Origin of the sequence: Enterobacter nematophilus (assembly GCF_026344075.1) — a bacterium.
In the GTDB taxonomy this organism is placed as follows: domain Bacteria; phylum Pseudomonadota; class Gammaproteobacteria; order Enterobacterales; family Enterobacteriaceae; genus Enterobacter; species Enterobacter nematophilus.
The window spans coordinates 1-57,671 of record NZ_JAPKNE010000005.1 but is presented as its reverse complement, the minus strand read 5'-3'; the positions used below and the strand labels follow the sequence as shown (position 1 = coordinate 57,671).

Here is a 57,671-nt window from a genome sequence, read left to right as displayed (position 1 = left end):
ATCATAATCAGCGTCAGGTAGCGGCGACGCCCGGTTTTTGCAGCAGTAACTGGAATATCCATCGCAATCTGTCTCCAGATTTTGGGCATAGCGAAGCCGCTCACCATGCCCTGTAATTTACAGAGGGTTATATTTTTGTATGTATGATTTTTGCCCGGAAGCTTACCGGGTCTACGGGATGGCGATTACCATTCCGCTACGCTGCCGTCCTCATGACGCCACAGTGGGTTACGCCAGTCCGGCGCATTTTTACTCAGCTCAATGACTTTGGCTTCGTCAATTTCCACGCCAAGGCCCGGCTTCGTTAGCGGTTTAAAGAAACCGCCTTCCATGCAGAAGTCTTCTTTGTTTTTCACAAAATCGAGCAGTTCCGCGCCCTTGTTATAGTGAATTCCCATGCTTTGTTCCTGGAACACCGCGTTGCGGGAGACGAAGTCGACGTGCAGACAGGCCGCCAGCGCAATCGGCCCGAGCGGGCAGTGCGGCGCCAGCGCCACATCGTAAGCTTCTGCCATCCCGGCAATTTTGTAGCACTCGGTGATGCCGCCCGCATGAGAGAGATCAGGCTGCAGGATCGCAATTCCGCCCGCTTCAAGCACGCGTTTAAACTCGAAGCGCGAGAACATACGTTCACCCGCCGCGATGGGAATATGGGTCTGTTCAGCCAGTTTCGGATAGTACTCCGCCTGCTCGGCCAGCACCGGCTCTTCGATAAACAGCGGGCGATACGGCTCCAGCTCTTTAATCAGCACTTTGGCCATCGGCGCGCTGACGCGGCCGTGGAAATCCAGGCCAAACTCAATTTCGTTGCCGAAGGCTTCACGGATTTGCGCCACGGTGTTGACCGCCCGGTCTACCGCACGCGAGTTGTCGATAACGCCCATCTCTTCGCAGCCGTTAAGCTTGAAGGTGTCAAAGCCGATGCTGCGCAGCTGCGTGATGCCGTCGATCACTTCCGCAGGACGGTCGCCGCCCACCCAGCTGTAGGCTTTGATTTTGTCGCGCACCAGGCCGCCCATAAGCTGCCAGACCGGCGCGTTCAGCACTTTACCTTTGATATCCCACAGCGCCTGGTCGATACCGGCGATGGCGCTCATCAGGATAGGACCACCGCGGTAGAAGCCCGCGCGGTACATCACCTGCCACAGATCGTTGATGCGCGCCGGATCCTGACCAATCAGGTATTCACCCAGCTCGTGTACCGCCGCTTCAACGGTGCGCGCGCGCCCTTCAATCACCGGTTCGCCCCAGCCTACAACCCCTTCATCGGTTTCGATTTTCAGGAACATCCAGCGCGGGGGTAAACGGTACGTGGTGAGTTTGGTTATTTTCATTTCACTGCCTCTCGATACGCTTTCACAAATGCTGCCGCCTGCTGTGCGGTACGTTCCACGGACTGTCCGGCGCGATAAAGATCGCTGCCAAGCCCCGCGCCCGTACAGCCAGCGCTCATCCACTGGGCCAGGTTTTCTGGCGTTACGCCGCCCACGGCAAAGACCGGCACGCTGGCGGGCAATACCGCTTTCAACGCTTTGATGTAGTCCGGTCCAAAAGCCGATGACGGGAAAATTTTGAGCGACTGCGCGCCCGCATCGAGGGCAGTAAAGGCTTCCGTGGCGGTGGCGCAGCCCGGGCAGACGGTCATGCCGTAACCCACCGCGCGGCGGATCACCTCAGGCTGAATGTTGGGCGTGACGATAAGCCTGCAGCCCATCTTTGCCAGCCGATCGACCTGCTCAGGCCGTAACACGGTGCCTGCGCCAATCAGCGCCTTATCGCCAAAGGCCTCCACCACGGCCGGAATGCTTTTTTCCCACTCGGGCGAGTTGAGCGGGATTTCTACCGCGTCGAATCCGGCGTCGATAACCGCGCCGACGTGGGCTAACGCCTCATCGGGCGTGATGCCGCGCAAAATTGCGATAAGGGGAAGATCAGTTTGCCACTGCATGAGCGATGCTCCTTATTCCTGCCTGAAATGCCGTGTCGCCGGATACCGTTGCAACTTCACGCCCAACGGCGCGAAACGCCTGCTCGTAGCGCGACGTCAGCGATGCGCCTGCGACAATCGTGATGGCCTGCTCGTGCGCGATGAACTCACGCATGCTGGCGACCTCTGCGCCAATCAGCAGGCCGGAGAGAAACTCGCTGACCTGCTCGCGCGGGAGATTTCCCAGCACGTGCGAGGCGCGAACCTCAAAAAGCTGCGGCAAAACGGCAGGGGAGGCGATCCCACGTTCAAGCCCGGCGGCAAACGCCTCCGACGAGGATTCCTGCTCAGGTAAACCGGCTCCCACCAGCGAATGGTTGAGCAGCAAATGGTGCAGTTCGCCGGTCATCACGGTGCGAAAATCGTGGATTTGCTCAGCGTCAGCCTGGACCCACTTGCAGTGCGTGCCGGGCATGACGTAGACAGAAGAAGGAGAAAGCGCGCGCGCGCCAAGCAGCTGCGTCTCTTCGCCGCGCATCACGTTGTGGTTATCGTCGCGAGAGACGCTCAAACCCGGAACAATCCAGATATTGTCGCCAACGGACGTTAACTGCTCGCCAATAGCGGAGAAACGAGCGGGAACCGGCAGATAAGGCGCGATTTTCCAGCCTACGTTGCTGCCCACCATTCCCGCCATAACCACCGGCGTGGCGCTGTCGCGCCAGTTTTGTGTGACCTCTGCTAACACCGCCTCGGGGGATTTACCGTTCAGGCGCGTGACGCCTGCTTCTGATTGCCTGCTCTCCAGGCACTTCTCGCCCTGGTACAGCCAGGCGCGCAGGTTGGTCGATCCCCAGTCAATTGCGATGTAGCGAGATGTCATGTGATTTCCTTCAGCCTTCGTGTCGAGCTGGCAATCATGGTTAGTGCCGCCTGCTCTGCCGCATCGCCGTCCTGATGCCGTATCGCATCGAACAGCGCTTTATGTTCCTGGAGCGTCTTCGGCATGTTGGCCTCATCGCCCATCCAGGTACGTTCAAATACCGCGCGCTGTAGCGAGCTGATCGCTACGCTAAGCTGCTGTAAAACCGGGTTATGCACCGACTGCAGCACCGCTTCGTGGTAGCGAATGTCCGCCTCGTTGAACGCCTCCCGGTTCTGGTTATTGGCGATCATGTCGTTTAAAGCCGACTCAATCTGGGCCAAATCGCCGGAGGTTGCGCGTTCCGCCGCCCAGCGCGCAATTGCCGGTTCCACCAGGTTTCGAACTTCACTCATCGCGCCGATAAGCCGCGGGTCGTAGTCATTTTCCAGCACCCACTGCAGCACGTCGGTATCGAGGTAGTTCCACTGGTTGCGCGGAGCGACAAACGCGCCGCGATAGCGTTTCATTTCAATCAACCGCTTCGCCATCAGCGAGCGGAACACTTCCCGGATGATGTTGCGCGAGGTTTCAAACTCCTCACACAGTTCTGCCTCTGCCGGGAGCGGCGAACCGGGAACGTATTTCCCCCCCACAATCTGGGTGCCCAGCGTGATGACGATGCGATCGGTTTTATTGAGAGTCATGGAGAGTCCTTGTGCTCTGTATGTCCATCACTACTTTACCGCGACCGCTGAATTTCACCTCACTTTTGCAGTACAAACGTGAGATGGTTCGTTTTTGCTCTGGCGACAATGTAGTACAATCAATTCATGTTGTACTACAATACAGATCACAAAAAGAACAATTCAATAAATTCAGCGCAAAAAAAAGCCCCGGTCGATAACCGAGGCTGATGATTGAAAATAATCGTTACTGCAGCACAAATTTCTCGATCGCGTAGGCAACGCCGTCTTCCAGGTTGGATTTGGTCACGAAGTTAGCCACCTCTTTCACCGACGGAATGGCGTTATCCATTGCCACGCCCACGCCCGCGAATTCAATCATCGCGATGTCGTTTTCCTGGTCGCCCAGCGCCATGATTTCTTCCTGCTTAATCCCCAGCGCATCAGCGAGCGATTTCACGCCGGTGCCCTTATTGACGCGTTTATCGAGAATTTCGAGGAAGTACGGCGCACTTTTCAGCACGGTATACTTCTCTTTAACCTCTGCCGGAATGCGCGCGATGGCTTTATCCAGGATCTCCGGCTCGTCAATCATCATCACCTTCAGGAACTGCGTCGCCGGATCCATTTTCTCGGCTTCACAGAACACCAGCGGAATGGTCGCAACGTAGGATTCATGCACCGTGTAGTAGCTGATATCGCGGTTGGCGGTGTAGAGCGTATTGCGATCGAGCGCGTGGAAGTGGGAGCCCACTTCACGGGAGAGTTTTTCCAGGAACAGGTAGTCATCATAGCTCAGCGCAGTTTGCGCAACCGTGCTGCCGTCTGCGGCTTTCTGCACCAGCGCGCCGTTATAGGTGATGCAGTAATCGCCCGGCTGATTCATGTGCAGCTCTTTCAGGTAGCTGTGTACGCCCGCATACGGACGCCCCGTGGTCAGAACCACATTCACGCCCTTCGCACGTGCGGCGTCGATCGCGTTTTTAACGGCAGGAGAGATAGTGTGGTCTGGCAGCAGCAGCGTGCCGTCCATATCGATTGCAATGAGTTTAATAGCCATGAGTTCCCCAGGATAAATGAGTGCTGCCTCATGCTAACGCGATTAAGCACACAAAAATAGAGCTACATTGCGCAACAGAAACACCCCTTTTACGCTTATCCCGAGGAACAAAGACCTACTCGCGGGTGAGGACGATTTTACCAAACGCACCGCGATCGAGGTGTTCAAGCGCGTGTTCCAGCTCGTCAAAGCGGTAGCGATGCTCAATCACGGGTTTCAGCCCCGTCACATCCACGGCGCGGACGAAATCCTCCAGCGCCCGACGGTGCCCCACGCCAATCCCCTGAATGACGGGGGATTTCAGCAGCAGCTCACCAGCAGGCAGCGAAATGTCAGTCCCGGCCAGCACGCCAATCACTGAGATACGCCCGTGAACGGCAACGGCGCGCAGGGAGTGCTTCAGGTTCTCGCCACCCACGGTTTCGATAATATGGTCGATGCCGCGATCCTGCGTGAGCGTCAGCGCAACTTCAGCCCAGTCGCCTTTCAGCCGGTTGATGCCGTGGCTGGCCCCCAGCGTTTTGGCGAGCCCCAGTTTCTCATCGCTCCCCGAAGTGACAAACACCTCCGCTCCGTGCGCTTTTGCAATTTGCAGGGCGAATATCGCCACGCCGCCCGTCCCCTGCACCAGCACCGATTGCCCGGCGCGTAGCTGACCGCGCTCCACCAGCGCGAACCAGGCGGTAAGCCCCGCGCAGGGTAGCGTGCTGGCCTCTTCGTCATTCAGGGTTTCCGGGGAGGCCACCAGCGCGTTTTCATTCACAATCACATACTCGGCGAGCATTCCCTGGAAATAGCCGCCGGACGTTTTATAGGGCAAATTGCGCGCGTCCGCCTGCGGCTTACCCTCTATCCACTCCGGGAAGAAGGTTGAAATGACGCGAGCGCCGGGCTTGAAGCGCGTAACGCCTTCACCCACGCTGTCCACCACGCCCGCCATGTCTGACGCCGGGGTGAAGGGGAAGGAAAGCGGAATCGGCATCGTGCCTTCGATGACCATTTTATCGCGGTAGTTGAGCGCAACGGCATTCACCCGAACGCGCACTTCACCCGGTCCGGGCTGGCGAACCGGTTCCTGAACGAGCTTAAGATTCTCGCGCCCGAGGGCGTTCATTGACCAGCGCTGCATTGTCTCTGTCATTTTTTTCTCCTGCCATCAGATAAGCTTCAGTAATGACAGTTTACCGTTGACTCACATTCTCCAGTGGCGATAAGTTTTCCCTTTATTGACGCCAGAATGGAGACAATCTATGTCCGATACGCTGAAGGATATTCCTGTTTTTGTGGCCGCCGTGGAGGCGGGAAGTTTTGCGCAGGCCGCCATTCGCCTGCATTTGTCACGCTCGGCGGTAGGAAAAAGCATCGCTCGCCTCGAACAGCGGTTGGGAGTTCGTCTTTTTCAACGCACCACCCGCAGCCAGAGGCTGACCGATAACGGCGCCCTTTTTTATGAACGCTGCCTGCGCGCGCTGGAGGAGATTCGTGGCGCGGAATCGCTGCTTGAAACCGGGAAACAGCAGGTCAGTGGCCGCCTGCGCGTTGCCATGCCGGTGCTGTTTGGCCGCCAGTGCGTCGCCCCGCTGCTGATCGCGCTGTCGCAGGAACACCCCGGACTTGAACTGGAAATGTCATTCAGCGACCGCGTGGTGGATCTGGTCGAGGAAGGCTTCGATATGGCGGTACGTAACGGCACGCTGCAGGACAGCAGCGTGCTGGTGGCAAGAAAGCTGGGGGAACACCGCATGGTACTGTGCGCCGCGCCGGCTTACCTGCAGAAGAAAGGCCAGCCACATCGCGTTGATGATTTACCCCAGCATACGGCGATTAACTATCTGCGCGCGGGCAGAGTGTTGCCCTGGCAGCTGATGGATGACGAAGGGACGTCGCATACCTTTACTCCCCGTTCCTCACTCAACATGGATGACTTACAGGCTATTTGCGACGCTGCGCTGGCCGGACACGGCATTGCGTGGCTGCCCTGCTGGATGGTCATCAAAGAAATTCATCAGGGAAAACTCGTCCCGCTCCTGAAGCAGGCGCCGGATGTTCACTTCAACGTTCATGCCGTCTGGCAGCAAACGCCTCATCTGCCGCTTAGGGTACGAATGGCTATAGACACGCTGGCGAGCCGTTTACCGGAGGTGATGTCACTGGACCTTCCTGCGCCCATAAAAAAGCCGCGCTGAAGCGCGGCTTTTATCGCAGTGTAACGGCATTAAATATCGATATTCGCCGCTTTCAGCGCATTCTCTTCAATGAAGGCACGACGTGGTTCTACCGCATCGCCCATCAGGGTCGTGAACAGCTGGTCGGCAGCAATCGCGTCTTTCACGGTGACGCGCAGCATGCGACGGCTTTCCGGATCCATGGTGGTTTCCCACAGCTGATCCGGGTTCATTTCGCCCAGACCTTTATAACGCTGGATAGAGAGACCGCGACGGGACTCTTTCACCAGCCAGTCCAGCGCCTGCTCGAAGCTGGCTACCGGCTGACGACGCTCGCCACGTTCGATGAAGGCATCGTCTTCGATCAGGCCGCGCAGCTTCTCGCCGAGGGTGCAGATACGACGGTATTCCGGGCCGGTCACGAATTCGTGCTCCAGCGGGTAGTCGGTGTCGACGCCGTGAGTACGCACGCGAACAATCGGCTCAAACTGCTGTGCCGCATTCTGCTGAACGTCGAACTTCCACTGGCTGCCGTGCTGCTCTTTCTCGTTCAGCTCGCTCACCAGAGCGTTTACCCAGCGGGTCACGGTCTGCTCGTTGCTCAGATCGGCTTCGGTCAGGGTTGGCTGATAGACCAGCTCCTTTAGCAACGCTTTTGGATAGCGACGCTCCATACGGCCAATCATTTTCTGCGCGGCGTTGAACTCGGAAACCAGACGCTCCAGCGGCTCGCCTGCCAGTGCCGGAGCGCTGGAGTTCGCATGCAGGGTTGCACCGTCAAGCGCGATCGCGATTTGGTACTGATCCATCGCGTCGTCATCTTTGATGTACTGTTCCTGCTTGCCTTTCTTCACCTTGTACAGCGGCGGCTGTGCAATGTAGACGTGGCCACGCTCAACGATTTCAGGCATCTGACGATAGAAGAAGGTCAACAGCAGCGTACGGATGTGCGAGCCGTCGACGTCCGCATCGGTCATGATGATGATGCTGTGATAGCGCAGCTTGTCCGGGTTGTACTCATCGCGGCCAATGCCGCAGCCCAGCGCGGTGATAAGCGTCGCCACTTCCTGAGAAGAGAGCATTTTGTCGAAGCGCGCTTTCTCAACGTTGAGGATTTTACCCTTCAGCGGCAGAATCGCCTGGTTCTTACGGTTACGGCCCTGCTTCGCAGAACCGCCCGCGGAGTCCCCTTCCACAAGGTAGAGTTCGGACAGCGCCGGGTCGCGTTCCTGACAGTCAGCCAGCTTGCCCGGCAGGCCTGCCAGGTCCAGCGCGCCTTTACGACGGGTCATTTCACGGGCTTTACGCGCCGCTTCACGGGCACGCGCCGCATCGATAATTTTGCCCACAACGATTTTCGCGTCGTTCGGGTTTTCCAGCAGGTACTCGCTCAGCAGTTCGTTCATCTGCTGCTCAACCGCCGATTTCACCTCAGAAGAGACCAGCTTGTCTTTGGTCTGTGAGGAGAACTTCGGATCCGGCACCTTCACGGAGACCACGGCAATCAGGCCTTCACGGGCGTCATCACCGGTGGCGCTGACTTTCGCTTTTTTGCTGTAGCCTTCTTTGTCCATGTAGGCGTTCAGGGTACGGGTCATCGCCGCGCGGAAGCCCGCAAGGTGAGTACCGCCATCGCGCTGTGGAATGTTGTTGGTGAAGCAGTAGATGTTTTCCTGGAAACCATCGTTCCACTGCAGCGCCACTTCTACGCCAATACCGTCTTTTTCGGTGGAGAAGTAGAAGATATTCGGGTGAATTGGCGTTTTGTTCTTGTTCAGATACTCAACGAACGCCTTGATACCGCCTTCGTAGTGGAAGTGGTCTTCTTTGTTGTCGCGTTTGTCGCGCAGGCGAATAGAGACCCCGGAGTTCAGGAACGACAGTTCACGCAGGCGCTTCGCCAGGATGTCGTACTCGAATTCAGTGACGTTAGTGAAGGTTTCGAGGCTCGGCCAGAAACGCACCATGGTACCGGTTTTCTCGGTATCGCCGGTAACGGCCAGCGGGGCTTCAGGCACGCCGTGCTGGTAGATCTGACGGTGAATTTTGCCTTCGCGCTGGATAACCAGCTCCAGCTTCTGCGACAGGGCGTTTACTACGGAAACGCCTACGCCGTGCAGGCCGCCGGAAACTTTATAGGAGTTATCGTCGAACTTACCGCCTGCGTGCAGAACGGTCATGATCACTTCCGCAGCGGAAACGCCCTCTTCCGGGTGAATACCGGTCGGAATGCCACGACCATCATCGGTGACGGAGACGGAGTTGTCCGCATGGATGGTAACCACGATGTCTTTACAGTGACCCGCGAGCGCTTCGTCGATAGCGTTATCTACCACCTCGAATACCATGTGGTGCAGACCGGTGCCGTCATCCGTGTCGCCGATATACATACCCGGGCGCTTACGCACCGCATCCAGCCCTTTCAGGACTTTGATACTGGAGGAGTCATAAGAATTCGACATCAACGTTTCTCGCTCATTTCAACTTGGGTTAATCCGTTATTTTACCCTTTTCCACGGTAAACATCTTCGAATTTTCGTCCGACATGTCCATAACGTGTTCAGCGCTAATGGCGCTGACGAAAACCTGCGACTGCGTGGCTTTTAAGCGGCTGGCAAGCAGCCCGCGCCGCGCGTCGTCAAGTTCCGAGGCAAAATCATCTATCAGGTACAGGCAGCGCCGTCCGCTCTCGCGGGTGAGGAACTCCCCCTGCGCCAGGCGCAGCGCGCACATCAGGAGCTTGAGCTGCCCGCGCGACAGCGTGTCTTCCACCGGCGCACCGTCGGCACGAATGCGGAAATCCGCCTTGTGCGGGCCGTTCGCGGTGTAGGTCAACATGCGATCGCGCTCGAAGCTTCTCTCTAACACCTCGGCATAATCCGTCTCTTTCTCCCAGCCGCGCTGGAAGGAGAAGGTGAGAGAGAACTCGGGTAAAAACTGTTTGCAGGTGTCGGCCATATCTTCGGCAATACCTGCGCTGTATTCGGCACGCCAGCGGCTGATTTGTTCCGCGAGAGGGATTAACTCCATGTCCCACGGGCGCAGCTGGGCGTAGCGCGTGACCTGGCGCAACGCGGCGTTACGCTGCTTGAGCAGGCGCTTCAGGTTGCTCCAGGCGTTAAAGAATCCGGCTTCGTTGTGAAAGCATCCCCAGTCGAGGAACGCTCTTCTGTATTTGGGGCCGCCGTTGAGTAAAGTAAACCCCTCCGGCGTAATCAGCTGCATCGGCATCAGCAGCGCCAGCTCCGCCACCTTGTGGCCGTCGGTGCCGTCGATGCGCACCTTGCTGTCGCCCTGCTTGTCTTTGGTCAGGCCGATGGCGGTTTCCCGCTCCGCCCCCTGCAAACGCCCGTGCAGAACAAAGGATTCCTGCTCGTGGCGAATGACGCGACCAATCTGCAAACTGCGAAACGCCCGACCGTGGCCGAGCGTATAGATGGCTTCCAGCACGCTGGTTTTGCCGCTGCCGTTCGCGCCAACCAGGAAGTTAAAGCCGGGGGATAAAGCGAGATCCGCGCTTTCGATATTGCGAAAGTCGCGGATCAACAGACGGGTGAGCGACATTACAGTCTCATTGGCATGACAACATATGCAGCCGACTGTGATGCGGCATCTTCAATCTGTACGCTCGAAACGGAGTCGGTCAGCAGAATGCGCACATTCTCGCATTTCAGTGCATTGAGCACATCCAGCACGTAGCTGACGTTGAAGCCGATTTCCATCTCAGCCCCGGCGTAGGTGACGTCCAGAATCTCTTCTGCCTCTTCCTGCTCCGGGTTGTTAGCGGTAATTTTGATCTGGTTTTCACTCACGTACAGGCGCACGCCGCGGAATTTCTCGTTGGAGAGAATAGCCGCACGGGCAAAGGCCTGCTTGAGGCTATCGCAGCCCGCTTCCAGCGTTTTGTCCGGGTTCTTCGGCAACACGCGGCGATAATCCGGGAAACGACCGTCAACCAGCTTCGATGTGAAGACAAAATCACCCACGTGTGCGCGGATGTTGTTGCTGCCGATCTGCACGCGCAGCGGCGTGTCGCCGCCGTCGAGCATACGCATCAGCTCAATCACCCCTTTACGCGGCACGATCACCGAATGGTTTGGCAGCGAGTCGCCAATCGGCATAGAACAGACCGCCAGACGGTGGCCGTCGGTCGCCACGGTACGCAGCTCTTCACCTTCGGTTTCGAACAGCATGCCGTTTAAGTAGTAACGCACGTCCTGATGCGCCATGGAGAACTGCGTGGCTTCAATCAGACGCTTCATCGTCGCCTGCGGCAGGGTAAATTCAACTTCACTCTGCCAGTCGTCCAGGTTCGGGAAGTCCGCAGCTGGCAGCGTGGAGAGCGAGAAACGGCTGCGGCCAGAGCGCACCAGCATACGGTCGCCCTCCAGCTGCACGGCGATTTCAGCGCCTTCCGGCAGCCCGCGGCAGATATCAAAGAATTTACGTGCCGGAACCGTGGTCGCGCCCGCGTCGTGCGGCTGCGTCAGCGTAACGCGCGCGATCATTTCCATTTCCAGATCTGTACCGGTCAGCGACAGCGTACCGTCCGCGACCTGAAGCAGCAGGTTTCCGAGAATAGGCAGCGTTGGGCGGCCGCCTAATGGGCCACTCACCTGTTGCAGCGGTTTTAATAAATGTTCACGTTCAACGGTAAATTTCATAGCGTCACGATGATAATGTTCTGATTAGATTGGAAAAATCTTCTTTTATGTCGTGGCTTTCTTCGCGTAACTGCTCAATCTTGCGACAAGCGTGCAGCACGGTCGTATGGTCACGGCCACCAAACGCATCGCCGATTTCCGGCAGGCTGTGGTTGGTTAACTCCTTTGCCAGCGCCATCGCCATCTGACGCGGACGCGCCACCGAGCGGGAACGACGTTTAGACAGTAAATCTGCCACTTTGATCTTGTAGTACTCGGCCACCGTCTTTTGAATATTGTCGATAGTGACCAGTTTTTCCTGCAATGCCAGCAAATCACGCAGCGCTTCACGCACAAAATCGATGGTGATCGCACGACCGGTGAAGTTGGCATTGGCGATAACGCGGTTCAGCGCCCCTTCCAGCTCACGCACGTTGGAGCGCAGACGCTTGGCGATGAAGAACGCCACTTCACCCGGCAGGCGAATGTCGTTCTCATCGGCTTTCTTCATCAGGATCGCGACGCGGGTTTCCAGCTCCGGTGGCTCGATCGCCACGGTCAGGCCCCAGCCGAAGCGGGATTTCAGACGATCTTCAACGCCGTTGATCTCTTTTGGATAACGATCCGAGGTCAAAATGATCTGCTGATTACCTTCCAGCAGGGCGTTGAAGGTGTGGAAAAATTCTTCCTGCGATCGTTCTTTATTGGCAAAGAACTGGATGTCATCGATCAGCAGCGCGTCAACGGAACGGTAGTAGCGTTTAAACTCTTCGATCGCATTGTTTTGCAGGGCTTTTACCATGTCCTGAACGAAGCGCTCGGAGTGCATATACACCACTTTCGCGTTGGGCTTGCGCGCCATGATGCCGTTACCTACCGCATGCAGCAGGTGGGTTTTACCGAGACCCGTGCCGCCATAGAGGAACAGCGGGTTGTAGGCTCCACCGGGGTTATCAGCAACCTGACGGGCCGCCGCGCGCGCCAGCTGGTTCGACTTACCCTCAACGAAGTTATCGAACGTGTGTTTCACGTTAACGTTAGAGCGGTAGGTTGGCTCTGCGGGTGCAGGAACGTTATCCCAGCCCTGACGAGCGGGTGCAACGCGAGGCGCCGGAGCCGGAACAGCCTGAGCGGGCGCGGCTACATTGACGGTTTCACGAACAGTTTGGGTGACCGGCTTTGTGCCCACTTCAAAACGCAGCTGTGGGACATCTGACCCGCAGAAATCGTTCAGCAGGCCATTGATGTTATTAAGGTACTTGTCTCTTACCCAATCGAGCACAAAACGGTTTGGCGCATACAAAGCCAGCGTGTTATCGCTCAGCTCCGCCTGCAACGGGCGGATCCACATACTGAATTCTGTGGCTGGTAACTCATCCTGCAATCGGGCAAGACACTGCTGCCAAAGCGAAAGTGACACGGCGGACTCCACTCGAACAATAAAAGAAAACTATTGAATATTCATGATTGTTGGCGCACATCGACATGACCCTGTGTAAAGGGGGACGTGCGAATTGCTATCTGCAATTTATCCTGACCAGGATCCTGGGATCCCGATCGGGACCGCGGATCATAGCGTAAACTGAGCCAGAGATCTTCTGTTTCTCACAGATTCTTCCCGATTTATCCACAGGAAGATCCGAAACCGGGTAAGTGTAAACGATCCTGGCGCGAGTGCCCCGCGATTTAGCCCGCATATTGGAAAATTTAATGAGCAGCGACAATTTATTGCTTAAATGATCTAACGAAGATCCGGGACGATCCTTGCGCTTTGTTGGCGAGGCCGTATAATCCTCGACCCGGCGCGTGATGCTCATCTTCCTGCGTCGTCCGTTGCTCATTTTCCACGCGAAATCGTGCGGAAATACGCGGGAAATAAGGAAAGAGAATTGACTCCGGAGTGTACAATTATTACAATCCGGCCTCTTTAATCACCCACGGCTTCGGCGTCCGTCATTCGAAACTCGGTCGGGCATCCGCAAAAGTCATGAATTTTTTCAAGTTTAGGTAGAAATCGCCATGAAACGCACTTTTCAACCGTCTGTACTGAAGCGCAACCGTTCTCACGGCTTCCGTGCTCGTATGGCTACTAAAAATGGTCGTCAGGTTCTGGCACGTCGTCGTGCTAAAGGCCGCGCTCGTCTGACCGTTTCCAAGTAATAAAGCTAACCCCTGAGTGGTTAAGCTAGCATTTCCCAGGGAGTTACGTTTGTTAACTCCCACTCATTTCACTTTCGTCTTCCAGCAGCCACAACGGGCTGGCACGCCGCAAATCACCATCCTCGGCCGCCAAAATTCGCTGGGGCATCCCCGCATCGGTCTCACAGTCGCTAAGAAAAACGTTAAGCGTGCGCATGAACGCAACCGGATTAAACGTCTGACGCGTGAAAGCTTCCGTTTACGTCAGCACGAACTGCCTTCTATGGATTTCGTGGTGGTGGCTAAAAAGGGGGTTGCCGACCTCGATAACCGTGCTCTCTCGGAAGCGTTGGAAAAATTATGGCGCCGCCACTGTCGCCTGGCTCACGGGTCCTGATAGCCCTTATTCGGGTCTATCAACGCCTGATTAGTCCGCTACTCGGGCCGCACTGCCGTTTCACACCAACATGCTCAAGCTACGGAATTGAGGCATTGCGCAGGTTTGGAGTGATAAAAGGCAGTTGGTTGACGGTGAAACGCGTATTAAAATGCCACCCTTTACACCCAGGTGGAGACGACCCCGTCCCCCCAGGACCTTTTGATACCAGAGAACACTAACGATGGATTCGCAACGCAATCTTCTTATCATCGCTTTGTTGTTCGTGTCTTTCATGATCTGGCAGGCATGGGAGCAGGATAAAAATCCTCAACCCCAGCAGCAGACCACGCAGACCACGACCACCGCAGCGGGTAGCGCCGCCGACCAGGGCGTACCGGCCAGTGGCCAGGGGAAACAGATTACGGTTAAGACCGATGTGCTTGAGCTGACTATCAACACCCGTGGTGGTGATGTTGAGCAGGCGCTGCTGTTGACCTACCCGAAAGAGCTGAAGTCTACCGAACCGTTCCAGTTACTGGAAACCACACCGGAGTTCCTGTATCAGGCGCAGAGCGGCCTGACCGGTCGTGATGGCCCGGATAACCCGGCTAACGGTGCGCGTCCACTGTATAACGTCGAGAACGACACCTTTGTGCTGGCTGACGGCCAGAACGAACTCGTTATCCCGATGACCTACACCGACGCGGCAGGCAACACGTTCACCAAAACCTTCACCCTGAAACGCGGTGAGTATGCAGTGAACGTGGGCTACAGCGTACAGAACGCCGGTGCGAAACCGCTGGAACTGTCTACCTTCGGTCAGCTGAAGCAGTCCATCAATCTGCCGTCTCACCGTGACACCGGAAGCAGCAACTTTGCGCTGCATACCTTCCGTGGCGCGGCGTACTCCACGCCTGACGCGAAGTACGAGAAATACAAATTCGACACCATTGCCGATAACGAAAACCTGAACGTCAGCTCCAAAGGCGGTTGGGTAGCAATGCTGCAGCAGTATTTCGCAACGGCATGGATCCCAAATAACGACGGTACCAATAACTTCTACACCGCGAACCTGGGCAACGGTATTGCAGCCATCGGCTACAAATCACAGCCGGTTCTGGTTCAGCCGGGTCAAACCGGTAAGCTGGCAAGCACCCTGTGGGTCGGCCCGGAAATCCAGGACAAAATGGCAGCCGTCGCGCCGCACCTGGATCTGACCGTTGATTACGGCTGGTTGTGGTTCATCTCTCAGCCGCTGTTTAAGCTGCTGAAGTTCATCCACAGCTTCCTCGGTAACTGGGGCTTCTCCATCATCGTTATCACCTTCATCGTGCGTGGCATCATGTACCCGCTGACCAAAGCGCAGTACACCTCCATGGCGAAGATGCGCATGCTGCAGCCGAAGATTCAGGCGATGCGTGAGCGTCTGGGCGATGACAAACAGCGTCAGAGCCAGGAGATGATGGCCCTGTATAAAGCAGAGAAAGTGAACCCGCTGGGTGGTTGCTTCCCGCTGCTGATTCAGATGCCAATCTTCCTTGCGCTGTACTACATGCTGATGGGTTCCGTTGAGCTGCGCCACGCGCCGTTCGCCCTGTGGATCCATGACCTGTCCGCACAGGACCCGTACTACATCCTGCCGATCCTGATGGGCGTGACGATGTTCTTCATCCAGAAGATGTCGCCAACCACCGTGACCGACCCGATGCAGCAGAAGATCATGACCTTTATGCCGGTCATCTTCACCGTGTTCTTCCTGTGGTTCCCGTCAGGTCTGGTGCTGTACTATATCGTCAGCAACCTGGTGACCATCATCCAGCAGCAGCTGATTTACCGTGGTCTGGAAAAACGTGGCCTGCATAGCCGCGAAAAGAAAAAGTCCTGATTCGGTAAGTTAACGCTAAAATAAGGGCGGTCGATTGACCGCCTTTTTTATTTGTATTGAACGAGACCAACCATGAGCCATAACGACACTATCGTCGCCCAGGCAACCCCACCGGGACGCGGTGGTGTAGGCATTCTGCGTATCTCCGGCCTGAAGGCGCGCGAGGTGGCTGAAGCGGTGCTGGGTAAATTGCCAAAGCCGCGCTACGCTGATTACCTGCCGTTTAAAGACACCGACGGCACGCCGCTGGACCAAGGCATTGCGCTGTGGTTCCCCGGCCCGAACTCCTTTACCGGCGAAGACGTGCTGGAACTGCAGGGCCACGGCGGCCCGGTTATCCTCGACCTGCTGTTAAAACGTATTCTCACCCTGCCAGGCCTGCGCATTGCGAAGCCTGGCGAGTTCTCCGAGCGTGCCTTCCTGAACGACAAGCTCGACCTGGCGCAGGCCGAGGCGATTGCAGACCTGATCGACGCCAGCTCAGAACAGGCGGCCCGCTCCGCGCTTAACTCGCTGCAGGGGGCATTCTCCGCGCGCGTCAATCATCTTGTGGAAGCACTTACTCACCTGAGGATCTACGTGGAAGCGGCTATCGACTTCCCGGACGAGGAGATCGACTTCCTCTCTGACGGTAAAATCGAAGCCCAGCTCAACCAGGTGATGAACGATCTCGACGCGGTACGCGCCGAAGCGCGCCAGGGTAGCCTGCTGCGTGAAGGGATGAAGGTCGTCATTGCTGGTCGCCCTAACGCCGGGAAATCGAGCCTGCTGAACGCCCTGGCGGGCCGTGAAGCGGCGATCGTGACCGACATTGCCGGTACCACCCGCGACGTGCTGCGCGAGCATATCCACATCGACGGGATGCCGCTGCACATCATCGACACCGCCGGGCTGCGCGATGCCAGCGACGAAGTGGAACGCATCGGTATCGAGCGCGCCTGGCAGGAGATCGAGCAGGCCGACCGCGTGCTGTTTATGGTGGACGGCACCACGACCGACGCCGTTGACCCGGCGGAGATCTGGCCGGACTTTATCGCCCGTCTTCCGGCTAAGCTGCCGATCACCGTGGTACGTAACAAAGCAGACGTTACCGGCGAAACGCTGGGTATCAGCGATGTGAATGGTCACTCACTGATTCGCCTGTCGGCGCGTACCGGTGAAGGCGTGGACGACCTGCGCAACCATCTCAAGCAGAGCATGGGCTTTGATACCAGCATGGAAGGCGGCTTCCTGGCGCGTCGTCGCCACCTGCAGGCGCTGGAAGAGGCGGCACGCCATCTTGACCAGGGCAAAGCGCAGCTGATTGGCGCGTGGGCGGGTGAACTGCTGGCGGAAGAGCTGCGTCTGGCGCAGCAGAATCTGAGCGAGATCACCGGAGAGTTTACGTCGGACGATCTGCTGGGAAGGATCTTTTCGAGCTTCTGTATTGGTAAATAGTTTCCGCTAATTCATGGTGATTTCCCCTCAGGAAATCACCATTGTCCAAATGGCAACTCGCCTAAACCCTTTTCACCCCCTATTCTGCATGCCTGCATTTATGGGGGGTTTATGGCGCGTTTTCTGTTTTGTAGTTTCGCATTAGTTCTGCTTTATCCGTCGGGTATTGATATGTATCTGGTGGGATTACCGCACATCGCCCGCGATCTGGGTGCCAGCGAAGCGCAGCTGCACATCGCGTTTTCGGCCTACCTCGCGGGGATGGCGTCATCGATGGTCTTTGCCGGGAAGATAGCGGATAAGGCAGGCCGTCAGCCCGTCGCAATAACCGGCGCCGTCATCTTTGCCCTGGCCTCTCTTCTCTGCTCACAGGCGCAGAACAGCACCGTATTCCTGGCAGGACGGTTCATCCAGGGCATTGGAGCCGGCGGCTGTTACGTGGTGGCGTTTGCCATTTTGCGCGACACCTTAAGCGCCCAGCGCCGTGCCAAAGTGCTCTCCATGCTGAACGGGATAACCTGCATCATCCCGGTGCTGGCCCCGGTCGTGGGCTATCTGATTATGCTGAAATTCCCGTGGCAGAGCCTGTTCTGGACCATGGCCGCCATGGGCGCGCTGATGTTTATCCTGTCAATCGCCGTGCTGAAAGAGACTCACCCGGGCTCGCAGAATCCCAGCCATACCGCGACCATTCACCCGGCCGAGAAGCTTCTCAACCGCTTTTTCCTCAGCCGTCTGGCCGTGACGACCCTAAGCGTGGTGGTCATTCTGACGTATGTAAACGTTTCCCCGGTTTTGCTGATGGAGACCATGGGTTTCGATCGCGGTGAGTATTCAACGGTGATGGCATTAACCGCTATGGTCAGTATGGCCGTCTCATTTTCCACTCCCTTTGCGCTGAATCTTTTCCGCCAGCGCACGCTGATGCTGACCTCTCAGGTGCTGTTTCTCGCCGCAGGCGTGGTTCTGGCAACCACCAGCTCGCATGCGCTGATGCTGGCAGGTATTACCCTCATCTGTGCCGGGTTCTCGGTTGGCTTTGGCGTGGCGATGAGCCAGGCGCTCGGCCCGTTCTCGCTGCGGGCAGGCGTGGCAAGCTCGGTGCTGGGGATCGCGCAGGTCTGCGGCTCGTCTCTGTGGATATGGCTGGCGGCGGTCATCGGACTTAACGCGCTCAATATGCTGATCGGGATTCTGATTGGCTGTAGCATAGTCTGCATCACCTTACTTATGGTCATCCAGCCCGCGGCACAGTATGAAGAAGCCCATCAGCAGTCTCGATCTTAACCTGTTGCTTTGCCTACAGCTTTTGCTGCAGGAGCGCAGCGTCACCAAAGCCGCAAAGCGGATGAACGTGACGCCGTCGGCGGTGAGTAAATCGCTGGCCAGGCTGCGCGACTGGTTTGACGACCCGCTGTTTGTCAAAACGCCGTTAGGGCTGCTGCCCACGCCGCTGACGGTCAGCCTGGAGCAGGATTTGGCCGACTGGATGCAGATTGGCAATCAGATCCTCGATAAATCTCACCATGATTCGCCTGGCGGGCTGACGTTCGTGCTGGCCGCCGAAACGCCGCTGATGCTCATCCGCTTTAACGCCCTGCTGGAACAGGTGAATCAGCGCTATCCGCAGGCGACGGTGAAAGTGCGTCACTGGGATTACGACTCGCTGGACGCCATTACGCGCGGGGAAGTGGACGTTGGTTTCACCGGTCGCGAAACCCATCCGCGCTCGCGTGAACTGCTGAAGCTGATGCCGTGGTTTATCGACTACGAAATCTTGTTTAGCGACCGTCCATACGTCTATTTGCGTGAGGACCACCCCGCTCTGCAGGAGGAGTGGAATCTGGAGACCTTCCTGCGCTATCCCCATATCAGTATCTTCTGGGAACGGAGCGACACCTGGGCGCTGGATGAGGTGCTAAAAGAGATGGGGCGGGAGAGAAACATTGCCATGTGTTTGCCGGGCTTTGAGCAGTCGATGTTTATGGCGGCGCAGCCCGGCCATAACTATATCGCCACGGCTCCACACTACTGTCGCCACTACAATGAACTCCACCAGCGGAAGCTGATCGCGCTTCCTATACCCATTGACGAAGCGCAGGCTGAAAAGCTGACCGTTCCCTTCACGCTGATCTGGCATAAACGGAACAGCCATAATCCGAAAATTCTCTGGCTGCGGGAGACCATCAAGGCGTTGTACGGTGGCAGCGATCCAATTTTTGCCTAAGAAAATGTAAAGTTCGGCGCTCAGGCTTCTCTTACTCTCATTTACTGATTAAAACAGGAGTCAAGTTAAGCGATAATCATGTAACCGTTTAACCGATTACGACCATTATCAAGGAGCGAAAAATGGCAACGCACTTTGCAAGAGGGATACTTACAGAAGGACGTCTCGTATCGGCCAGACTCTCTTCAGCCTGTCACAGTGAGGCGCTCAAACTCCCCGAACATCGCAGGACGCGGTTTTTAGCCTCCAGAGCACTTCTCGCAGAACTGCTGTTTATGCTGTACGGCACCAGCGAACTGCCGGAGATCGTCACGCAACCAGAAGGCCGCCCGGTCTTTGCTGACCCGGAACTCCCCCGTTTTTCCATTGCCTATACGGGCAATATCATTGGCGTGGCGCTGACCACCGAAGGGGATTGCGGGCTGGATATGGAGCTTCAGCGTGCGACGCGGGGCTTCCACGGCGCAAGCCCGCACGATGACTACCCGCTCTCCAGCAATGAAAAGCTGTGGGTACGCAACCAGAACGACGCCGTCGAGGCCAGAGCCCAGCTCATCACCCTGCGCCAGAGCATTCGCAAGCTCTGCGGATGCGCTTCAGACGACACCAGCCAGTTGCAATTGTTGCCAGGCTCCGGACGCCTGCGTGCCGCTAAAGCCACGCTTGTAGAGGCACTCAGCGATGCAGAAGATGTGTTGATATGGTCTGTTGCAGTCAGCCCTGCCATCGAACGGCTAAAGATTTGGGAATTTGACAGTAAAGAGGGATGGAGTAGCCTTCCGGATGTGCCCGAGCGCGCCAACGCGCCCGCCGCACGCCTGATGCGTTTAACCAGTTTACCGGCAGAAAAAGCATTTACCCATAGCTGATCCAATCAGGGTCATCATGATGAAACAGGAGTAATCATGTCTGATACGTTGAAAGTAGTTACGTTACTGGGAAGCCTGCGCAAAGGTTCATTTAACGGAATGGTTGCCCGCACGCTGCCGCAGTTGGCCCCGGCAGGTATGGAAATTAGCGCCCTGCCATCTATTGGCGATATCCCGCTGTATGATGCTGATATGCAGCAGGAAGAGGGGTTCCCGCAGAGCGTGGAGGCGATAGCCGAGCAGATCCGCCAGGCCGACGGTGTGGTCATTGTCACGCCGGAGTATAACTACTCGGTTCCGGGTGGCCTGAAGAACGCCATTGACTGGCTGTCCCGTTTACCGGAGCAGCCCCTGTCCGGCAAACCGGTGCTGATCCAGACCAGCTCAATGGGCGCGATTGGCGGCGCGCGCTGCCAGTATCACCTGCGCCAGATTCTGGTGTTCCTGGATGCGATGGTGATGAACAAGCCGGAATTTATGGGCGGTGTGATTCAGAACAAGGTCGACCCGCAGACGGGTGAGGTGGTGGATCAGAGCACGCGTGACCATCTCTCTGGCCAGCTGACGGCGTTTGGGGATTATATTAAGCGGGTGAAGGCGTAAGCCCTCACCCTGACCCTCTCCCACGGGGAGAGGGAACAAACCTGTTTATTTGGCGTCAATAAACACAATCTTCAGCACAAACAGCAGCGCCACAATAATCACGCACGGGCTGAGTTCGCGGAAGCGGCCGGTACCGATCTTCATTACGCAGTAAGAGATAAAGCCCAGCGCGATACCTTCGGTGATCGAGAAGCTGAACGGCATCATCACGGCGGTAATAAACGCCGGTACCGCTTCGGTTAAATCATCCCACTTCACGCGCGCCAGGCTCGACGTCATCAGCACGCCCACGTAAATCAGCGCGCCGGCAGCCGCATACGGTGGAACCATACCCGCCAGCGGAGAGAGGAAGATCACCAGCAGGAACAGGATACCCACCACCACCGCCGTCAGGCCGGTACGGCCGCCCACGGACACGCCGGAAGAGGATTCAATGTAAGCGGTAACAGACGAGGTGCCAATGAAAGAACCCGCCACGGAGGAGATGCTATCCACATACAGCGCCTGCTTCATGCGCGGGAATTTGCCTTTCTCGTCCGCCAGACCCGCTTTGTCGGTCACGCCAATCAGCGTACCGGAGGAGTCAAACAGGTTGACCAGCATGAAGGAGAAGATCACGCCCGCCAGGCCCAGGTTCAGGGAACCCGCCAGATCGACGTGACCAATCACGGTAGAGACGCTCGGAGGCGCGGAGACGATACCGTTATAGTGCACGTCGCCCAGCATCCAGCCCAGCAGGGTGGTCACCACGATGGACACCAGCACCGCCGCATGAATGTTACGAGAGGCCAGGATCGCGATGATAAAGAAGCCCAGCACGCCCAGCAGCACGTTATGAGAGGTCAGATTGCCGATGCTCACCAGCGTTTCCGGGTTCGCCACGATCACACCGGCGTTTTTTAGCCCCATCATGCCGATAAACAGACCGATACCGCTGGTGATGCCCACGCGCAGGCTCACCGGAATGTTCGCAATCATCCAGTAACGCACGCGGAAGATGGTCAGCAGCAGCAGGCCAACCGCACCCCAGAAAATAGCGCCCATACCGACCTGCCACGGCAGACCCATCGCCTGAACCACCACGAACGCGAAGAACGCATTCAGGCCCATAGCCGGCGCCAGCGCCACAGGCAGGTTAGCGAACACACCCATCAGGATGCTGCCAAGCGCCGCAATCAGACAGGTGGTTACAAAGACGGCGCTGGTGTCCATGCCAGCGACGCCCAGAATTTGCGGGTTCACAAAAACGATATAGACCATCGTCAGGAAGGTGGTGAAACCGGCGATCACTTCGGTGCGTGCCGTTGTGCCGTGCTCGCGCAGTTTAAACACGCGCTCAAGCAGACCCTGACCAGATGTCTGGGTAGTGTGTTGTTGACTCATCATCAATTTCCGAACAAGGAGGGAAAATTCGTCGCTATCCTATACCAAAATGCGACAATAGTGGCGGTTACGTGATACTTTTTTCATTGATTTTGCTTATACGGCAACGATTGCGTCCCGGCGAACTGCCGTACGAAAACGTTAAACTTGTTAAAAGGGAAAGGCATGTCCGGAATTGAAGCGGTATTTTTCGACTGCGACGGTACGCTGGTCGACAGTGAGGTCATTTGTTCCCGCGCGTATGTCACCATGTTCCAGGAATTTGGCATTACGCTGGAGCTCGAAGAGGTGTTCAAACGCTTTAAAGGCGTGAAGCTCTACGAGATCATCGACATCATTAACCAGGAATACGGGGTGGCTCTGGCAAAAGCGGATCTGGAACCGGTGTACCGCACCGAGGTCGCACGCCTGTTCGACTCCGAACTAGAGGTGATCTCCGGAGCTAACGCGCTGCTGGATGCGATGACGGTGCCGATCTGCGTGGTCTCCAACGGTCCGGTCAGCAAAATGCAGCATTCACTGGGCAAGCTTGAGATGCTGCACCATTTCCCGGAAAAACTGTTCAGCGGCTACGATATCCAGCGCTGGAAGCCAGACCCGGCACTGATGTTCCATGCGGCGAAAGCGATGAACGTCAACGTGGAGAACTGCATTCTGGTGGATGACTCGTCTGCGGGCGCGCAGTCGGGGATTGATGCGGGGATGGAGGTGTTTTACTTCTGCGCCGATCCGCACAACAAGCCGATCGATCATCCAAAAGTGACGACCTTTACCGATCTGGCGCAGCTGCCAGAGTTGTGGAAGGCGCGCGGGTGGGATATTACGCGTTGAATTAACGTAGGGCGGGTAAGCGCTAGCGCCACCCGCCACAAACATCACTCTTTCGGATCTTTACCCGCCAGCAGCTTGTCCAGCTCGTCGCCGCCGACGTGACGGAAGTCCTGACCCTTCACGAAGTAGAAAATGTATTCGCAAATGTTCTGGCAGCGGTCGCCGATACGCTCGATAGAGCGCGCGCAGAACAGGGCCGTCAGCACGCTTGGGATGGTACGGGAGTCTTCCATCATGTAGGTCATCAGCTGACGCACGATGCCTTCATACTCCTGGTCCACTTTCTTGTCTTCACGGTAGATACGGACCGCTTCGTCCAGATCCATGCGCGCGAAGGCGTCCAGCACGTCGTGCAGCATCTGCACGGTGTGGCGGCCCAGCGACTCCAGGCTCACCAGCAGCGGCTGGTGCTGCTGGGAAAACTTCTCCAGCGCGGTGCGGCAGATTTTATCCGCAACGTCACCAATACGCTCCAGCTCGGCGATGGTTTTAATGATCGCCATCACCAGACGCAGGTCGCTCGCCGTCGGCTGACGCTTGGCGATGATACGCACGCAGGCTTCGTCGATGGCGACTTCCATCATGTTGACGTTGTGGTCGCCTTCAATGACGCGCTTCGCCAGCTCGCTGTCCTGGTTGTGCATCGCCGTAATCGCATCAGAAAGCTGCTGCTCAACCATGCCGCCCATGGTCATTACCTGGGTGCGGATGCTTTCCAGCTCTGCGTTGAACTGGCCTGAAATGTGTTTATTAAGATTGAGGTTGTCCATGGTTTCTCCACATGCACTAAGGCAAATCAACCGTAGCGGCCAGTAATATAATCTTCGGTTTGTTTCTTCGCGGGCCGGGTGAACAGCGCGTCCGTATCGCTGAACTCAATCAACTCGCCCAGGTACATAAACGCCGTGTGATCGGAACAACGCGCAGCCTGCTGCATGTTGTGGGTCACGATAACCACGGTGTAATCCTGCTTCAGCTCGGTGATCAGCTCTTCAATACGACCGGTTGAGATCGGGTCCAGCGCCGAGCACGGCTCATCCAGCAGCAATACTTCCGGACGAATGGCGATACCACGCGCAATGCACAGACGCTGCTGCTGACCACCGGAGAGAGAGTACCCGCTCTGGTGCAACTTATCTTTGGTTTCGTTCCATAATGCGGCCTTGGTCAATGCCCACTGCACGCGCTCGTCCATATCGGCACGGGAGAGCTTCTCAAACAGGCGAACGCCAAACGCAATGTTGTCATAGATGGACATCGGGAACGGCGTCGGTTTCTGGAACACCATGCCCACTTTGGCACGCAGCAGGGCGATATCCTGGGCCTGGGTCAGAATGTTTTCGCCATCCAGGATAATTTCACCTTCAGCGCGCTGCTCCGGATAGAGCGAATACATTTTGTTAAAGGTACGCAGCAGCGTGGATTTACCACAGCCGGACGGACCGATGAATGCCGTGACCTGGTTCTTGGCGATATCCAGGTTGATATTCTTCAGGGCATGGAATTTGCCGTAGTAGAAGTTCAAATCACGAACCTGAATCTTACCCGGGGCAGTATCAACCATACTCATTGACTCATTTCCTCATTCGGCGCCGCGAGCTGCCGCGCCGTAAAAAATTAACCGTGTTTCTTCTTCGCGAAAATGACGCGCGCCAGAATGTTCAGCAACAGTACGCAAAGGGTGATGATCAGCACCCCGGCCCAGGCCAGCTGCTGCCATTCCGCGAATGGGCTCATCGCAAATTTAAAGATCGTCACCGGCAGGTTGGCGATCGGCTGCATCATGTCCGTGCTCCAGAACTGGTTGGAGAGGGCAGTAAACAGCAGCGGTGCCGTTTCACCGGCGATACGGGCGATAGCCAGCAGAATACCGGTCATGATCCCGGAGACCGACGCTTTCAGGGTGATTGCAGAAATCATTTTCCATTTCGGCGTACCCAGCGCGTAAGCCGCTTCACGCAGGCTGTCCGGCACCAGTTTCAGCATGTTTTCGGTGGTACGAATGACGATAGGCACCTGCAGCAGCGCCAGCGCAATCACGCCCGCCCAGCCGGAGAAGTGTTCCATTTGCGCGACCACGATGGTGTAAACAAACAGGCCCACGACAATAGACGGAGCGGAAAGCAGGATGTCGTTAATGAAGCGAATCACCTCTGCGAGCCAGGATTTACGCCCGTACTCCGCCAGGTAGATGCCCGCCATGATGCCCAGCGGCGTACCGAAAACGGTCGCCCACAGGATCAGCAGGCCGCTGCCCGCCAGGGCGTTCGCCAGACCACCACCCGCCGTATTTGGCGGCGGCGTCATCTCGGTGAACAGTGCCAGAGACATTCCATCAATACCGCGGGTGATGGTGGACATTAGGATCCAGATCAGCCAGAACAGGCCGAATGCCATCGTTGCCATGGAAAGCGTCAGCGCAATGCGGTTTTTGAAACGACGCTTCGCCTGCATTTTGCGGCGGGATTCCGCAAGCCGAGCGGTGCTTTGCATTTCGAGCGTTGCCATCAGCGTGCCCCCTCATTTTTCGCGAGACGCAGGATCATCAGCTTGGAAATCGCCAGAACAATGAAGGTGATAACGAACAGAATCAGACCCAGTTCCATCAGCGCTGCAACGTGAAGCCCGGATTCCGCTTCGGCAAATTCGTTTGCCAGCGCGGAGGTAATACTGTTACCCGGCATATAGAGTGAGGCGCTGTCGAGCTGGTAGGTGTTACCGATGATAAAGGTAACCGCCATGGTTTCACCCAGCGCGCGACCTAAGCCCAGCATCACGCCGCCGATCACCCCATTTTTGGTGAACGGAAGGACAATGCGCCAGATAACTTCCCAGGTGGTGCAGCCGATGCCGTAGGCCGACTCTTTCATCATCACCGGAGTTTGTTCGAAGACATCGCGCATTACCGCCGCAATGTACGGAATAATCATGATGGCGAGGATCACACCTGCCGCCAGAATACCGATACCGAATGCCGGGCCAGAGAACAGGGCCCCCACAAACGGAACGGCAGAGAGAACATTACCCACCGGCTCCTGGAAGTACGTGGCAAACAGCGGCGCAAAGATAAACAGGCCCCACATGCCGTATACGATACTTGGGATCGCCGCCAGCAGTTCGATGGCAATACCCAGCGGGCGACGCAGCCAGCCCGGAGCCAGTTCAGTCAGGAACAGCGCAATACCGAAGCTTACCGGAACCGCAATCAGCAGGGCGATGAACGAGGTCACCAGCGTACCGTAAATCGGCACCAGCGCACCGTAGATGTCGTTCGGCGCGTCCCACTCTTTGGTCCACAGGAAGGAGAAACCAAATTTCTGAATGCTCGGCCAGGAGGAGAAAATCAGAGACACGATAATGCCGCCCAGCAGCAATAGCACAATCAGCGCAGCCAGTTTAACCAGCGCGCCGAAAATCATGTCACCTTTTTTACCCGGAGGGTTAAATGCAGGCTTGGTTGCAGCCATAAATCACTCTTCTGTTAAACGCGTTTACGAAATCGGCGGGTAAGCGCAAGCGCCACCCGCCATTTTCGTCAGAATGCTAAATTAATACAATGCTTTACCGCTGCTGTCTTTCACGTTGGTTTTCCATGCAGCACGAATCTGCTCAACCACGCTGTCCGGCAGGCTGGCGTAATCCAGGTCATTAGCCTGTTTGCCGCCGTTTTTGTATGCCCAGTCAAAGAACTTCAGCACTTCAGTACCTTGCTCTGGTTTCTTCTGATCTTTGTGAATCAGAATGAACGTTGTAGAAGTGATTGGCCACGCGTTGTCGCCTTTCTGGTTAGTCAGATCCTGTGCGAAGGATTTGCTCCAGTCAGCGCCTTTCGCGGCATTAGCGAAGTTCTCTTCGGTCGGGCTAACCGGTTTGCCGTCAGCAGAAACCAGCTTGGTGTAAGCCAGGTTGTTCTGCTTAGCGTACGCGTACTCTACGTAACCGATAGAGCCAGGCAGACGCTGTACGAACGCGGCGATACCGTCGTTACCTTTACCGCCCAGACCGGTTGGCCAGTTAACGGTAGAGCCGGAGCCGACTTTAGATTTCCACTCTTCGTTCACTTTCGCCAGATAGCTGGTGAAGACGAAGGAGGTGCCGGAACCATCCGCGCGGCGAACCACGGCGATGTTCTGCGAAGGCAGCTTCAGGCCTGGGTTGAGTTTAGCGATCGCTTCATCATCCCATTTTTTGATTTTACCCAGGTAGATATCGCCCAGGGTTTTGCCGTCCAGCACCAGCTCACCAGACTTCACGCCCGGCAGGTTGATGGCCAGAACCACACCGCCGATCACGGTAGGGAACTGGAACAGGCCTTCCTGATTCAGTTTCTCGTCAGACAGCGGAGCGTCTGATGCGCCGAAATCAACGGTATTAGCGGTAATTTGTTTTACGCCACCGGAGGAGCCGATACCCTGATAGTTAACCTTGTTGCCGGTTTCTTTCTGGTAGGTATCTGCCCATTTGGCATACACCGGCGCAGGGAAGGTTGCACCAGCGCCAGTCAGGCTTGCTGCTGCAAAAGCAGAGAAAGCGCTCAGAGATAAGGTCGCGGCGACAACAGTTGCGACAGTGGTACGCATAACTTTCATAATGTCTCCTGCAAGGATTTCGTAAATCATTGTTTAAGTGGCTACGATGAGCAAAATAGGACAAACAGGTGACAGATAAATGTACGAATTATGACAGTTTTATGACAATGGAAATTTCACTTAAAGAAAAACAAAAATACATATATTTATCAACATGTTAAACTAAAACATGACGGCGGGATTTCAGAAATATTTTCTTTATGTGACACTGAAAAAATAGCTGAAAATGACAGATTGTCATTAAAAAAGGCTCCACCTGATGGTGGAGCCTGGAAGGATTATTCTACGGTAACGGATTTCGCCAGGTTACGCGGCTGGTCAACGTCGGTGCCTTTGATCAGCGCGACGTGATACGCCAGAAGCTGCAGCGGAACGGTGTAGAAGATCGGTGCAATCACCTCTTCAACGTGCGGCATCTCGATGATGTGCATATTGTCGCTGCTGGCGAAACCGGCATCTTTGTCGGCGAAGACATACAGTACGCCGCCGCGGGCGCGCACTTCTTCGATGTTAGATTTCAGTTTTTCCAGCAGTTCGTTGTTAGGTGCCACAACGATAACCGGCATATCTGCATCAATCAGCGCCAGCGGGCCATGTTTCAGCTCGCCCGCCGCGTAGGCTTCCGCGTGGATGTAGGAGATCTCTTTCAGCTTCAGCGCGCCTTCCAGCGCAATTGGATACTGATCGCCACGACCCAGGAACAGAGCGTGATGTTTGTCAGAGAAATCTTCCGCCAGCGCTTCAATGCGTTTGTCCTGGGAGAGCATCTGCTCAATACGGCTTGGCAGGGCCTGCAGGCCATGAACGATGTCATGCTCAACGGAAGCATCTTCGCCTTTCAGACGCGCCAGCTTCGCCACCAGCATCAGCAGAACGGTCAGCTGAGTGGTAAACGCTTTGGTGGAGGCCACGCCGATTTCGGTACCCGCTTTGGTCATCAGCGCCAGATCGGATTCACGCACCAGGGATGAGCCCGGGACGTTACAGATGGCCAGCGAGCCCAGGTAACCCAGTTCTTTAGACAGACGCAGCGCTGCCAGCGTATCCGCCGTTTCGCCGGACTGGGAAAGGGTAATCATCAGGCTGTTACGACGCACCGCAGATTTGCGATAGCGGAATTCAGACGCGATTTCCACGTCGCACGGCACGCCCGCCAGGGATTCAAACCAGTAGCGAGAGACCATACCGGAGTTATAAGAGGTGCCGCAGGCCACGATCTGAATATGCTCAACCTTGCCGAGCAGTTCGTTGGCGTTTGCCCCCAGCTCGCTCAGGTCCACCTCGCCGTGGCTGATGCGCCCGGTCAGGGTGTTTTTGATGGCGTTAGGCTGCTCGTAGATCTCTTTCTGCATGTAGTGACGGTAAGCGCCTTTGTCGCCCGCGTCGTACTGCAGGTTAGATTCGATCTCCTGACGCTTCACCTGCTCGCCTTTGGTATCGAAAACGGTCACGCTGCGGCGCGTCACTTCCGCGATATCCCCTTCTTCCAGGAAGATAAAGCGACGGGTGACCGGCAGGAGTGCCAGCTGATCGGAGGCGATAAAGTTTTCACCCATGCCCAGACCGATAACCATCGGGCTACCGGAACGCGCGGCCAGCAGGGTCGACGGATCGCGGGAGTCCATGATCACCGTGCCGTACGCACCGCGCAGCTGAGGGATAGCGCGCAGCACCGCATCACGCAGCGTACCGCCCTGTGCCAGCTCCCAGTGCACCAGGTGAGCAATCACTTCGGTGTCAGTTTCAGAGACGAAGGTATAGCCGCGCGCTTTCAGTTCTTCGCGCAGCGGTTCGTGGTTTTCGATAATGCCGTTATGCACCACCACGATGTGTTCAGACACATGCGGGTGCGCGTTACCTTCAGACGGTTCGCCGTGCGTCGCCCAGCGGGTGTGCGCGATACCGGTACCACCGTGCAGCGGATGTTCTTCCGCGGCCTGAGCCAGCATCTGCACTTTACCGAGGCGACGCAGGCGGGTCATATGCCCTTCAGCATCCACGACAGCCAGACCGGCAGAGTCGTAACCACGGTATTCCAGACGACGTAAACCTTCGAGAAGGATTTCAGCAATATCACGCTGCGCAACTGCGCCAACAATTCCACACATAGTAAGATTTCCTGATTATGGCGTTATGCCATGCGTTGTCGCTGACCTGTATTTGCCCTTTACGGGCACCCCGAGCCTTGTAGAGAGTGGGGTTATTTTTATGGGTACTGCCTGTGGGGGGAGGATTATATTATCCTCTCATCCCGGCCCTCTCCCCAAAGGGGCGAGGGTGAAAACCGCACCGTTCAGTTCCCCTCTCCCCTATGGGGAGAGGGTCAGGGTGAGGGGTGTATATTGTTGTTACTTCTTCTTCACCGGGCGTTTCCAGCCCTGCTTGTGTACCTGCGGCACGCGGCTTAACACCAGCTCGTTATCCGCTACGTCGCGCGTGACGGTCGTGCCGGCGGCGATGGTCACACCGTTACCCACGGTAACAGGCGCCACCAGCTGCGTGTCCGAACCAACAAACACGTCATCACCGATGATGGTTTTAAACTTATTGGCGCCGTCATAGTTACAGGTAATGGTCCCTGCACCAATGTTCACGTTGTCGCCAATTTCCGCGTCGCCCAGATAGGTCAAATGACCGGCTTTCGAGCCTTTACCCAGACGCGCTTTTTTCATTTCCACGAAGTTGCCCACGTGCGCGCCTTCCAGCAGCTCAGCGCCCGGGCGCAGACGCGCAAACGGGCCGATGGTACACGCAGCTTCAAGGTGAGCATCTTCCACCACGCTGTAAGGGCTGATTTCGCAGTCATCACCGATGACGCTGTTTTTAATCACGCAGCCGGCGCCAATTTTGACGCGGTTGCCCAGCGTAACGTTGCCTTCAAGAATAACGTTAGTATCGATCTCAACGTCGCGCCCGTGAGACACGGTGCCGCGCAAATCGAAACGCGCCGGATCGCGCAGCATCACGCCTGCCAGCAGCAGCTTTTCGGCCTGCTCGGACTGATAAATACGCTCAAGACGGGAAAGCTGCAGGCGGTTGTTCACGCCGTCCGTTTCGCTGATGCGCGCCGGATGAACGGCGGCGATCTCACGGCCTTCGTGGTACGCCATCGCAATGATGTCGGTGATGTAGTATTCACCCTGCGCGTTGTTGTTGTTGAGCTGAGAGAGCCAGCGCTTCATGTCCGCGCCATTGGCAATCAGGATGCCGGTGTTGATCTCCTGAATCTTGCGCTGCTCATCGCTGGCATCTTTATGTTCAACGATACCCGTTACGTTGCCGTTTTCACGCGTGATACGGCCATAGCCCGTTGGATCGTCCAGCACAACGGTTAATAAACCGATACCGCCCTGCGGCTTGGCTGCACGCAGGCGAGTCAGCGTTTCAACGGAAATCAGCGGAACGTCGCCGTAAAGCATCAGAATGTCTTCGTCATCGGCAAAGAACGGCGCCGCCTGCTGCATCGCATGACCGGTACCCAACTGTTCAGCCTGAAGCACCCAGTTGAGCGCGTCATCGCTCAGCGTCTTTTTAAGCAGATCGCCACCGTGGCCGTAGACCAGGTGAACCTGACGGGCACCCAGTTCATTCGCTGCATCAATGACATGCTGCACCATTGGCTTTCCTGCCAGCGTGTGAAGCACTTTAGGCAGATCGGAATACATGCGGGTACCTTTGCCTGCGGCAAGGATCACCACGCTCATCGCACTGTTTGACATACGCATCCTGACGGTAGTTTGAGTGAGAAGTAAAAACGTTTGATGCCTAAAATTCTACATCTTTTTCATCATGAATTAAGGATCAAAAAAAAAGCCAGCCTGGTATCCAGACTGGCTTTTGTGCTTTTCAAGCCGGTGTTACATCGCTTTTTTGGTCAACTCGATAACGCGCAGTTTCGCGATCGCTTTGGCCAGCTCCGCAGACGCCTGAGCGTAATCCACGTCACCATGAGAGCTGCTAATGTGCTCTTCAGCCTTACGCTTCGATTCCAGGGCTCGCGCTTCGTCGAGATCCTGGCCACGAATAGCGGTATCGGCCAGAACGGTCACACTACCAGGCTGCACTTCAAGAATGCCGCCGGACAGATAGATAAACTCTTCGTGACCGAACTGTTTAACGATGCGGATCATACCAGGCTTAATGGCGGTGAGCAGCGGTGCGTGACCCGGGAAAATACCCAGTTCACCTTCACTGCCCGTTACCTGGATTTTCTCGACCAGACCAGAGAACATTTGTTGCTCTGCGCTGACGACGTCCAGGTGGTAAGTCATTGCCATATCACCCTCCGATTAAGGCGTTAAAGTTTTTTGGCTTTTTCCACGGCTTCTTCGATGGAACCAACCATGTAGAACGCCTGCTCTGGCAGGTGATCGTATTCGCCTTCCATGATGCCTTTAAAGCCACGGATGGTGTCTTTCAGGGAAACGTATTTACCCGGAGAACCGGTGAATACTTCCGCAACGAAGAACGGCTGGGACAGGAAGCGCTGGATCTTACGCGCACGTGCTACCACCAGTTTGTCTTCTTCAGACAGTTCATCCATACCCAGGATGGCGATGATGTCTTTCAGTTCCTGGTAACGCTGCAGCAGGGACTGTACGCCACGCGCGGTGTCGTAGTGTTCCTGACCAACAACCAGTGGATCCAGCTGACGGCTGGTGGAGTCCAGCGGGTCAACGGCCGGGTAGATACCCAGAGACGCGATCTGACGGCTCAGTACCACGGTTGCGTCTAAGTGCGCAAAGGTGGTTGCTGGAGATGGGTCAGTCAAGTCATCCGCAGGTACGTATACCGCCTGAACGGAGGTGATAGAACCGGTTTTGGTAGAGGTGATACGTTCCTGAAGAACACCCATCTCTTCCGCCAGGGTCGGCTGGTAGCCTACCGCTGAAGGCATACGACCCAGCAGTGCAGATACTTCCGTACCGGCCAGGGTGTAACGGTAGATGTTATCAACGAACAGCAGAACGTCACGGCCTTCGTCACGGAATTTCTCAGCCATAGTCAGGCCAGTCAGCGCAACGCGCAGACGGTTTCCTGGTGGCTCGTTCATCTGGCCGTAAACCAGGGATACTTTGTCCAGAACGTTGGAGTCGGTCATTTCGTGGTAGAAGTCGTTACCCTCACGAGTACGTTCACCTACGCCCGCAAACACGGAGTAACCGGAGTGCTCGATCGCGATGTTACGGATCAGCTCCATCATGTTTACGGTTTTACCTACACCCGCACCACCGAACAGACCAACTTTACCGCCCTTCGCAAACGGACACATCAGGTCGATAACTTTGATACCGGTTTCCAGCAGTTCCTGAGAGCTGGACAGCTCTTCGTAGGAAGGTGCCGCGCGGTGGATAGCCCAACGCTCTTCTTCACCGATGTCGCCTTTCATGTCGATTGGCTGACCCAATACGTTCATGATACGACCCAGTGTTGCTTTACCTACCGGGACTTCGATCGGGTGCTCAAGGTCTTTAACTTCCAGACCACGACGCAGACCGTCGGAAGAACCCATCGCGATGGTACGCACGATACCGCCGCCGAGCTGCTGCTGAACTTCCAGCACCAGGCTCTCGTTACCATTCTGTACCTCAAGCGCGTCGTACACGCGTGGTACGGCGTCCTGAGGGAACTCGACGTCCACCACGGCGCCGATTACCTGGACAATCTTTCCAGTAGCCATCTTGAATCCTCTACGTAATTCGTAAACCTGGTTAAACCGCGGCGGCCCCCGAGACGATCTCGGTGAGTTCCTGAGTAATGCTGGCCTGACGAGCTTTGTTGTAAACCAACTGCAGCTCTTTAATCAGGCTGCCGCCATTATCGGTCGCGGCTTTCATCGCCACCATTCGTGCGGCCTGCTCGCTGGCCAGGTTTTCTACAACGCCCTGATAAACCTGAGATTCAACGTAACGACGCAGCAGGGTATCCAGCAGCGGTTTCGGATCGGGTTCATACAGGTAATCCCAGGCTTTCTGCTTCAGCTCGTCATCTTCTGATGCCGGTAACGGCAGCATCTGAGTGAGCGTTGGAACCTGAGACATGGTGTTAATGAATTTGTTGCTGACAACGTACAGTCTGTCCAGGCGGCCTTCATCATAGGCCTGCAACATCACTTTAACCGGGCCGATCAGTTCGGACAGGGACGGGTTATCACCCATACCGGTCACCTGAGCGACAATGTTGCCACCAACGGAGTTAAAGAAAGAGACGCCTTTAGAGCCAATCAGTGCCAGATCGCACTGAACGCCTTTATCAGACCAGCCTTTCATATCCGCCAGCAGTTTTTTGAACAGGTTAATGTTCAAGCCGCCACACAGACCACGGTCAGTCGACACCACCAGGTAGCCCACGCGCTTAACGTCGCGTTCTTCCAGGTAAGGGTGCTTATATTCCAGATTACCGTTTGCAAGGTGACCAATCACTTTGCGCATGGTCTCTGCATAAGGACGGCTGGCCGCCATGCGATCCTGCGATTTACGCATTTTGGAAGCGGCGACCATCTCCATCGCTTTAGTGATCTTTTGCGTGTTCTGGACGCTTGCGATCTTACTACGTATCTCTTTTGCGCCGGCCATGAGCTTCTCCTCAATGCCAGGCGGCTTGCCCTGAGACAAGCCGCCGGACGATTACCAGGATTGGGTTGCTTTGAAGGAATCGAGGATAGCTTTCAGCTTGCCTTCGATTTCGTCGTTATAGCCACCGGTCTGGTTGATCTCTTGCATCAGCGGAGCGTGATCACGGTCGACGTAAGCCAGCAGAGCGGCTTCGAAGCTACCGATTTTCGCCAGTTCCACATCTTCGAGGTAACCGCGTTCAGCCGCGAACAGCACCAGGCCCTGCTGAGCAACAGACATTGGAGCGTACTGTTTCTGCTTCAGCAGCTCGGTCACTTTCTGACCGTGGCTCAGCTGTTTACGGGTTGCTTCGTCCAGATCGGATGCGAACTGAGAGAACGCAGCCAGTTCACGATACTGTGCCAGCGCGGTACGGATACCACCGGACAGTTTCTTGATGATCTTGGTCTGAGCAGCACCACCCACACGGGATACGGAGATACCCGGGTTAACCGCCGGACGAATACCGGAGTTAAACAGGTTGGTTTCCAGGAAGATCTGACCATCGGTAATGGAGATTACGTTGGTCGGAACGAACGCAGAAACGTCACCCGCCTGGGTTTCAATGATCGGCAGCGCGGTCAGAGAACCTGTTTTACCCTTCACTTCACCTTTGGTGAAGTTCTCGACGTATTCCGCGTTAACGCGGGAAGCACGCTCCAGCAGACGAGAGTGGAGGTAGAATACGTCGCCCGGGAATGCTTCACGTCCAGGTGGACGACGGAGCAGCAGGGAAACCTGACGATAAGCAACAGCCTGTTTAGACAGGTCATCGTATACGATCAGTGCATCTTCACCGCGGTCACGGAAGTATTCGCCCATTGCGCAACCGGCGTATGGCGCCAGGTATTGCAGTGCAGCAGATTCAGAAGCGGTAGCCACAACAACGATGGTGTTAGACAGCGCGCCGTGCTCTTCCAGTTTACGAACCACGTTAGAAATGGTGGACGCTTTCTGGCCGATAGCCACGTACACACATTTGATGCCGGAGTCACGCTGGTTGATGATGGCGTCGATTGCCATCGCAGTTTTACCGGTCTGACGGTCACCGATGATCAGTTCACGCTGACCACGACCGATTGGGATCATGGCATCAACAGACTTATAACCAGTCTGCACTGGCTGATCAACGGACTGACGGTCGATAACGCCTGGTGCGATAACTTCGATTGGAGAGAAGCCATCGTGCTCAACCGGACCTTTACCGTCGATTGGCGCACCCAGGGTGTTAACAACGCGACCCAGCAGGCCACGGCCAACCGGCACTTCCAGAATACGGCCAGTACACTTAACCTTCATGCCTTCGGCGAGGTCAGCGTATGGACCCATCACAACTGCACCTACGGAGTCGCGCTCCAGGTTCAGTGCGATAGCGTAACGGTTACCCGGCAGGGAAATCATCTCACCCTGCATACAATCGGCCAGGCCGTGGATGCGGATAACACCGTCACTTACAGAAACAATAGTACCTTCGTTGTGAGCTTCACTCACAACACTGAACTGAGCAATGCGCTGCTTGATCAGTTCGCTGATTTCGGTGGAATTCAGTTGCATGCTCCAGTCCCCTTAAGACTGCAAGACGTCTGCAAGGCGCTCAAGACGGCCGCGTACGCTGCCATCAATGACCATATCACCCGAGCGGATGATTACGCCTGCCATTACAGACTTATCGATTTTGCAATTCAGCTTAACTTTGCGTGACAGACGTTTTTCCATCGCGGCGGTGATTTTCGCAAGCTGTTCGTCACTCAGTTCAGTCGCGGAAGTCACTTCGACTTCTGCAGTTGCTTCACTAAGGGCACGTAAGTGCTCAAACTGCTCGAGAACATCCGGGAGCACACGGAGACGACCATTTTCTGCCATCACCTTAATCAGGTTCTGGCCGTTGGCATCCAGTTGCTCTCCGCACACGGCGATAAACGACGCGGCGAGGGTTTCAGGTGCTAACGCACCGGAAAGCAACTCGGCCATTTGTTCGTTTTTCGTCACCTCAGCGGCAAACGCCAGCATGTTCTGCCAGCGATCGACATTTTGGTGTTCGACAGCAAAGTCAAAAGCTGCTTTGGCGTAGGGGCGAGCTACCGTAACAAATTCAGACATCAGCCCCTCCCTCCTTACAGTTCAGCGACAAGTTTGTCCACGATGTCGCTGTTAGCAGCTTCATCCACGGAACGTTCGATGATCTTCTCGGCGCCAGCAACAGCCAGAATCGCAACCTGCTTACGCAGTTCTTCACGAGCACGTTTACGCTCAGCTTCAATTTCAGCCTGAGCCTGTGTCACGATCTTAGTACGTTCCTGTTCTGCTTCAGCTTTAGCTTCGTCCAGGATCTGAGAACGGCGCTTGTTAGCCTGTTCAATGATTACCTGAGCTTCAGCTTTCGCTTTTTTCAGCTGGTCTGTCGCGTTGGCCTGTGCAAGGTCCAAATCTTTCTTAGCGCGTTCTGCGGAAGCCAGACCGTCAGCAATTTCTTTCTGACGTTTTTCGATGGCAGCCATTAAAGGCGGCCATACATACTTCATGCAGAACCAGACAAAGAGAATAAACGCGATGGCCTGGCCGAGGATTGTTGCGTTCATGTTCACAGCACAATACCTCTTAAATTTCTGTGGCTTGGGGTTTTAAAACAACTACTACGCGACAGCAAACATCACGTACAGACCCAGACCTACAGCGATCATTGGGATAGCATCCACCAGACCCATAACGATAAAGAACTGAGTACGCAGCAGAGGAATCAGATCAGGTTGACGCGCTGCGCCTTCCAGGAATTTACCTCCGAGGATGCCGATACCGATCGCAGCACCGATAGCCGCCAGACCCATCATCACAGCGGCAGCCATGTACAGCAGATCCATATTCAGGTTTTCCATGACAGTCTCCAGTTTGTTTCAATTAAAACGTAGTAGTGTTGGTAAAAAATCAGTGCTCTTCAGACGCCATCGACAGATAGACGATCGTCAGAACCATGAAGATAAAGGCTTGCAGCGTAATGATCAGGATATGGAAAATGGCCCATGGCACATTAAGAATCCACTGTGACCACCACGGCAGAAGACCCGCGATCAGAATGAAAATCAGCTCACCCGCATACATGTTGCCGAACAGTCGCAGACCCAGTGAAACAGGTTTGGACAGCAGGCTAACGCCTTCCAGGATCAGGTTGACCGGAATAAACGCCCAGTGGTTGAACGGCTGCAAGGTAAGCTCTTTCACAAAGCCGCTTACGCCTTTCATTTTGATGCTGTAGAAAAGAATCAGGATAAACACGCCCAGCGCCATCGACAGGGTGATGTTCACGTCCGCAGACGGTACAACACGCAGCGCAGGCAGGCCGAAGATGTGCTCGCCGATGAACGGCAGCAGGTCAATTGGCAGCAGGTCCATCAGGTTCATCAGGAAGACCCAAACGAACACGGTCAGGGCCAGCGGAGCAATCAGCTTGCTCTTACCATGGTACATGTCTTTCACGCTGCCATGGACGAAGCCGATGATCATCTCAACGAACGTCTGGAATTTCCCTGGAACACCGCTGGTCGCTTTTTTAGCAACGCTGCGGAACATGGCCAGGAACAGAAGACCCAAAACCACCGAGAAGAACATGGAGTCGATGTTGATCGTCCAGAAGGTGGCCGGGGGGTTATGTGGATCCACCAGCGAGAATGTACGCAGGTCCAGCTGAAGGTTATTCAGATGGTGACCTATGTAATCCTGCGGCGTCATATTTTCTGAAGCCATGATGCCTTTTACCCTTTGTTATTGATTACAGCTGGAGCCAGAACTTGTACCACCAGCACCAAAACCCACGTTGCTATCAGCGGCATGAATACCACTCTCAAAACCGCCAGCGCCATCACCAGTAGAGCAAAGGTCAGCAACACCTTACACACTTCGCCGAGGGCGAAGGACCAGGCCACGCGGCCTTTGGCGGGTGTATGCGCCTGATGACGCCAGGCAAAAATCATAAACAACACGTTTGGCAGCACGACCGCCAAACCCCCGCACACGGCGGAGATGCCCCAGAAGGGGTCTTTGAGGCTAAACAGCAGTCCACTTGCTATCACAGCCAGAAACTGAATGAACAGAAGCTTACGAGCAACGTTTCTACTCAAGAGCGACACAGACATCACGTTTTTACTCCTGCTCCCTTCGAGGTATGCCGCGTGTCGTATAAAACGTCCTTTAAGGCTCAGAGTCAAGCATCAAAAAGCGGACAAATTATACGGTGCGTACCCGTGATTTCAAACATTAAGTAGCGAAAAGGTGAATAAATGTTTAAATATTTTTCCCCACCGCTATTTTTTAACTTTCGTAGAAAGCATCGACCTTCGAGCAAAACTGCAAACAGCGCGAAAACGTTGACTACAAAGCGTGCACGAGATCACAAAATACACATTTGCGATAAGGTTGTATTTATCAAAGCCGTAAATCGCCCAGGATTATCTTTCTGAAATTAAACACAAAATATTGCAACTATTTTCAAAACAGCCCCGTACACAATAAAAACCTTTTATTGACATTCTTAATAAATAATTAACATTGCGTTCTGGTTACAGACTTTCACTTTTAGCAGGCTGATATTTTCATAGTTGACTATCTTCGCGGTGAATAATCGGCTTGAGGTTAACCGCAAGAAAATCCCTGGTAAAAAAGCGGTTAAACGCTCTCTGGTAAATCCCTGGGAGTTATGCTGTTTTTTAACATGCTCAGAACAGCACAAATTCCACATTTTTTATTAACTTTTTAAAAATTGTTTGGCTTAATTATCACCAGATGACGTTCACCGTCGAGCTGAGGAACGTTTAATTTCTCGATGGTTTCAACGCTAAAACCGTCCGGAAGCTGTTCAATTTCATCACCGGGCAGCTGTCCTTTCAGCGCATAAAAACGGCCGTCCTCTGCCGGCAGATGCTTACACCAGCTCACCATGTCATTGAGCGAAGCAAACGCGCGGCTGATAACGCCGTCAAACGGCGGCTCTGCCGGAAACTCCTCTACCCTGCTCTGTACGGGCGTGATGTTATCCAGCTTCAGTTCATGCTGAACCTGACGTAAAAAGCGCACGCGCTTGCCCAGGCTGTCCAGCAGCGTGAAATGGCTCTCAGGTCGGACAATCGACAGCGGAACGCCAGGCAAACCAGGCCCCGTCCCCACGTCGATAAAACGTTCACCGTTCAGATATGGCGCGACCACGATGCTGTCGAGAATATGGCGTACCAGCATCTCGTTGGGGTCGCGAACAGACGTCAGGTTGTACGCTTTATTCCATTTGTTCAGCATATCGACATACGCCACCAGCTGGTTTTTCTGGTGATCGGTGAGCGAAATACCTGCCTGATCCAGCAGACGAGAGAGTTTATTGAGCACGGTGAATACCTGTTTAGAAACAATTTGCCCGGTGGCGCTAACGCTTACCGGGCCTACGAACGATGTAGGGCGGGTAAGCAAAGCGCCACCCGCCAAAACGACTGCAATTAGGCGCTGCGGCGCAGCATACCTTGCTTTTTCAGCCACACCAGCAGAATCGAAATCGCGGCAGGCGTAACGCCGGAGATACGGGAGGCCTGGCCAATCGACACCGGTTTGTGATCGTTCAGCTTGGCGATCACTTCGTTGGACAGACCCGTCACCTGACGGTAGTCCAGCATTTCCGGCAGCAGCGTGTTTTCGTTGCGCTGCTGTTTTTCGATCTCATCCTGCTGACGCGCGATGTAGCCTTCGTACTTCACCTGAATTTCGACCTGTTCAGCGGCTTCCGCGTCTTCAAGACCCGGCGCGAACGCGGTGAGTTTCACCAGATTCTCATAGGTCACTTCCGGACGACGCAGCAGATCTTCACCGCTGGCTTCACGCGACAGCGGCGCTGTTAAGTGAGCGTTCACTTCGGCAGCGGTTTCCGCCTGCGGGTTTACCCACGTGGTTTTCAGGCGCTGACGTTCCTGTTCAATGCGCTCCAGCTTCTCGTTGAAGCGCGCCCAGCGTTCGTCATCCACCAGACCCAGCTCGCGGCCCATCTCGGTCAGACGCAGGTCGGCGTTGTCCTCGCGCAGCATCAGGCGATATTCCGCGCGAGAGGTAAACATACGGTACGGTTCTTTGGTGCCCAGGGTGCAGAGATCGTCGACCAGCACGCCCAGATAGGCGTGAGAACGTGCCGGCGCCCAGCCCTCTTTCTCGGCAGAGAAGCGGGCAGCGTTCAGACCGGCCAGCAGACCCTGCGCTGCGGCTTCTTCGTAGCCGGTGGTGCCGTTAATCTGGCCTGCGAAGAACAGACCGTGGATAAATTTGCTCTCCAGGGTCGGCTTCAGGTCACGCGGGTCGAAGAAATCGTACTCAATAGCGTAGCCAGGGCGAACGATTTTCGCATTCTCCATCCCCTGCATTGAGCGAACTATCTGTATCTGCACGTCGAACGGCAGGCTGGTGGAAATGCCATTCGGGTAAATTTCGTTCGAGGTCAGCCCTTCCGGCTCCAGGAAGATCTGGTGCTGGTTACGATCGGCAAAGCGCATCACTTTGTCTTCGATCGACGGGCAGTAACGTGGGCCGATCCCTTCGATCACGCCAGCGTACATGGGGCTGCGATCGAGGTTATTGCGGATCACGTCATGGGTTTTTTCGTTGGTATGCGTGATGTAGCACGGCACCTGCTGCGGATGCTGCGCCGCGTTGCCCATAAACGAGAAGACCGGCATCGGGTTATCACCGTGCTGTTGAGCCAGTACGCTGAAATCAATGGTGCGCGCATCGATACGCGGTGGCGTGCCGGTTTTCAGACGGCTGACGCGCAGCGGCAGTTCACGCAGACGACGAGACAGCGGAATGGATGGCGGATCGCCAGCGCGGCCACCGCTGTAGTTGTCCAGACCAATATGGATTTTGCCGTCCAGGAATGTCCCAACGGTCAGCACCACGGCTTTGGCGCGGAACTTGAGGCCCATCTGGGTCACGGCGCCCACGACGCGATCGTTTTCAACGATAAGATCTTCTACCGCCTGCTGGAAGATCATCAGGTTCGGCTGATTCTCCAGCGCGGTGCGCACGGCCTGACGGTAAAGCACGCGGTCTGCCTGTGCACGGGTGGCACGAACAGCGGGGCCTTTGCTTGCGTTTAGTATCCTAAACTGGATGCCAGCCCGATCGATCGCCTTCGCCATCAGGCCGCCAAGTGCATCCACTTCTTTTACCAGGTGTCCTTTCCCAATGCCGCCAATCGCCGGATTACAGGACATTTGTCCCAGCGTGTCGATATTGTGTGTCAAAAGCAGGGTCTGCTGACCCATTCGCGCTGCGGCCATTGCGGCCTCAGTGCCTGCGTGACCCCCGCCAATGATGATGACGTCAAAAGGATCCTGATAAAACATGGTGGTCTGCCTCGCGTAAAGCGGTATGAAAATGGATTGAAGCCCGGGCCGTGGATTCTACTCAACTTTAGTCTTTCGAGAAAGCATTGGGATCCTGGGCTATTAAAAAGAAGATCTTTTTATTTAGAGATCTGTTCTATTGTGATCTCTTATTAGGATCGCAGACCCGTGTGGATAAGTCCGATCCCGCGAATAAGATCAAGCAGTTAGAAAGGATCGTTTGCTGTGAATGATCGGTGATCCTGGACCGTATAAGCTGGGATCAGATCGCGACTTTATACACAGGGCAAAAACGACGCTACGGTTGTTCTTTGGATAACTACGGGTTAATACGAGCTTTTAACCAGAGTTATCCACACCTGTTCGCGCGATCTTTAATCGTTTTTGAGTAAATTTTTCCATTCACCCAACCAGATCTCGGCCGGATCTTCCGGAATGTCATGATCGAGGATGTTGATCTTGAGCGTTTCACCCAGCTGTTTCGCTCCGCAAGCAGTAACAGCGGCTTCGACTTTCTCTATTGCCCCGCAAAAGGTGTCATATTCACGACTGCCGATCCCCACTGCGCCAAAACGGACGTTTGACAGGTCGGGCTGCTGTTCCAGCAGTTCGTCATATAAAGGTTGCAGGTTATCCGGCAGATCGCCCGCGCCGTGCGTGGAGGTGATCAGCAGCCAGACCCCGTCAGCCGGGAGATCTTCAAGCAGCGGCCCGTGCAAGGTTTCTGTCGAAAAGCCCGCATCTTCCAGCTTTTCAGCCAGATGTTCCGCTACGTATTCCGCACCGCCAAGGGTGCTGCCGCTGATAAGGGTAATGTCCGCCATTGATCGCTCGCTCAGATAAAGAGGGAATCATTGTACGCTGTGAACGAGCTGGGATCTACCTGTGGAAAATGTGGGAATGAAATTGCCCGATCACGGGCGGATGGTACGCATGATCGGGTTTTGCAGGGAGATCAGCGTCTCGGTGGACTGAATTTCATCGATTGTTTGGATCTTGTTGATAAGTACCTGCTGGAGGGCATCGATGGATCGGCACATCACCTTTATAAAGATGCTGTAGTGCCCGGTGGTGTAGTACGCCTCGGTGACTTCATCGAGCGCGTTCAGCTTTGCCAGCGCGGAGGGGTAGTCTTTTGCGCTTTTAAGAATAATGCCGATGAAGCAGCAGACGTCGTAGCCCAGCTGTTTCGGGCTGACGTCAATGCGCGCGCCGGTAATGATCCCTGCCTGCTTCATCTTCTCTACGCGAACGTGAATGGTTCCCGGGCTGACGCCAAACTGTTTCGCCAGTTCGGCGTAGGCTGTACGGGCATTGGCCATTAAGGCCTCCAGGATGCCGCGGTCCAGATTGTCGATCTGATAATTTTCCATAGCTTTTTCTTATGAAGATTAATGAATACGTCTATTCTAGCGCCTTATTTTAACGAATCAAAAGTGAAGGCGGCTTTTTGTTGATGGGTTATTGAATTAAGTGCCTGTTCTGTTGCTTAATCATTACCAACAGGAAGCAGGAGTATAAATAATGAAAACCGCTTACATCGCAAAACAACGCCAGATCAGTTTCGTAAAATCCCATTTTTCCCGCCAGCTGGAAGAGAAGCTTGGTCTTATTGAAGTTCAGGCGCCGATCCTTAGCCGCGTGGGTGACGGGACGCAGGATAACCTGTCTGGATGCGAAAAAGCGGTACAGGTGAAAGTGAAAACACTGCCAGACGCACAGTTCGAAGTGGTTCATTCACTGGCGAAGTGGAAGCGTCAAACCCTGGGACAACACGACTTCAGCGCGGGCGAAGGGCTCTACACGCACATGAAAGCCCTTCGCCCCGATGAAGACCGTCTCTCCCCCATTCACTCTGTCTACGTTGACCAGTGGGACTGGGAGCGCGTAATGGGAGATGGCGAGCGCCACGTCGGCACGCTGAAATCCACCGTTGAGGCGATCTACGCCGGGATCAAAGCAACCGAAGCGGCCGTGAGCAAAGAGTTTGGTCTGGCACCGTTCCTGCCGGATACGATCCACTTTGTCCACAGCCAGGAACTGCTGAGCCGCTTCCCGGATCTTGATGCCAAAGGCCGCGAGCGGGCGATCGCCAAAGAGCTGGGCGCGGTTTTCCTGATCGGCATCGGCGGTAAACTGTCTGATGGCAAACGTCACGACGTTCGTGCGCCGGATTATGATGACTGGAGCACCGCGGGCGAAAGCGAATATGCCGGTCTGAACGGCGATATTCTGGTGTGGAACCCGGTTCTGGAAGATGCGTTTGAACTCTCTTCTATGGGGATCCGCGTGGATGCAGACGCGCTGAAGCGCCAGCTGGCGGTGACCGGTGATGAAGATCGTCTGAAGCTGGAGTGGCATCAGGCGCTGCTGCGCGGTGAAATGCCGCAGACCATCGGCGGCGGTATCGGGCAGTCCCGTCTGACCATGCTGCTGCTGCAGCTGTCCCATATCGGTCAGGTGCAGTGTGGGGTCTGGCCGCAGCAGGTTCGTGAAAGCGTCGATTCTCTTCTTTAATTAACGCCGCCAGCGTCTGAGCAGGCGGCTACGCAACCCGGTATCAAAGCGCCAGATATGATCGAAGATGCGCATGATGCCGGGTTTTCCATGTGCGGACATCGCAACGGCATGGAAACGGTGCTGATGCACCCGCTGCAGCTCCTTCACTTTATTTACCACATCATCCGGCAGCCGCTGGGCAATGAAATCTGAAATCACCACCGCGTCAGCGTCGTACCAGTCGCCGCCCTGCATACGCTCTACAATGCTGCGAAAACAGCTGGCCAGATCGGTGCCGCCGCGAAAACGCTGGCTTAAAAAGCGGATGGCCTGCTCGATGCCCTGCTGGTTCGTCAGCTCATAGCCCACGACTTCGCTGGAGAAGAGCATGATAAAGCAGCGACGGCGATCGGCGAGCGCCACGCGCATCAGCGCCAGACAGAACGCCTTTGCACACTGCTCGTTAAAGCCGCCCATTGAGCCGGACGTATCCACGCAAACAATAAACGGCCCGCGCGGCTGTTCATCAAAATCCTGATGAACGACCGGGCGCTGGCTGAGCTTCTCGCGCCAGGCTTCGCCGTGCAGCCGGTAGGTGAGTAACTGCTTTTCCACCAGCCGACGGTAAAACTCATACTCCAGTTCGGTCATTCCCAGCGTGCTTAGCTCCGTGGGCAGCAGGCGCAGGATGTCGTCGCTTTGCTGGAGTCCGTCGACCTGTTCCGGCACGGTGGCCGGTTCGCGTACCAGGGTGCGGAAGGTTTCCATCGGTGCATCCTTCTTTGGGACCGATTTGGCCTCCCTGGACCGACCCAGCTGTTCCGCAAGCTTCATCAGCTCCGGCTGCTGGGTCAGAAAGTCGCCGTACTTCACGATCAGCTGATAATCCCCGCGCCGCAGCTGCCCGGCGCTCATGTCCCAGAGGCGGCCGGCGGCGTTTTCATTTTCTACCAGCACCTCTTCGAGCTGGCCGCTCAGCGTCATGCGTTCCTGGACTTCGCTGAGCAGCTGCTCGCGCTCTTCATCCAGCAGCTGCTGGTTCAGCGTGGTGGCCTGGACGACCAGACTCAGGCGCCAGCGCTGCAGGAAGAGGGTATGCAGCGCCGGGGTAAAGGTGGCATTTTCCGTGACCAGCGTTCTGGCCTGGCTGGCAAACGGAGAATGGACTTTATCGAGCAGCGTCAGGGTTTGCGGGATCTGGACGATAAACTGCGGCGTCGATAGCCGCTGACACTGCTGATAGGCTGCGACTTCCTCCGTCAGTTCGGGCGGGACTTCCGTCTCCTTAAACCGCTGCCGCAGGTTGTCGCGCCAGCGCGGGAGATCGTCCGTCATCGCCTTTTTGAGCTTTGGGAATTTTTCAAAAAAAGCCGCCAGCTGCGGCGTGGCAAGCAGGGTAATAACGACCTCTTCGATCAGCCCTTCCTCGCTAACCGCCAGCATGACATTGAGCGTGTCCAGCGTTAGCATTGACGCGCCTGTTTGATCTGCGCGCTGACGTCCTGCAGGCTGGCTTCAATACGGCCTAGCCAGTCGCTATGAATAAAGAGGCATTTTTGCTGCTCGCTGAAGCGGGTATGCTGCTGATGCCATTCGGTATCCAGCGCTTCCAGCTGCTGTTTAATCTCTTCCGGCACGCTGTCCGAGGCGGTGCCGGGTAGCGCAAGACGCGATCCCTGAAGGCTGACGTCGCGGATCACCAGATGCTGACTGCTGTCCACTTCCATATTCAGCGGCTGCGCGAAACCGATGCCGTTGAGCTTGCCGCGGATCTCCCCGCCCTTATCCAGCCACTGCGCCAGCGGCTCGCGCTCAATCGTAATGTGCACCACCTGCATATCATGCAGCTTGAGCGGCTGCTGGAGCAGCAGCGTCAGCGTCGTGCCGGTCAGATCGGCGGGTAGCTCGTAATGCGGTTTGCGGGCGAACATGCCGCCCAGTCGATTCACTTTTAGCGCGGTTTTATCGCTTTGTTGCTGCTGGAGCTGAATGCGCCGTTGGGCAATCGCCCCCAGCTGGTTGAGCATCGCCTGCTGCCCCCAGGCGTGCCCGGTCATCAAAACGTCCAGCTGCTGCTGCATCAGGTTCATGCCTTCCGCGTCGTGCCAGAGGCAGTCTTTTAGCAGGATCAGATCGATAGGGGCGACCGCGTCGCGACCGCTGAACAGCGCGCTGGCCTGGAGCAGACGGATCGCTTTTTTCCAGCGCCGGTCCGAGACATACGGAGCGGAAGGCAGGGAATCAAGCTGCTGGCGCAGCATGAAGATCAGTTCAAAGACGGCATCGGGCAGTTTAATTTTGCCGATCTCATCCTGCCAATGATGGTACTCCTCGTCCGTCACCTGCAGTGACGGCGCCACCGGGTTTTCGTTCTCATCCTGCTGGCTCACCAGCATGGAGCGGAAGTTGGATTTATCCTGTACTTTATCCAGCCACAGGCGGATCAGCATACGGTCATACAGCGCTTCCAGGCTGCTGTCGGCTTCGGGCAGTTCGTTTGACGCGGCCACCAGCAGGCGCATGGGAATTTTCTCTTCACTGGCCCCGTTGCGGAACCGACGTTCGTTAATCGCCGTCAGCAGGGTGTTCAGAATGGCCGGGCCGGCTTTCCAGATCTCATCGAGAAAGACGATTTCCGCTTCCGGAAGATAGCCCGCCGTCAGACGCTCATAGCGCCCCTCGTCCTTCAGTGCCTGAATAGAAAGCGGGCCGAAAACTTCTTCAGGGGTGGAGAAGCGCGTCATCAAATATTCAAATGCGCGGGCGTTCTGAAAAGCGAACTTCAGGCGGCGTGCGATCAGACTCTTGGCAATGCCCGGCGGTCCCAGCAGAAACACGCTTTCACCGCTTAACGCCGCCAGCAGGCAAAGGCGAATGGCGTGGCTACGCTCGTAAAGGCCTTTCTCCAGCGCGCTGCTGAGGCGGGAAATTCTTTCTGCTAATAAATGTGAGTGAGCCATAATAGTTTTGCATCCTTTCGCCGTTGTGGCGGCCAATTGAAGCGAGTATAGACGTTTCAGTCTGGGCTGGTAATAGGCTGAAGTGCGGCGCAATTTTCTTTGCGCTACATTAATGCGGTTGCATTTAGGGGTACGATTTTGCAATGAATCGTGCATACTGTGCGCTTTTTGTGGACCAAGGGACAGGAACACATTTGTTATTTAAACGAAAAGACTAGTCTATGAGCACTGATAATAAGCAATCATTACCCGCAATAACGCTTGCGGCGATCGGGGTTGTCTACGGTGATATCGGCACCAGCCCGCTTTATACGCTTCGTGAATGTCTGTCCGGCCAGTTTGGCTTTGGTGTTGAGCGCGATGCCGTGTTTGGCTTCCTGTCCCTCATCTTCTGGCTGCTGATCCTGGTCGTTTCCGTTAAATATCTCTCCTTCGTTATGCGCGCTGATAACGCGGGCGAAGGCGGTATCCTGACCCTGATGTCCCTTGCCGGTCGCAATACCTCGGCCAGAATGACGTCCGTGCTGGTGATTATCGGCCTGATAGGCGGCAGTTTCTTCTATGGGGAAGTGGTGATAACACCAGCTATCTCAGTGCTCTCGGCGATTGAAGGGCTGGAGATTATTGCCCCGCAGCTTGATACATGGGTTGTCCCGCTGGCAATCATCGTGTTGACGCTGCTGTTCATGATCCAGAAACACGGCACCGGGCTGGTGGGCAAACTGTTTGCGCCGATTATGCTGGCCTGGTTCCTGATCCTGGCGGCGCTCGGTTTGCGTAGCATCATCGCTAACCCGGAAGTCCTTCAGGCGCTGAACCCTTACTGGGCGGTGCATTTCTTCCTGGAATACAAAGTGGTTTCCTTCGTGGCGCTGGGTGCGGTCGTGCTCTCCATCACCGGCGTTGAGGCGTTATATGCCGATATGGGGCACTTCGGTAAGCTGCCTATCCGCGTGGCATGGTTTATTGTGGTGCTCCCGTCGCTGGTGCTGAACTACTTCGGCCAGGGCGCGCTGCTGCTCACGAATCCGGAAGCGATTAAGAACCCATTCTTCCTGCTGGCGCCTGACTGGGCGCTGGTGCCGATGCTGATCCTCGCAACGCTGGCGACGGTTATTGCGTCTCAGGCGGTGATTTCCGGGGTGTTCTCTCTGACGCGCCAGGCCGTCCGTCTGGGATATCTCTCGCCAATGCGCATCATCCATACTTCAGAAATGGAGTCGGGCCAGATTTACATCCCGTTCGTTAACTGGCTACTCTACTTTGCCGTTGTGATCGTGATCGTTAGCTTCGAGCACTCCAGTAATCTGGCGGCGGCCTACGGTATTGCCGTGACCGGTACGATGGTGCTGACGTCGCTTCTCTCCACCACGGTGGCGTACCGCAACTGGCACTGGAATAAATTCCTCGTGGCGATGATTCTGGTGGGCTTCCTGTGCATTGACGTGCCGCTGTTCTCCGCGAACCTCGACAAGATTGTCTCCGGCGGCTGGCTGCCGCTGACGCTGGGCCTGTTGATGTTCATTGTGATGACCACGTGGAAGAGCGAGCGCTTCCGCCTGCTGCGCCGCATGCATGAGCACGGTAATTCTCTGGAGGCGATGATCGCGTCGCTGGAGAAATCCCCGCCGGTGCGCGTGCCGGGTACTGCGGTTTATATGTCTCGTGCCCTGAACGTCATCCCGTTTGCGCTAATGCATAACCTGAAGCACAACAAAGTGCTGCACGAGCGCGTGATCCTGCTGACGCTGCGCACCGAAGATGCACCGTACGTTCACAACGTGCGTCGCGTGCAAATAGAGCAGCTGTCCCCGACCTTCTGGCGCGTGGTGGCGAGCTACGGCTGGCGCGAAACGCCGAACGTGGAAGAGGTGTTCCACCGCTGCGGTCTGGAAGGGCTAAGCTGCCGGATGATGGAGACGTCGTTCTTTATGTCGCACGAGTCGCTGATCATTGGCAAGCGCCCGTGGTACCTGCGCCTGCGCGGCAAGCTGTACCTTATCCTGCAGCGTAACGCCCTGCGCGCGCCTGACCAGTTTGAGATCCCGCCTAACCGCGTGATTGAGCTGGGGACGCAGGTAGAGATTTAAGTCTTTGTGCGGCCTGATGCTCTCACCCCGACCCTCTCCCACAGGGAGAGGGCGCAAACATAAAAAACGGTAACCTTGGGGTTACCGTTTTGCATTTACCTCCACTCCATTTCACTTAGCGAAACGTTTCGACGTCGATCACAATTCCGTTACGTCATGGTGGTTTTCTGAACACTCTTGCGTCTACACTCTTGTTAGCGAAACGTTTCGCTAGTGGAGCAAGAATATGAAGAAAGGCACGGTTCTCAACTCAGAAATCTCATCGGTTATTTCCCGCCTTGGGCATACCGATACGCTGGTGGTTTGCGATGCAGGCTTACCGGTTCCGCGCAGCACAACCCGTATTGATATGGCGTTAACGCAGGGTGTTCCTTCGTTTATGCAGGTACTGGAAGTCGTGACGGCGGAGATGCAGGTTGAGGCGGCCATTCTCGCGGCGGAAATCAAACAACATAATCCGCAACTCCACGAAACGTTGCTCAGCCACATTGAGCAACTGCAACAACACCAGGGAAACACCATAGAAATTCGTTACACAACGCACGAGCAGTTCAAACAACAAACCGCAGACAGTCAGGCGGTGATTCGCAGCGGGGAGTGTTCCCCGTATGCGAATATCATTCTCTGTGCTGGCGTCACCTTCTGAGGCCATCATGGACGCATTACTGCAACTCAAAGGGATCGATAAATCGTTCCCGGGCGTAAAAGCCCTCTCCGGTGCGGCGCTGAACGTCTACCCCGGGCGCGTGATGGCGCTGGTGGGCGAAAACGGCGCCGGCAAATCCACCATGATGAAAGTGCTGACCGGGATCTACCAGCGCGATGCCGGTTCGCTCTTATGGCTGGGTAAAGAGACCACCTTTAACGGCCCGAAATCCTCTCAGGAAGCGGGCATCGGCATTATTCACCAGGAGCTTAACCTCATCCCGCAGCTCACCATTGCGGAAAACATCTTCCTCGGCCGCGAGTTTGTGAACCGGTTCGGCAAAATCGACTGGAAAACCATGTACGCGGAAGCGGACAAGCTGCTGGCGAAGCTGAACCTGCGCTTTAAGAGCGACCGCCTTGTGGGCGATCTCTCCATCGGCGATCAGCAGATGGTGGAAATCGCGAAGGTGCTGAGCTTTGAGTCGAAGGTCATCATTATGGATGAACCGACCGATGCCCTGACCGATACCGAAACCGAATCCCTTTTCCGCGTGATCCGCGAACTGAAATCGCAGGGCCGCGGGATTGTCTATATCTCACACCGCATGAAAGAGATCTTTGAGATCTGCGATGACGTTACCGTCTTCCGCGACGGGCAGTTTATTGCCGAGCGCGAAGTGGCGACGCTGACCGAAGATACGCTCATCGAAATGATGGTGGGACGTAAGCTCGAAGATCAGTATCCGCGTCTGGACAAAGCGCCGGGTGAGATCCGCCTCAAGGTGGACAACCTCTGCGGTCCGGGCGTAAATGATGTGACCTTTACCCTGCGTCAGGGCGAGATCCTGGGCGTGGCGGGCCTGATGGGCGCAGGCCGTACCGAGCTGATGAAAGTGCTCTACGGCGCACTGCCGCGCACCAGCGGTTATGTCACCCTCGACGGTCATGAAGTGGTGACCCGCTCGCCGCAGGACGGCCTGGCGAACGGCATCGTCTATATCTCTGAAGACCGTAAGCGCGACGGATTAGTGCTGGGCATGTCGGTTAAAGAGAACATGTCCCTGACCGCGCTGCGCTATTTCAGCCGCAGCGGGGGCAGCCTGAAGCATAAAGACGAGCAGCAGGCGGTCAGCGATTTTATCCGTCTCTTCAACGTTAAAACCCCGTCGATGGAGCAGGCGATTGGCCTGTTGTCCGGCGGTAATCAGCAGAAAGTGGCGATTGCCCGCGGACTGATGACGCGCCCGAAAGTGTTGATCCTCGACGAGCCAACCCGCGGCGTGGACGTGGGCGCGAAGAAAGAAATCTATCAGCTGATTAACCAGTTCAAGGCCGACGGTCTGAGCATCATTCTGGTCTCTTCCGAGATGCCAGAGGTATTAGGCATGAGCGATCGCATTATCGTCATGCATGAAGGGCATCTCGGCGGTGAATTCACTCGCGAGCAGGCCACCCAGGAAGTTCTGATGGCTGCCGCTGTGGGCAAGCTTAATCGCGTGAATCAGGAGTAAGAAGATGACTACCCAGGCTGTTTCTGGTCGCCGCTATTTCACAAAGGCATGGCTGATGGAACAAAAATCGCTGATTGCCCTGCTGGTGCTGATCGCGATTGTGTCGACCATGAGCCCGAATTTCTTCACCGTGAATAACCTGTTCAACATTCTGCAGCAGACGTCGGTGAACGCCATTATGGCGGTCGGCATGACGCTGGTGATTTTGACCTCGGGTATCGATCTGTCCGTCGGTTCCCTGCTGGCGCTCACCGGCGCGATCGCCGCTTCGATTGTTGGCATTGAAGTCAACGCGCTGGTGGCCGTTGCTGCGGCCCTGGCAGCTGGCGCGGCGATTGGCGCCGTAACCGGCGTGATTGTGGCAAAAGGCCGCGTTCAGGCGTTTATCGCTACGCTGGTGATGATGCTGCTGCTGCGCGGTGTGACCATGGTTTACACCAACGGCAGCCCGGTCAATACCGGCTTTACCGATAACGCGGATCTGTTTGGCTGGTTCGGTATCGGCCGCCCGCTGGGCATTCCAACGCCGGTCTGGATCATGGCTATCGTCTTCCTGGCAGCGTGGTACATGCTGCACCATACCCGTCTTGGCCGTTATATCTATGCGCTGGGCGGTAATGAAGCGGCAACGCGCCTGTCCGGTATCAGCGTTAATAAAGTCAAAATTATCGTGTACTCCCTGTGCGGCCTGCTGGCCTCCCTGGCGGGCATCATCGAAGTGGCGCGCCTCTCCTCCGCGCAGCCGACGGCGGGTACGGGTTATGAGCTGGATGCCATCGCGGCAGTGGTTCTGGGCGGTACGAGTCTTGCGGGCGGTAAAGGTCGCATTGTTGGGACATTGATCGGCGCACTGATTCTCGGTTTCCTGAATAATGGTTTGAATTTGTTAGGTGTTTCCTCCTATTACCAGATGATCGTTAAGGCAGTGGTGATTTTGCTGGCGGTACTGGTAGACAACAAAAAACAGTAACTGACGACACTACAGGACATCTTAGATATGAACATGAAAAAACTGGCTACCCTGGTTTCCGCTGTCGCGCTGAGCGCAACCGTAAGTGCTAACGCCATGGCGAAAGACACCATCGCGCTGGTTATCTCCACGCTGAACAACCCGTTCTTCGTCTCCCTTAAGGATGGCGCGCAGAAAGAAGCGGACAAGCTGGGCTACAACCTGGTGGTGCTGGATTCTCAAAACAACCCGGCGAAAGAGCTGGCGAACGTTCAGGACTTAACCGTTCGTGGTACCAAAATTCTGCTGATCAACCCAACCGATTCTGACGCCGTAGGTAACGCCGTGAAGATGGCAAACCAGGCGAAGATTCCGGTGATTACCCTGGACCGTCAGGCGACGAAAGGCGACGTGGTCAGCCACATTGCTTCTGATAACGTGCTGGGCGGTAAAATCGCGGGTGACTACATTGCGAAGAAAGCCGGTGAAGGCGCGAAAGTTATCGAACTGCAGGGGATTGCCGGTACGTCCGCAGCCCGTGAGCGTGGTGAAGGCTTCCAGCAGGCTGTAGCGGCGCATAAATTCAACGTGCTGGCGAGCCAGCCGGCAGACTTCGACCGTACTAAAGGTCTGAACGTTATGCAGAACCTGCTGACCGCGCATCCTGACGTGCAGGCAGTGTTCGCCCAGAACGACGAAATGGCGCTGGGCGCGCTGCGTGCCCTGCAGACCGCAGGTAAATCTGATGTGATGGTTGTCGGATTTGACGGCACGCCGGATGGTGAAAAAGCGGTAAATGATGGCAAACTGGCTGCGACCATCGCTCAGCTGCCTGAGCAGATTGGCGCGACTGGCGTGCAAACTGCCGATAAAGTGCTGAAGGGCGAAAAAGTTCAGGCCAAATATCCGGTTGACCTGAAGCTGGTCATTAAGCAGTAAAAGGCGATTCAGGCAGTCGCTGGCTGCCTGAGGGACACCAAATAAAAGAAAAGTGTGGCATACGCCACCGGGTAACACCGGTGGCGCTCTCAGATGGACAGCTCAACCATGAAAACCGCAGGCAACCTCGTCGTCCTTGGCAGTATCAATGCCGATCACATTCTTAACCTTGAAACTTTCCCGACACCGGGCGAAACCGTCACTGGCAATCAGTACCAGGTCGCGTTTGGCGGTAAGGGCGCAAATCAGGCCGTCGCCGCAGGACGCAGCGGAGCGAATATCGCCTTTATCGCCTGCACGGGCGATGACGACACCGGTGAGCGCGTACGTAAACAGCTGGCAAGCGACAACATCGACATTGCGCCGATCAGCGTGGTTGCAGGGGAATCTACCGGCGTAGCGCTGATTTTCGTCAACGCGGAAGGTGAGAATGTCATCGGTATTCATGCGGGGGCTAATGCTGCGTTAACGACAGAACGCGTCGACGCGCAGCGCGAAATTATCGCTGGCGCGGAAGCCCTGCTGATGCAGCTGGAGTCGCCGGTTGAAAGCGTGCTGGCCGCCGCGAAAATTGCGCATGAAAATCATACCACTGTCGTACTTAACCCGGCCCCAGCCCGTGTATTATCAGACGAGCTGCTGGCGCTGGTGGACATCATTACGCCGAACGAAACTGAAGCCGAAAAGCTGACGGGCATTCGCGTTGAAAATGACGATGATGCCGCGCGTGCGGCGAGAGTGCTGCATGCAAAAGGCATCGGCACCGTTATCATTACTCTTGGCAGCCGTGGGGTGTGGGCAAGCGTCAATGGCGAAGGGCGTCGCGTGCCGGGCTTTAAGGTCAAAGCCATTGATACTATCGCGGCTGGAGACACCTTTAACGGTGCGCTGGTGACGGCGCAGCTGGAAGGAAAAGCGATGGATGATGCCATCCGCTTTGCGCATGCCGCCGCCGCGATTGCGGTGACGCGCAAAGGCGCACAGCCTTCCGTTCCGTGGCGCAAAGAGATCGATGAATTCTTAAGTCAGCAGGGGTAACGTTTGGCTACGATGAAAGATGTCGCCCGCATGGCGGGCGTTTCTACTTCGACTGTCTCTCACGTTATTAATAACGACCGCTTCGTCAGCGAGGCGATTCGGGAGAAAGTCGAAGCCGCAGTAAAAGATCTCAACTATGCGCCGTCGGCGCTGGCGCGCAGTCTCAAGCTCAACCAGACGCGCACCATCGGTATGCTGATCACCGCCAGTACCAACCCTTTTTATTCTGAACTTGTTCGTGGCGTAGAGCGCAGCTGTTTTGAGCGTGGCTACAGCCTGGTGCTGTGCAATACCGAAGGCGACGAGCAGCGCATGAACCGCAATCTGGAAACGCTGATGCAAAAACGCGTCGACGGGCTGCTGCTGCTCTGTACCGAAACGCACCAACCCTCGAAAGAGATCATCCAGCGCTATCCCTCTATTCCCACGGTGATGATGGACTGGGCGCCCTTCGACGGTACCAGCGATCTGATTCAGGATAACTCCCTGCTGGGCGGCGATATGGCGACTCAGCATCTGATCGATAAGGGCCATACCCGCATCGCCTGCATTACCGGCCCGCTGGATAAAACCCCGGCGCGCCTGCGTCTGGAAGGATATCTCTCCGCAATGGAGCGGGCGGGGCTTGTCATTCCTGATGGTTACCGAATCACCGGTGATTTCGAGTTTAACGGCGGTTTCGAGGCAATGCAGACGCTGCTGGCGCAAGAGCCTCGCCCGCAGGCGGTGTTTATCGGTAACGATGCGATGGCGTTTGGTGCCTATCAGGCGCTTTATCAGGCGGGACTGCGCGTTCCGGACGATATGGCTATCGTGGGCTACGATGATATCGAACTGGCGCGCTACATGACGCCGCCGCTGACGACCATTCATCAGCCAAAGGATGAACTGGGTGAGCTGGCCATTGATGTGTTGATCCACCGAATGGCGCAGCCCACGCTGCAGCAGCAACGTCTGCAGCTTACTCCTGTTCTGATGGAGCGGGGTTCGGTTTAGCCTTTGCCTTGTGGCGCTCTTTGATCAGGTTGCGGCCGTCTTTCGGTTTTAACAGCATAAAGACCAGCGCCGACACCACGGTAAGCGCGCCCATGGTGATAAAGGTATAGTGGAACTGTTCAACGGTATTTGTGCTATCGAACCCTTCATAAAACCGCAGTACGGCCGCACTGACGGCAACGCCAAGACTAATCGATAACTGTTGCGTGACCGCCAGTACGCTGTTGCCGCTACTTGCGTTCTCGTCGGTCAGGTCCGCAAGGGTTATGGTGTTCATCGACGTGAACTGCGTTGACATCGCCATCCCCAACACAAACAGCGGCAGGATCAGCATCCAGACCGGCAACGCCGCGGATTGCAGCGAGAACTGCGCAATCATCAGACCGATAAAGACCGTCACGCCAACCAGCGTTTTACGATAGCCAAACCAGCGCAGTACCTGCGTGACCGTTGATTTCGCCAGAATGGAGCCCATTGCCGTGGGCGCCATCATGCAGCCGGCAATCAGCGCCGGGTAGCCGAACCCCACCTGCAGCATCAATGGCATCAGGAACGGTACGCAGCCCGTGCCCAGACGTGAGGCAATATTGCCCGCGATCCCGACGGAAAAAGTTCGGGTGTTAAAGAGAGATAAAGAGATAAGCGGTGTCGGGTGACGACGCGCATGACGTATATAAAGAAGGAACAGCAGAATACCGCTGAAGATGACGGCGAGTGCCAGCCACGTTTCAACGAGCTTCTCGCCAATGAGCTCCATCCCACTGGAGAACAGCACCAGGCTCAGGCCAAACAGGAAAAAGCCGCCCATATCGAAGCTGCGCCTGGGCGTGGTGAAGTTCGGCATATATTTGCGGGCATAGATCAGCCCTGCCACGCCAATCGGAATATTAATCAGGAAAATCCAGTGCCAGCTTGCCCAGGTAACCAGTACCCCCCCGAGGACCGGGCCAAGTATTGGGCCAACCAGCCCCGGCATGGTGACAAAGTTGAGCACGGGGAGCAGTTCGCTGCGCGGGTAGGCACGCAGCAAGGCGAGGCGCGCCACCGGCATCATCATCGCGCCGCCAATTCCCTGCAGTACGCGAAAGATAACCAGCTCCGCTAATGAAGTGGAGAGCGCGCAGGCCAGTGAACCGAGCGTAAAGAGCGTTACGGCCAGCATGAAAACTCTGCGGGTACCGAAGCGATCGGCCAGCCAGCCGCTTACCGGGATCAACATCGCTACCGTGAGGGTGTAGCTGATGATGGCGGACTGCATTGCCAGCGGGGAGCGGTTGAGGCTTTGCGCAATAGCGGGAAGCGCCGTATTGAGGATGGTGGCATCCAGTGCCTGCATAAAGAACGCCATGGCTGCAATCCACGGCAATCCGGCCATGCTGCGCGCTTTTTTCTCTGTCATTTATTTACCTGCTGGTGAGTTGGTGCGGTCAGCAATGCCTGGCATGCAGTCAGGGCTCGCTGCCCGTCGCTCTCCTGAATGGCATCCACTATCGCCTGATGCAAATCCAGCTTTACCACTTCGTCTTGTGTAATAGAGGTAAAGTAAGTGTGGTACACCGAATGGAATAACGAAGCAAAGGAAGTGAGGAACGGATTGGCGCTCATCATATAGATATGTTCATGCCAGGCCATATCGACCTCAACCCAACGTTCCCGGTTGAAGTGTTTTTTCAGGAACACCATCTCTTCCATTAGTGCGTTAAGCTGCGCTTTCTGCTCTGCTGTCCCGAGCGTGGCGGCAAGCAGGCATGCCTGAGGCTCAAGGCTGCTGCGCATTACCAGAAAATGATCGACGACCTGATGAAAGTTGTCTTCGGTCATCCACCAGGAGAGCAGCTCCTGATCGAGAAAATTCCAGTTATTCTGTGGCATCACGCGCGTGCCAATACGAGGGCGTGGAAGCACCATACCTTTTGCCGTCAGGGTTTTCACCGCCTCGCGAACCGCGGTACGGCTTACTCCAAACTGCTCACCCAGCTCCATTTCACCCGGCAGGATGCTCCCCGGGGCATATTTACCCGCTAAAATCCGCTGCGCCAGCTTTTCTGCCAGCACATAGGACAGATTTTTTTGGGCGGCCAGCTGTTGTGCGCTTAATGGCATCGCTTTTATTCCTTAATGTTTCATGCTGTTAATTATGCCACCTCGAATGTGATTGTGGTTGCAGATACATCAAATAGAACAATTTGTAGCTTGATATCACCGCTATTGGTGAAAAAAGACACGGATAGAAACTTTTTTTAAATTTCCTCTTGTCACTTAAGAATAACTCCCTATAATGCGCCTCCACTGACACGGAACAACGGCACACACGCCGCCGGGTCAGCAGAGAAAAGCAAAATAAACGCTTGACTCTGAAGCGGGAAAGCGTAATATGC

General features: G+C 55.7%; 55 protein-coding genes (1 of these 55 running past the window's edge). 19 read left to right on the top strand and 36 right to left on the bottom strand.

Annotation, left to right across the window (positions count from 1 at the left end; all coding sequences use genetic code 11):
- The 7 genes from OSH03_RS14715 to OSH03_RS14685 form a co-directional block, all read right to left on the bottom strand.
- Positions 1–107: the start of an MFS transporter gene (locus OSH03_RS14715; protein ID WP_266179431.1), read on the bottom strand. The gene continues 1,231 nt to the left of window position 1, outside the view; 107 of the gene's 1,338 nt are visible here — the first part of the coding sequence; it begins with the start codon at positions 105–107; the stop codon falls past the left edge of the window.
- Between the two features lie 78 nt (positions 108–185).
- A complete protein-coding gene (gene dgoD, locus OSH03_RS14710) occupies positions 186–1,334 on the bottom strand; it encodes a galactonate dehydratase (protein WP_266179430.1) in 1,149 nt (382 codons plus the stop codon).
- Positions 1,331–1,948 (bottom strand): 2-dehydro-3-deoxy-6-phosphogalactonate aldolase, encoded by a 618-nt coding sequence (locus OSH03_RS14705; RefSeq protein ID WP_266179429.1) that lies wholly within the window; start codon positions 1,946–1,948, stop codon positions 1,331–1,333. Before OSH03_RS14705 ends, dgoD begins: the two co-directional genes overlap by 4 nt.
- Positions 1,932–2,810, bottom strand: coding sequence for a 2-dehydro-3-deoxygalactonokinase (locus OSH03_RS14700; RefSeq protein WP_266179428.1), 879 nt, complete (start codon positions 2,808–2,810; stop codon positions 1,932–1,934). The genes OSH03_RS14705 and OSH03_RS14700 overlap by 17 nt, the downstream gene beginning before the upstream one ends.
- Complete coding sequence (gene dgoR / locus OSH03_RS14695) at positions 2,807–3,496, bottom strand: D-galactonate utilization transcriptional regulator DgoR (protein ID WP_003861109.1); 690 nt, start codon at positions 3,494–3,496, stop codon at positions 2,807–2,809. The genes OSH03_RS14700 and dgoR overlap by 4 nt, the downstream gene beginning before the upstream one ends.
- A 226-nt stretch (positions 3,497–3,722) precedes the next feature.
- Positions 3,723–4,535 (bottom strand): sugar-phosphatase, encoded by an 813-nt coding sequence (gene yidA / locus OSH03_RS14690; RefSeq protein ID WP_266179427.1) that lies wholly within the window; start codon positions 4,533–4,535, stop codon positions 3,723–3,725.
- A 115-nt stretch (positions 4,536–4,650) separates the two neighbouring features.
- Complete coding sequence (locus tag OSH03_RS14685) at positions 4,651–5,676, bottom strand: zinc-dependent alcohol dehydrogenase family protein (RefSeq protein WP_266179426.1); 1,026 nt, start codon at positions 5,674–5,676, stop codon at positions 4,651–4,653.
- A 109-nt stretch (positions 5,677–5,785) separates the two neighbouring features.
- On the opposite strand from OSH03_RS14685, the gene OSH03_RS14680 reads away from it, so the two are divergent.
- On the top strand, positions 5,786–6,721 hold the full coding sequence (locus OSH03_RS14680; RefSeq protein ID WP_266179425.1) for a LysR family transcriptional regulator: 936 nt from the start codon (positions 5,786–5,788) through the stop codon (positions 6,719–6,721).
- A gap of 29 nt (positions 6,722–6,750) precedes the next feature.
- Here the strand turns inward: OSH03_RS14680 and gyrB are convergent, their stop codons facing one another.
- The 4 genes from gyrB to dnaA are packed head-to-tail and all read right to left on the bottom strand — an operon-like array spanning position 6,751 to position 12,763.
- The gene (gyrB, locus tag OSH03_RS14675; protein WP_061096717.1) at positions 6,751–9,162 is read right to left on the bottom strand and encodes a DNA topoisomerase (ATP-hydrolyzing) subunit B; all 2,412 of its coding nucleotides are present in this window, start codon (positions 9,160–9,162) and stop codon (positions 6,751–6,753) included.
- A gap of 28 nt (positions 9,163–9,190) precedes the next feature.
- Entirely contained in the window at positions 9,191–10,264 is a 1,074-nt protein-coding gene (recF, locus tag OSH03_RS14670) for a DNA replication/repair protein RecF (protein ID WP_266179424.1), read from the bottom strand.
- A complete protein-coding gene (dnaN, locus tag OSH03_RS14665; protein WP_008500170.1) occupies positions 10,264–11,364 on the bottom strand; it encodes a DNA polymerase III subunit beta in 1,101 nt (366 codons plus the stop codon). The genes recF and dnaN overlap by 1 nt, the downstream gene beginning before the upstream one ends.
- Before the next feature lie 4 nt (positions 11,365–11,368).
- Positions 11,369–12,763: a chromosomal replication initiator protein DnaA gene (gene dnaA, locus OSH03_RS14660; protein ID WP_032644944.1), complete on the bottom strand. Its 1,395-nt coding sequence runs from the start codon at positions 12,761–12,763 to the stop codon at positions 11,369–11,371.
- A gap of 599 nt (positions 12,764–13,362) precedes the next feature.
- Between dnaA and rpmH the strand changes: the two genes are divergently transcribed.
- From rpmH to OSH03_RS14615, 9 genes are all read left to right on the top strand, one after another.
- Positions 13,363–13,503 (top strand): 50S ribosomal protein L34, encoded by a 141-nt coding sequence (gene rpmH / locus OSH03_RS14655; protein ID WP_000831330.1) that lies wholly within the window; start codon positions 13,363–13,365, stop codon positions 13,501–13,503.
- Positions 13,504–13,519: 16 nt separating this feature from the next.
- On the top strand, positions 13,520–13,879 hold the full coding sequence (gene rnpA / locus OSH03_RS14650; protein WP_014072458.1) for a ribonuclease P protein component: 360 nt from the start codon (positions 13,520–13,522) through the stop codon (positions 13,877–13,879).
- Positions 13,843–14,100 carry a membrane protein insertion efficiency factor YidD gene (yidD, locus tag OSH03_RS14645; protein ID WP_001307474.1) on the top strand — a complete coding sequence of 86 codons (258 nt, stop codon included), beginning with the start codon at positions 13,843–13,845 and terminating at the stop codon, positions 14,098–14,100. The genes rnpA and yidD overlap by 37 nt, the downstream gene beginning before the upstream one ends.
- Before the next feature lie 2 nt (positions 14,101–14,102).
- On the top strand, positions 14,103–15,746 hold the full coding sequence (gene yidC / locus OSH03_RS14640; RefSeq protein ID WP_061096718.1) for a membrane protein insertase YidC: 1,644 nt from the start codon (positions 14,103–14,105) through the stop codon (positions 15,744–15,746).
- Positions 15,747–15,818: 72 nt separating this feature from the next.
- On the top strand, positions 15,819–17,183 hold the full coding sequence (gene mnmE / locus OSH03_RS14635) for a tRNA uridine-5-carboxymethylaminomethyl(34) synthesis GTPase MnmE (RefSeq protein ID WP_129994683.1): 1,365 nt from the start codon (positions 15,819–15,821) through the stop codon (positions 17,181–17,183).
- A 111-nt stretch (positions 17,184–17,294) separates the two neighbouring features.
- Positions 17,295–18,470 carry an MFS transporter gene (locus OSH03_RS14630; RefSeq protein ID WP_266179422.1) on the top strand — a complete coding sequence of 392 codons (1,176 nt, stop codon included), beginning with the start codon at positions 17,295–17,297 and terminating at the stop codon, positions 18,468–18,470.
- Complete coding sequence (yidZ, locus tag OSH03_RS14625) at positions 18,439–19,410, top strand: HTH-type transcriptional regulator YidZ (protein ID WP_061096720.1); 972 nt, start codon at positions 18,439–18,441, stop codon at positions 19,408–19,410. The genes OSH03_RS14630 and yidZ overlap by 32 nt, the downstream gene beginning before the upstream one ends.
- Positions 19,411–19,532: 122 nt before the next feature.
- The gene (locus OSH03_RS14620) at positions 19,533–20,279 is read left to right on the top strand and encodes a 4'-phosphopantetheinyl transferase family protein (RefSeq protein WP_266179421.1); all 747 of its coding nucleotides are present in this window, start codon (positions 19,533–19,535) and stop codon (positions 20,277–20,279) included.
- 36 nt (positions 20,280–20,315) lie between these two features.
- Complete coding sequence (locus OSH03_RS14615; protein WP_061096722.1) at positions 20,316–20,882, top strand: NADPH-dependent FMN reductase; 567 nt, start codon at positions 20,316–20,318, stop codon at positions 20,880–20,882.
- Between the two features lie 45 nt (positions 20,883–20,927).
- On the opposite strand, the gene adeP is transcribed toward OSH03_RS14615, so the two are convergent.
- Complete coding sequence (adeP, locus tag OSH03_RS14610) at positions 20,928–22,265, bottom strand: adenine permease AdeP (protein WP_154643335.1); 1,338 nt, start codon at positions 22,263–22,265, stop codon at positions 20,928–20,930.
- A 165-nt stretch (positions 22,266–22,430) separates the two neighbouring features.
- Between adeP and yieH the strand changes: the two genes are divergently transcribed.
- Positions 22,431–23,096 carry a 6-phosphogluconate phosphatase gene (yieH, locus tag OSH03_RS14605; RefSeq protein ID WP_266179420.1) on the top strand — a complete coding sequence of 222 codons (666 nt, stop codon included), beginning with the start codon at positions 22,431–22,433 and terminating at the stop codon, positions 23,094–23,096.
- Positions 23,097–23,140: 44 nt separating this feature from the next.
- On the opposite strand, the gene phoU is transcribed toward yieH, so the two are convergent.
- The 20 genes from phoU to asnC all read right to left on the bottom strand — a co-directional run bounded on the left by phoU (position 23,141) and on the right by asnC (position 43,036).
- Positions 23,141–23,866, bottom strand: a complete 726-nt coding sequence (gene phoU / locus OSH03_RS14600; protein ID WP_003861153.1) for a phosphate signaling complex protein PhoU — start codon at positions 23,864–23,866, stop codon at positions 23,141–23,143.
- 26 nt (positions 23,867–23,892) lie between these two features.
- A complete protein-coding gene (pstB, locus tag OSH03_RS14595; protein WP_010426574.1) occupies positions 23,893–24,666 on the bottom strand; it encodes a phosphate ABC transporter ATP-binding protein PstB in 774 nt (257 codons plus the stop codon).
- A gap of 47 nt (positions 24,667–24,713) precedes the next feature.
- On the bottom strand, positions 24,714–25,604 hold the full coding sequence (gene pstA, locus OSH03_RS14590) for a phosphate ABC transporter permease PstA (protein WP_061096725.1): 891 nt from the start codon (positions 25,602–25,604) through the stop codon (positions 24,714–24,716).
- On the bottom strand, positions 25,604–26,563 hold the full coding sequence (pstC, locus tag OSH03_RS14585; RefSeq protein WP_028014924.1) for a phosphate ABC transporter permease PstC: 960 nt from the start codon (positions 26,561–26,563) through the stop codon (positions 25,604–25,606). The genes pstA and pstC overlap by 1 nt, the downstream gene beginning before the upstream one ends.
- Before the next feature lie 81 nt (positions 26,564–26,644).
- The gene (gene pstS, locus OSH03_RS14580; RefSeq protein WP_061096726.1) at positions 26,645–27,685 is read right to left on the bottom strand and encodes a phosphate ABC transporter substrate-binding protein PstS; all 1,041 of its coding nucleotides are present in this window, start codon (positions 27,683–27,685) and stop codon (positions 26,645–26,647) included.
- A 278-nt stretch (positions 27,686–27,963) separates the two neighbouring features.
- A complete protein-coding gene (glmS, locus tag OSH03_RS14575; protein WP_028014918.1) occupies positions 27,964–29,793 on the bottom strand; it encodes a glutamine--fructose-6-phosphate transaminase (isomerizing) in 1,830 nt (609 codons plus the stop codon).
- Between the two features lie 240 nt (positions 29,794–30,033).
- Positions 30,034–31,404, bottom strand: coding sequence for a bifunctional UDP-N-acetylglucosamine diphosphorylase/glucosamine-1-phosphate N-acetyltransferase GlmU (glmU, locus tag OSH03_RS14570; RefSeq protein WP_061096727.1), 1,371 nt, complete (start codon positions 31,402–31,404; stop codon positions 30,034–30,036).
- A 138-nt stretch (positions 31,405–31,542) separates the two neighbouring features.
- Entirely contained in the window at positions 31,543–31,962 is a 420-nt protein-coding gene (locus OSH03_RS14565; RefSeq protein WP_006177560.1) for a F0F1 ATP synthase subunit epsilon, read from the bottom strand.
- A gap of 20 nt (positions 31,963–31,982) precedes the next feature.
- Positions 31,983–33,365 (bottom strand): F0F1 ATP synthase subunit beta, encoded by a 1,383-nt coding sequence (gene atpD, locus OSH03_RS14560; RefSeq protein ID WP_003862362.1) that lies wholly within the window; start codon positions 33,363–33,365, stop codon positions 31,983–31,985.
- Between the two features lie 31 nt (positions 33,366–33,396).
- Positions 33,397–34,260, bottom strand: coding sequence for a F0F1 ATP synthase subunit gamma (gene atpG / locus OSH03_RS14555; protein WP_003862364.1), 864 nt, complete (start codon positions 34,258–34,260; stop codon positions 33,397–33,399).
- 51 nt (positions 34,261–34,311) lie between these two features.
- Positions 34,312–35,853, bottom strand: coding sequence for a F0F1 ATP synthase subunit alpha (atpA, locus tag OSH03_RS14550; protein ID WP_006808751.1), 1,542 nt, complete (start codon positions 35,851–35,853; stop codon positions 34,312–34,314).
- A 12-nt stretch (positions 35,854–35,865) separates the two neighbouring features.
- Positions 35,866–36,399, bottom strand: a complete 534-nt coding sequence (gene atpH / locus OSH03_RS14545; RefSeq protein ID WP_003862369.1) for a F0F1 ATP synthase subunit delta — start codon at positions 36,397–36,399, stop codon at positions 35,866–35,868.
- A 14-nt stretch (positions 36,400–36,413) separates the two neighbouring features.
- Positions 36,414–36,884: a F0F1 ATP synthase subunit B gene (atpF, locus tag OSH03_RS14540; RefSeq protein ID WP_003862370.1), complete on the bottom strand. Its 471-nt coding sequence runs from the start codon at positions 36,882–36,884 to the stop codon at positions 36,414–36,416.
- Between the two features lie 48 nt (positions 36,885–36,932).
- Complete coding sequence (gene atpE / locus OSH03_RS14535; RefSeq protein ID WP_000429386.1) at positions 36,933–37,172, bottom strand: F0F1 ATP synthase subunit C; 240 nt, start codon at positions 37,170–37,172, stop codon at positions 36,933–36,935.
- A gap of 49 nt (positions 37,173–37,221) precedes the next feature.
- A complete protein-coding gene (gene atpB, locus OSH03_RS14530) occupies positions 37,222–38,037 on the bottom strand; it encodes a F0F1 ATP synthase subunit A (RefSeq protein ID WP_014881883.1) in 816 nt (271 codons plus the stop codon).
- Positions 38,038–38,045: 8 nt separating this feature from the next.
- A complete protein-coding gene (gene atpI / locus OSH03_RS14525; RefSeq protein WP_266179419.1) occupies positions 38,046–38,426 on the bottom strand; it encodes a F0F1 ATP synthase subunit I in 381 nt (126 codons plus the stop codon).
- A 616-nt stretch (positions 38,427–39,042) separates the two neighbouring features.
- Positions 39,043–39,666, bottom strand: coding sequence for a 16S rRNA (guanine(527)-N(7))-methyltransferase RsmG (rsmG, locus tag OSH03_RS14520; RefSeq protein ID WP_266179418.1), 624 nt, complete (start codon positions 39,664–39,666; stop codon positions 39,043–39,045).
- 107 nt (positions 39,667–39,773) lie between these two features.
- Complete coding sequence (gene mnmG, locus OSH03_RS14515; RefSeq protein WP_266179417.1) at positions 39,774–41,663, bottom strand: tRNA uridine-5-carboxymethylaminomethyl(34) synthesis enzyme MnmG; 1,890 nt, start codon at positions 41,661–41,663, stop codon at positions 39,774–39,776.
- A 374-nt stretch (positions 41,664–42,037) separates the two neighbouring features.
- On the bottom strand, positions 42,038–42,487 hold the full coding sequence (gene mioC, locus OSH03_RS14510) for an FMN-binding protein MioC (protein ID WP_061096730.1): 450 nt from the start codon (positions 42,485–42,487) through the stop codon (positions 42,038–42,040).
- 90 nt (positions 42,488–42,577) lie between these two features.
- Positions 42,578–43,036, bottom strand: a complete 459-nt coding sequence (gene asnC, locus OSH03_RS14505) for a transcriptional regulator AsnC (RefSeq protein ID WP_008500198.1) — start codon at positions 43,034–43,036, stop codon at positions 42,578–42,580.
- A gap of 151 nt (positions 43,037–43,187) precedes the next feature.
- On the opposite strand from asnC, the gene asnA reads away from it, so the two are divergent.
- Positions 43,188–44,180 carry an aspartate--ammonia ligase gene (gene asnA, locus OSH03_RS14500; RefSeq protein WP_061096731.1) on the top strand — a complete coding sequence of 331 codons (993 nt, stop codon included), beginning with the start codon at positions 43,188–43,190 and terminating at the stop codon, positions 44,178–44,180.
- On the opposite strand, the gene viaA is transcribed toward asnA, so the two are convergent.
- Both viaA and ravA read right to left on the bottom strand, forming a co-directional pair.
- The gene (gene viaA, locus OSH03_RS14495; protein WP_253540107.1) at positions 44,181–45,632 is read right to left on the bottom strand and encodes an ATPase RavA stimulator ViaA; all 1,452 of its coding nucleotides are present in this window, start codon (positions 45,630–45,632) and stop codon (positions 44,181–44,183) included. It lies immediately after the preceding gene.
- Positions 45,626–47,122 carry an ATPase RavA gene (ravA, locus tag OSH03_RS14490; protein WP_266179416.1) on the bottom strand — a complete coding sequence of 499 codons (1,497 nt, stop codon included), beginning with the start codon at positions 47,120–47,122 and terminating at the stop codon, positions 45,626–45,628. The genes viaA and ravA overlap by 7 nt, the downstream gene beginning before the upstream one ends.
- A gap of 221 nt (positions 47,123–47,343) precedes the next feature.
- On the opposite strand from ravA, the gene kup reads away from it, so the two are divergent.
- The 7 genes from kup to rbsR all read left to right on the top strand — a co-directional run bounded on the left by kup (position 47,344) and on the right by rbsR (position 55,293).
- Positions 47,344–49,212, top strand: coding sequence for a low affinity potassium transporter Kup (gene kup / locus OSH03_RS14485; protein ID WP_061096733.1), 1,869 nt, complete (start codon positions 47,344–47,346; stop codon positions 49,210–49,212).
- A 226-nt stretch (positions 49,213–49,438) separates the two neighbouring features.
- Positions 49,439–49,858, top strand: coding sequence for a D-ribose pyranase (rbsD, locus tag OSH03_RS14480; protein WP_003862392.1), 420 nt, complete (start codon positions 49,439–49,441; stop codon positions 49,856–49,858).
- Positions 49,859–49,865: 7 nt separating this feature from the next.
- Complete coding sequence (gene rbsA / locus OSH03_RS14475; protein WP_266179527.1) at positions 49,866–51,371, top strand: ribose ABC transporter ATP-binding protein RbsA; 1,506 nt, start codon at positions 49,866–49,868, stop codon at positions 51,369–51,371.
- 4 nt (positions 51,372–51,375) lie between these two features.
- Complete coding sequence (gene rbsC, locus OSH03_RS14470) at positions 51,376–52,341, top strand: ribose ABC transporter permease (protein ID WP_047360514.1); 966 nt, start codon at positions 51,376–51,378, stop codon at positions 52,339–52,341.
- A 27-nt stretch (positions 52,342–52,368) separates the two neighbouring features.
- A complete protein-coding gene (gene rbsB, locus OSH03_RS14465; RefSeq protein WP_013099394.1) occupies positions 52,369–53,259 on the top strand; it encodes a ribose ABC transporter substrate-binding protein RbsB in 891 nt (296 codons plus the stop codon).
- 108 nt (positions 53,260–53,367) lie between these two features.
- Positions 53,368–54,297: a ribokinase gene (gene rbsK / locus OSH03_RS14460; RefSeq protein ID WP_266179526.1), complete on the top strand. Its 930-nt coding sequence runs from the start codon at positions 53,368–53,370 to the stop codon at positions 54,295–54,297.
- A gap of 3 nt (positions 54,298–54,300) precedes the next feature.
- Positions 54,301–55,293: a ribose operon transcriptional repressor RbsR gene (gene rbsR, locus OSH03_RS14455; RefSeq protein ID WP_266179415.1), complete on the top strand. Its 993-nt coding sequence runs from the start codon at positions 54,301–54,303 to the stop codon at positions 55,291–55,293.
- Here rbsR and mdtD read toward each other — a convergent pair.
- Together mdtD and OSH03_RS14445 are read right to left on the bottom strand one after the other, a co-directional pair.
- Positions 55,259–56,692 carry a multidrug transporter subunit MdtD gene (gene mdtD, locus OSH03_RS14450; RefSeq protein WP_151412279.1) on the bottom strand — a complete coding sequence of 478 codons (1,434 nt, stop codon included), beginning with the start codon at positions 56,690–56,692 and terminating at the stop codon, positions 55,259–55,261. The two genes, rbsR and mdtD, sit on opposite strands and share 35 nt — an antisense overlap.
- Complete coding sequence (locus OSH03_RS14445; protein WP_061096738.1) at positions 56,689–57,396, bottom strand: FadR/GntR family transcriptional regulator; 708 nt, start codon at positions 57,394–57,396, stop codon at positions 56,689–56,691. The genes mdtD and OSH03_RS14445 overlap by 4 nt, the downstream gene beginning before the upstream one ends.
- Positions 57,397–57,671: the final 275 nt, after the last annotated feature.

Coding starts and splice junctions, on each gene's coding strand:
- pstC (WP_028014924.1), bottom strand. CDS start 26,563: ATGGCTGCAACCAAGCCTGCATTTAACCCTCCGGGTAAAAAAGGTGAC.
- dgoD (WP_266179430.1), bottom strand. CDS start 1,334: ATGAAAATAACCAAACTCACCACGTACCGTTTACCCCCGCGCTGGATG.
- OSH03_RS14630 (WP_266179422.1), top strand. CDS start 17,295: ATGGCGCGTTTTCTGTTTTGTAGTTTCGCATTAGTTCTGCTTTATCCG.
- kup (WP_061096733.1), top strand. CDS start 47,344: ATGAGCACTGATAATAAGCAATCATTACCCGCAATAACGCTTGCGGCG.
- mdtD (WP_151412279.1), bottom strand. CDS start 56,692: ATGACAGAGAAAAAAGCGCGCAGCATGGCCGGATTGCCGTGGATTGCA.
- rbsA (WP_266179527.1), top strand. CDS start 49,866: ATGGACGCATTACTGCAACTCAAAGGGATCGATAAATCGTTCCCGGGC.
- atpI (WP_266179419.1), bottom strand. CDS start 38,426: ATGTCTGTGTCGCTCTTGAGTAGAAACGTTGCTCGTAAGCTTCTGTTC.
- rbsK (WP_266179526.1), top strand. CDS start 53,368: ATGAAAACCGCAGGCAACCTCGTCGTCCTTGGCAGTATCAATGCCGAT.
- atpE (WP_000429386.1), bottom strand. CDS start 37,172: ATGGAAAACCTGAATATGGATCTGCTGTACATGGCTGCCGCTGTGATG.
- atpA (WP_006808751.1), bottom strand. CDS start 35,853: ATGCAACTGAATTCCACCGAAATCAGCGAACTGATCAAGCAGCGCATT.
- glmU (WP_061096727.1), bottom strand. CDS start 31,404: ATGTCAAACAGTGCGATGAGCGTGGTGATCCTTGCCGCAGGCAAAGGT.
- asnA (WP_061096731.1), top strand. CDS start 43,188: ATGAAAACCGCTTACATCGCAAAACAACGCCAGATCAGTTTCGTAAAA.
- yieH (WP_266179420.1), top strand. CDS start 22,431: ATGTCCGGAATTGAAGCGGTATTTTTCGACTGCGACGGTACGCTGGTC.
- recF (WP_266179424.1), bottom strand. CDS start 10,264: ATGTCGCTCACCCGTCTGTTGATCCGCGACTTTCGCAATATCGAAAGC.
- pstB (WP_010426574.1), bottom strand. CDS start 24,666: ATGAGTATGGTTGATACTGCCCCGGGTAAGATTCAGGTTCGTGATTTG.
- OSH03_RS14700 (WP_266179428.1), bottom strand. CDS start 2,810: ATGACATCTCGCTACATCGCAATTGACTGGGGATCGACCAACCTGCGC.
- atpB (WP_014881883.1), bottom strand. CDS start 38,037: ATGGCTTCAGAAAATATGACGCCGCAGGATTACATAGGTCACCATCTG.
- adeP (WP_154643335.1), bottom strand. CDS start 22,265: ATGAGTCAACAACACACTACCCAGACATCTGGTCAGGGTCTGCTTGAG.
- OSH03_RS14685 (WP_266179426.1), bottom strand. CDS start 5,676: ATGACAGAGACAATGCAGCGCTGGTCAATGAACGCCCTCGGGCGCGAG.
- glmS (WP_028014918.1), bottom strand. CDS start 29,793: ATGTGTGGAATTGTTGGCGCAGTTGCGCAGCGTGATATTGCTGAAATC.
- mioC (WP_061096730.1), bottom strand. CDS start 42,487: ATGGCGGACATTACCCTTATCAGCGGCAGCACCCTTGGCGGTGCGGAA.
- OSH03_RS14565 (WP_006177560.1), bottom strand. CDS start 31,962: ATGGCAATGACTTACCACCTGGACGTCGTCAGCGCAGAGCAACAAATG.
- atpG (WP_003862364.1), bottom strand. CDS start 34,260: ATGGCCGGCGCAAAAGAGATACGTAGTAAGATCGCAAGCGTCCAGAAC.
- OSH03_RS14705 (WP_266179429.1), bottom strand. CDS start 1,948: ATGCAGTGGCAAACTGATCTTCCCCTTATCGCAATTTTGCGCGGCATC.
- pstS (WP_061096726.1), bottom strand. CDS start 27,685: ATGAAAGTTATGCGTACCACTGTCGCAACTGTTGTCGCCGCGACCTTA.
- OSH03_RS14445 (WP_061096738.1), bottom strand. CDS start 57,396: ATGCCATTAAGCGCACAACAGCTGGCCGCCCAAAAAAATCTGTCCTAT.
- viaA (WP_253540107.1), bottom strand. CDS start 45,632: ATGCTAACGCTGGACACGCTCAATGTCATGCTGGCGGTTAGCGAGGAA.
- atpH (WP_003862369.1), bottom strand. CDS start 36,399: ATGTCTGAATTTGTTACGGTAGCTCGCCCCTACGCCAAAGCAGCTTTT.
- rbsD (WP_003862392.1), top strand. CDS start 49,439: ATGAAGAAAGGCACGGTTCTCAACTCAGAAATCTCATCGGTTATTTCC.
- rbsB (WP_013099394.1), top strand. CDS start 52,369: ATGAACATGAAAAAACTGGCTACCCTGGTTTCCGCTGTCGCGCTGAGC.
- rpmH (WP_000831330.1), top strand. CDS start 13,363: ATGAAACGCACTTTTCAACCGTCTGTACTGAAGCGCAACCGTTCTCAC.
- yidD (WP_001307474.1), top strand. CDS start 13,843: ATGGCGCCGCCACTGTCGCCTGGCTCACGGGTCCTGATAGCCCTTATT.
- phoU (WP_003861153.1), bottom strand. CDS start 23,866: ATGGACAACCTCAATCTTAATAAACACATTTCAGGCCAGTTCAACGCA.
- rbsC (WP_047360514.1), top strand. CDS start 51,376: ATGACTACCCAGGCTGTTTCTGGTCGCCGCTATTTCACAAAGGCATGG.
- ravA (WP_266179416.1), bottom strand. CDS start 47,122: ATGGCTCACTCACATTTATTAGCAGAAAGAATTTCCCGCCTCAGCAGC.
- gyrB (WP_061096717.1), bottom strand. CDS start 9,162: ATGTCGAATTCTTATGACTCCTCCAGTATCAAAGTCCTGAAAGGGCTG.
- atpD (WP_003862362.1), bottom strand. CDS start 33,365: ATGGCTACTGGAAAGATTGTCCAGGTAATCGGCGCCGTGGTGGACGTC.
- asnC (WP_008500198.1), bottom strand. CDS start 43,036: ATGGAAAATTATCAGATCGACAATCTGGACCGCGGCATCCTGGAGGCC.
- dgoR (WP_003861109.1), bottom strand. CDS start 3,496: ATGACTCTCAATAAAACCGATCGCATCGTCATCACGCTGGGCACCCAG.
- yidA (WP_266179427.1), bottom strand. CDS start 4,535: ATGGCTATTAAACTCATTGCAATCGATATGGACGGCACGCTGCTGCTG.
- yidC (WP_061096718.1), top strand. CDS start 14,103: ATGGATTCGCAACGCAATCTTCTTATCATCGCTTTGTTGTTCGTGTCT.
- OSH03_RS14680 (WP_266179425.1), top strand. CDS start 5,786: ATGTCCGATACGCTGAAGGATATTCCTGTTTTTGTGGCCGCCGTGGAG.
- OSH03_RS14620 (WP_266179421.1), top strand. CDS start 19,533: ATGGCAACGCACTTTGCAAGAGGGATACTTACAGAAGGACGTCTCGTA.
- mnmG (WP_266179417.1), bottom strand. CDS start 41,663: ATGTTTTATCAGGATCCTTTTGACGTCATCATCATTGGCGGGGGTCAC.
- OSH03_RS14615 (WP_061096722.1), top strand. CDS start 20,316: ATGTCTGATACGTTGAAAGTAGTTACGTTACTGGGAAGCCTGCGCAAA.
- dnaN (WP_008500170.1), bottom strand. CDS start 11,364: ATGAAATTTACCGTTGAACGTGAACATTTATTAAAACCGCTGCAACAG.
- pstA (WP_061096725.1), bottom strand. CDS start 25,604: ATGGCAACGCTCGAAATGCAAAGCACCGCTCGGCTTGCGGAATCCCGC.
- mnmE (WP_129994683.1), top strand. CDS start 15,819: ATGAGCCATAACGACACTATCGTCGCCCAGGCAACCCCACCGGGACGC.
- yidZ (WP_061096720.1), top strand. CDS start 18,439: ATGAAGAAGCCCATCAGCAGTCTCGATCTTAACCTGTTGCTTTGCCTA.